Consider the following 43487-nt stretch of genomic DNA (forward strand, 5'->3'; position numbering starts at 1 on the left):
GCCGTACTGGCAGCCGCACTGGCCGTCGGGGGCTGCGCCGCGCCCGGCGGGCTCGCCGCGGGCGAACCCGCGCCCCCGGTGTCGGCGCAGCCGCGGCCCGAGCCCCTGTGGCCGGCCTGGGCGGGGAAGTCTCCGCAGGCCCCCGGCGCCGCCACCGCCACCCGGATGCCACCGCCCGCGCCGCTGCCGAACGGGCCCGAGGTGGGGCCCGGGGGCATCACGGCGCTGAACGCGCTGGACGTCGTACGGGCCGACAAGCGGATGCGGCAGTTCCTGGGCAAGGGGAGGATCAACGCTCCGGGCGGCGCGGGCGTACGGCCCGCCGCCTACGCGGACCTGACCGGAGACGGCGGGAAGGAACTCGTCGTCGCCGCCGACACGGAGAGCGGCCGCACCGCGCTGAGCGTGTACGTCGCCCGGGGCGGGCGCGTCGTCCCCGTCCTGTTCACCCTCGGGCGGCGGATGGCCGCCGAGTCCGTCGGACAGGACCTGCTGATCCGCACGGCCGCCGACGACGGCTCCGAACAGGCGGTCCGCTACCGCTGGGACGGCGAACGGATGACGGTCGTCAGCGACGAGCGGCGGTTCAACAAGTCCCTGCCGGGCCCCGCGTCCGGATCCCCCGCGCCGTCGCACGACGCCGCCGCGGGACGGGACGCCCGGTGAGAGCCATGCTGCGGCACGGCCGGCGGGCGGTCCGGTCGCTGGGGCTGCGGTGGAAGATCGCCGCCCTGCTGGCCGTGGGCTGCTCGCTGGTCGCGGTCACCATCGGCGTCCTGATCCACGAGGCGCGGGTCCGCCAGGTGGCCGACGCCGCCCGCAAGAGCGCGACCGAACAGCTGGTCCGCGTACGGCAGGTGTACGAGCTCACCGGCAGGCTCGACTCCGACAAGGTCGGAGAGGCCGACGCCCGGATCGACTGCCCGGCCGTGCCCCCGGCCCTGCGCGCGGCGGCCCTCGACGGCCGGCGCACCACCTACCTGGACCTCGGCGGGCCGCGGCCGGCGGTGTGGGCGGCGCGGCCGATCGGCGGCTCGCACGTCCTGACGGTGCGGCGTTCGCTGGCCGGCGAACAGGCCGAACTGGAGGAACTGGACGGCTGGTTGATCGCCTCCGGGACGGGGGTCGTGGCGCTGGCGGCGGTCGGCGGGGCGCTGCTGGCGAGCCGGCTGAGCAAGGACCTGCGGACCGCGGCGGAGACGGCGCGCAAGATCAGCGCGGGCGACCTGGACGCGCGGATCGGGCCGTCCGGAGTACCCGGCACCCGCAACGAGGTGACCGAGCTGGCCTCGGCGGTCGACACGATGGCGGCGAGCCTCCAGCGGCGGCTGGAGGCGGAGCAGCGGTTCACCGCCGACGTCGCGCACGAGCTGCGGACCCCGCTGACGGGACTGCACACCGCGGCCGAGCTGCTGCCGGCCGGGCGGCCGACGGAGCTGGTGCGTGACCGGGTCGCGGCGCTGCGGACGCTGACGGAGGACCTGCTGGAAGTGGCCCGGCTGGACGCGGACCGGGAGGAACCGCGGCTGGAGGCGCACCGGCTGCGCCCGCTGGTCGCCTCGATCACGCGGCGGTCCGGGGTGACGGCCGAGGTGACGGGCACGGACGGCGGGGACGGGGCGTGGGTGCGCACCGACGTGCGGCGCCTGGAGCGGATCCTGACGAACCTGCTGGTGAACGCCCGCCGGCACGGGGGCGAGCCGGTGACGGTGACGGTGTCCGGGACCTCGGTCACCGTCCGGGACCGGGGTCCGGGCTTCCCCGGGACGCTGCTGCGGGAGGGGCCGCGGCGGTTCGTGACGGGCGCGGCGGAGCGGGGGCAGGGCACGGGGCTGGGGCTGACCATCGCCTTCGGGCAGGCCCAGGTGATCGGCGCCGAGGTGACCCTGTCCAACCCGGCCCCTTCGGGCGCGGCGGCCACGGTGACCCTGCCGGCGGCGTGATGCGCGGGGCGTGCGGGTGGGGCGCGGGCGGGGCGTGCGGGGGCGCGGACGGGGCTTGGGCGGGGCTTGGGCGGGGCTTGGGCGGGGTGTTGTCACCCGGACGGGGTGGGGTGACACGGATGGCCGTTCAGGGCCTCTGACGTGGGCGGATGCCGGTCCGGCGGATGACCGCCCGGGTATCTGACGGAGGCTCAGCAGGCGCGGGGCGGGCACCCCGGTTTTCCTCGAGACACGACCCCGTGCCCTCAGGAGTTCCCATGCGCCGCAGCACCGCCCACGTGCTCACCGCCACCGCGCTGACCGCCGCCGCCTTCGCGGGTCCGGTCGCCGGAGCGGTCGCCGCCGCGGACCTCGGCATGACCGCGTTCGCGCCCGGGGACTTCGCCGTCCTGGAGGTCTGGCCGAAGTCGGCCGCGGCGGGCGCCACCGTCACGGTCAACACCACGGCCTGCGGCAAGGGCAGCCACGCCGAGGGCGATGCGAGCACGGTCGGCGGAGGACGGTTCAAGCTGGCGCCGGGCACCCACAAGGAGGTGGTCGTGGGGCAGTTCCAGGTCGCCCACGGCACCCGGTCCGGCACCTACGGCATCGGTGTGACCTGCGCGAACGGCAAGTTCGCGACCGGCGACCTGGCCGTCACCGAACGCGGCCCGCAGGGCCACGTACGCACCGGGGTGGGCGGTGGGACGACCACCGCCTCCGACCCCGCCAAGATCGCGGCGGGAGTGGCCGTACTGGCCGCTGCCGCCGTCGGCGGTACCTGGCTCCTGCGTCGCCGGGCGAGCGGCACGCGGAGCTGACGGACGCCCACCGCGGCTCCGGCCGCGGTCCGACCGGTACCGTCCCCCGTCGCCCGCCCCGCGAGGTCCCCCCCGTTCGCGGGGCCGGGCGACGGCCAGTCACAGGAACGGCGAGACGAGGGGGCAGCCATGGACACCTCCGGGCGGACCTCCCGACGCGGCGGTCTCGTCGCCCTCGCCGCCTGCGTCGGCGTCTGGCTCGTCAGCAGCGGCTCCGGCGAGACCGTCGGGCCCCCGCTGCCCTCACCCGGCGAGGCGCTGAGCGCGCAGGCCGCCTTTCCCGGGAGCATCGACCCGCTCCCCGGCTCCCCGCCCACCCGGATCCGGATCCCCTCGATCCGTGTGGACGCGCCGCTGACCGGCCTCGGCCTGGACCGCGACGGCGGCCTCGAAGTGCCGCCGCCGGCCCGTGGCGACCTCGCGGGCTGGTACCGCGAGGGGACCACCCCCGGCGCCACGGGCACGGCCGTCGTCGCCGGGCACGTGGACCACGCCACCGGCCCGGCCGTCTTCTACCACCTGGGCGCGCTGCGCCGGGGAGCCGCGATCGAGGTCGCGCGCGAGGACGGACGCACCGCCGTCTTCACGGTCCACGCCGTCGAGGTCTACGACGCCAAGGCCTTCCCCGACAGCCGCGTGTACGGAGCGTCCCCGCGCGCCGAGCTCCGCGTGATCACCTGCGGCGGCGGCTTCTCCCCGCGCACCGGCTACCAGGGCAACGTGGTCGTCTTCGCCCACCTCACGGGGACGTACTAGGGGAGGTACCGGCCGAGCCGGCGCGCGGGGCGGCCGTCAGGGTCAGGGTGCCCGGGACCGCGGCGAAGGCCTCGCGGAGACGGGCGGCCAGGGCGGCGCGCGACGGGGCGTCCGCGGACGCGGTCCAGGTGTCCAGGGCGCAGTGGAACGCCGCGACGAGGAGGTCCAGGGCCAGTCGTGGGCGCAGGTCGGCGGGGTCCGCGAAGGCGAGCCGCCGGCGCAGGGTCGCGAGCGCCGTGCCGGTGGTGCGGTCGCAGAAGGCCAGGCCGTGGGCGCGGATCGAGGGGGTCTCGGCGGCGAGCCGTCGGCCGAGCCGGACCCGGTCCGGCCAGCCGTCGGCCGTCATCGTGCCGAGCGCGGCGAGCAGGGCGTCCTGGAGCATCTCCACGACCGGGCGGCCGTCGGGTTCCCGGGTCTCCAGGTCGTCGAGGAAGGCCGCCCACAGGTCCTGGGCGGGTGCCAGCGCGACGTCCTCCTTGCTGGAGAAGGTGCGGAAGAACGTCCGCTTGGACACCTCGACCGCGTCGCACAGTTCATCGAGGGTCACCCCGTCAAAGCCCCGTCGGGTGAACAGGTCCAGGGCGGTGTCGATCAGCGCCTGCCGGGTGCGGATCTTCTTGCGTTCGCGCAGGGGCAGGCGTTCGGCGGGCGCGGGCGACGGGGGCTCGGGCGACAGGGGCTCGGTAGTCATCGGGGCCAGTGTAGCCAGGACGCGAATGCCTCCTATAGGTTTATGCCACTGAGTGGCACAAATGCGGCCGCCGGTCCGTGACGAGAGGCGAACCACCCATGCGAGCACTGCTGGTCGACCGTTCCGCGCCAGGCGGCCTGCGCCTCGGAGAGGCCCCCGCCCCCCGCCCCGCCGCACATCAGGCGCTGGTCCGGGTGCGCGCCACCTCCCTCAACTTCGGCGAGGTCCGCCACGGCCTCGAACACGCCCCCGACGGGGCGGTGCTCGGCTGGGACGCCGCCGGCGTGGTCGAGCGGGCCGCCGCCGACGGCTCGGGTCCGGCCGCCGGCACTCCCGTGGTCACACTGGGCGCGGACGGGGGCTGGGCCGAACTGCGGGCGGTGGACACCGGCTTGATCGGAACCACCCCCGTCGGCGCCGATCCGGGCGCCCTCAGTACCGTCCCCGTGGCGGGCGCCAGCGCCCTGCGCGCGCTGCGGCGGATCGGCCCGATCCTCGGCAGGCGGGTGCTGGTCACCGGCGCGACGGGCGGTGTGGGACGGTACGCCGTCCAGCTCGCCCGCCTCGGCGGCGCGCACGTCATCGCCTCCACCGGGGACCCGGACGCGCACGGCCCGGGGCTGCGGGCGCTCGGCGCGCACGAGGTGGTCGCGGATCCCCTCGCGGTCCACGAGCCGGTGCACGGCGTCGTCGACCTGGTCGGCGGCGGGCAGCTGGTCGACGCGTACGCCCGGCTGGCCGAGCACGGCACGCTCGTCGCCGTCGGACACGCGACGGACCGGGGCGAGACGTTCCCGCACGGCGCCCTCTTCGGCGACCAGGGGCGCCACGACCGGACCCTCACCACGTTCTTCCTGCCCGCCTGCACCGGCCTGGCGCCGGACCTGACCCACCTGGCGGCCCTGGTGGCCTCCGGCGGGCTCGACCCGCAGATCGCCTGGCGCGGCGGCTGGGACGGGGCCGGGGAGGCGGTCGGGGCCCTGCTCGACCGCCGGCTCCACGGCAAGGCCGTGCTCGACCTGGCCTGACCGTCAGGCCGTACTCATCCCCTGCTCATCCCCGCTCATCCCCACTGCTCCAGGCCGAGCTTGACGACGAGCGCGCCCACGACCGTGAGCAGGACGCCGCGGACGAAGCCGCTGCCCTTCTTGAGGGCCATCCGGGCGCCGATCATGCCGCCGGCGAGGTTGAAGACCGCCATCAGCGCGGCCAGCTGCCAGAGCACCATGCCCTGGTAGGCGAACATCGCGAGCGCGCCGGCGTTCGTGCAGGTGTTGACGATCTTGGCGGTGGCGGAGGCCGTGACCAGGTCGAGGTGGAGCAACGCGGTGAGGGCGAGCACCAGGAAGGTGCCGGTGCCGGGTCCGATGAGGCCGTCGTAGAAGCCGATGCCCAGACCCGCCAGGGCGATGGTCAGCAGGATCCGGCCGCGGGACACGGGCGAGGCGGAGGGGGCGGTACCGAAACCGGGCTTGAAGATCACCACGGCGCCGACCACCACCAGGACGACCATGATCAGCGGCCGCAGGGCGTCCTTGCTGATCCCGCCGGCGAGCGCGGCACCGCCCATCGACCCGGCGAGCGCGGCCAGGCCGATCCGGACGGCGGTCTTCACGTCCACCGGGGCCTTGCGGGCGTACGTGACGGCAGCGCCGGCCGTGCCGACGATGGCCACCGCCTTGTTCGTCCCGAGCACGGTCGCGGGGTGGGCGTTCGGCAGGCCAAGCAGCAGGGCGGGCAGGAGCAGCAGTCCGCCCCCGCCCACCACGGCGTCGATCCAGCCGGCCGCCGCGGCGGCCACGCACAGCACGATGATCATCGTCGTCGATATGTCAGGCACGGCCCGACCCTATGGAGCGGATCGGTGCAGCGGCCATCAATCGCCGGAAACTTGCGCAAAGGTTGAGCTTTGCCGGGCCGGGACCCGGTCCGGGGCCACCGGCGCCGCCGGATCCACGACGGCCGTCAGCCCGGTCGCGACCAGTACCCCGGCCAGCCCGAGCCCCGCCGCCAGCCGCCGCGCGGGCGGTACGCGGGCCAGCGCGTCCAGCCCGGCCCGCAGGACGGACTCCCGCCGCGGCTTGCGGTGCCGGGCCGGCCCCACCGGGACCGCGGGCGCCGTCGCGGACGGCGGCAGGGCGACGTGCAGGGGGTGACGCATGGGCGCGGTGACCTCTCGGCGGGCTCGTGGAGCGGGCGTACGGAACGGGGGCGTACCGAACGGGGCGTACGGAAGGGGGCGTTGGGGCGCAGCGGCGCCGGTGGCCGCGAGCGGGGTGGCGGAGCGCGGGCGGCCCGTCAGAAGCTGAAGCACTCCGAGTGGACGCGGCCGGCCGGCACCCCGGCCCGCAGCAGCGCGGCCCGGGTCGCCTCCGCCATCCCGGGCGGCCCGCACAGGTACACGTCGTGCTCCGCGAGGTCCGGCACCAGCCCGGTCAGCGCCTGCGGGGCGAGCGGATCGTACGCGGCCCCGGACGGCCCGAGCAGGTAGTGCAGCCCCGCCTGCCGCTCGGCGGCGATGGCCTCCAGCTCGGCCCGCAGCACGAGCTGCTCCTCGGCGCCGGCCCGGTAGAGCAGGGTGACGTCCCCCGGCCCGCCGGGCAGCGTCTCGAACAGGGCCCGCATCGGGGTGATCCCGACCCCGCCGGCGATCAGCAGCACCTTGGTCCGGGTCCGCCGGGCGGCGGTGAGCGCCCCGAACGGCCCGGTGGCGAGGACCCGCGTGCCGGGGCGCAGCCGGCGGATGCGGCGGGAGTGGCCGCCGAGCGCCTTGACGGTGATGCGCAGGCGGCCCTCGCTGACGGGTGCGGAGAGGGAGAACGGCAGGGCCGTGTACCAGAGCCTGCGCTGGAGGAAGCGCCAGCGCAGGAACTGTCCCGGCTCGGCGCGCAGTTCGCCGAGGTGCTGCCCGTACATGACGACGGAGACCACCCCGGGCCCCTCGGCTCGCACCTCGGCGACCCGCAGCGCGTGCCGCAGGGCCTGGCGTACCGGGACCACGGCGCGGTACCAGACCAGCAGGACGGCGACGACGGCGTGGGCGAGGGCCCAGAACCAGGCGGCCACCGCCAGGTCGGGCCCGGCGAGCTGGTGGACGAAGCCCAGGGCGGCGGCGAGGTAGACGAACAGGTGCACCCCGCGCCAGGTTTCGTGGGGGACGCGGCGGCGTACGGCGCGGGCGGAGGTCACGCCGACCGCGGCCAGCAGGGCGGTCCCGGCCGCGGCGGCGGCGAGCGCGGGGTAGCCGAGCAGGTCCCGGACGGCGGAGACCACGTCGACGCCCTCGTGCACGGCGTATCCGAGCAGGGCGAACAGCCCGTGCCCGAAGCAGAGGAGCAGGACGTGGCGCCCGCCGAGCGCGTGCCAGCGGGCGAGCCGGTCGGCGCCGACGCCGTGTTCCACGGCCGGTACCCGGGCCATGAGGAACAGCAGGACGAGGACCCCGTACCCGGCGAGCAGCCCGGTCAGGTGCGCGGCGGTGGCGAAGAGCGCGTCGAGCCGGGCCGAGGGGCGCACCTGGGCCGCCCAGAGCAGGGTCACCAGCCCCGCTCCGCCCAGCATCCCGCCCTTGACCCGCACCGCCGCATCTCGCATGGGGCCCACGCTAAGCGGCCTCCGGGCGCCGTCCGGGTGCTCCGGATGATCCTTAAGGCGGCCTTGAGGGACGCCTCACCGGCCCTTAATCCGGGCGCTGAGGCCGGTGTTCCGTCCGGGTAACAGGGGCGATGCCGAGGGGAAACAGCGGCCGCTCACGCTCGTGCCATGACCTCGGAGCAGCGTGTGGCGGTGATCGGCGGAGGGCTGGCGAGCCGGTACGAGGGCGACGAGTCCCCGCACGAACTGTTCCGCCCGCTCACCGACGACGGAGGCCACTGACATGACCGAGCCCCTGCCCGCGATCGTGCTCATCGGGCACGGCATGGTCGGCCAGCGCTACCTGGAGGCGCTCGCCGAACGCGGCGCCACCGCCACGCACCGGATCACCGTGCTGTGCGAGGAGCCCCGGCCCGCGTACGACCGCGTCCACCTGACCTCGTACTTCTCCGGGTCGAGCGCCGAGGACCTCTCCCTGACGCCGGCCGGGTTCCTCCGGGACAACGGCATCGAGCTGCACCTCGGCGACCCGGCCGAGCGCATCGACCGCGCGGCCCGCACCGTGACCTCCCGCTCCGGGCGGGTCTTCCCGTACGACGTGCTCGTCCTGGCCACCGGCAGCTACCCCTTCGTGCCGCCCGTCCCGGGCAAGGACGCCCCCGGCTGCTTCGTCTACCGCACCATCGAGGACCTCCTCGCGATCGAGGAGTACGCGAGGACCCGGACCAGCGGAGCCGTCGTCGGCGGCGGCCTCCTCGGGCTGGAGGCGGCCGGCGCCCTGAAGGGGCTGGGGCTCGCCACCCGCATCGTGGAGTTCGCGCCGCGCCTGATGCCCGTGCAGGTCGACGAGGGCGGCGGCGCCGCCCTGCTGCGCACCGTCGAGTCCATGGGCCTGACCGTGCACACGGGCGTCGGCACCCAGGAGGTGCTCACCGGCGAGGACGGCTCCGTCAGCGGAATGCGGCTCTCCGACGGCTCCACGGTCGACACCGGCCTGGTCGTCTTCTCCGCCGGGGTCCGCCCCCGCGACCAGCTCGCCCGCGAGGCCCTCCTCGACGTCGGCGAACGCGGCGGCATCGCCGTCGACTCCCGCTGCCGCACCTCCGACCCGCGCGTCTACGCGATCGGCGAGTGCGCGCTGGCCTGCGACGGCCGGGTGTACGGACTGGTCGCGCCCGGCTACGAGATGGCGGAGACCGCCGCCGAGGACCTCCTGGGCCGCGAGAAGGAGTTCACGGGCGCCGACCTCTCCACGAAGCTCAAGCTGCTCGGCGTGGACGTGGCCTCCTTCGGCGACGCCCACGGCAGCGCCCCCGGCAGCCTCGACGTCGTCTGGTCGGACTCCCGCTCCGGCGTCTACAAGAAGCTGGTGGTCTCCCCCGAGGGGGTCCTGCTCGGCGGGGTCCTGGTGGGGGACGCCGACGCGTACGGCCTGCTGCGCCCGCTCACCGGCAGCGTGCCGCCCGTCGCCCCCGAGCAGCTGGTGCTGCCCGCCGGTCTCGGCCCCGCGGCCCAGCTCGGCCCGTCGGCGCTCCCCGACAGTGCGGTGGTCTGCTCCTGCCACAACGTCACGAAGCAGGCCATCACCGCCTGCGCGACGCTGCCCGAGGTGAAGAAGTGCACCAAGGCGGGCACCGGCTGCGGCAGTTGCGTCAAGGTGATCGGGCAGCTGCTGCCGGCCGCCGCCGAGAAGGGGCTGTGCGGCTGTTTCCCGTACACCCGGGCCGAGCTCTACGAGATCGTCCGCACCCGCCGGCTGGTCTCGTACGAGGAGATCCTGGACGGCCACGGCCGGCCGGAGGCGCGCGGCGGTGACGGCTGCGAGGTCTGCAAGCCCACCGTCGGCTCGATCATCGCCTCGCTCGCCCCCGCGCTCGGCGCCAGCGGGTACGTCCTGGACGGAGAGCAGGCCGCGCTCCAGGACACCAACGACCACTTCCTCGCGAACCTCCAGCGCAACGGCTCGTACTCGGTCGTCCCGCGCATCCCGGGCGGCGAGATCACCCCCGACAAGCTGATCGTGATCGGCGAGGTGGCGCGCGACTTCGGCCTCTACACGAAGATCACCGGCGGGCAGCGCATCGACCTGTTCGGCGCGAGCGTCGACCAGCTGCCGCGGATCTGGGCCCGGCTCGTCGACGCCGGTTTCGAGTCCGGGCACGCGTACGGGAAGGCCCTGCGGACCGTGAAGTCCTGCGTGGGGCAGACCTGGTGCCGCTACGGGGTCCAGGACAGCGTGCGGATGGCCATCGACCTGGAGCTGCGCTACCGGGGCCTGCGCGCCCCGCACAAGCTGAAGTCGGCGGTCTCGGGGTGCGCCCGCGAGTGCGCGGAAGCGCAGAGCAAGGACTTCGGGGTCATCGCGACGGCGAGCGGCTGGAACCTCTACGTCGGCGGCAACGGCGGGGCCACCCCGCGCCACGCGGACCTCCTCGCCCAGGACCTGTCTGACGCCGAACTGGTCCGGCTGATCGACCGGTTCCTGATGTTCTACATCCGCACCGCCGACCGGCTGGAGCGGACCTCCACCTGGCTGGACCGGCTGGAGGGCGGGCTGTCCCACCTGCGGGACGTGATCGTGCACGACTCGCTCGGGCTGTGCGCCGAGCTGGAGTCGCTGATGGCCGCGCACGTGGCGCACTACCGGGACGAATGGGCCGAGACGCTCCGGGATCCGGAGCGGCTGAGCCGGTTCGTGTCGTTCGTCAACGCCCCCGGCGCCCCGGACCCGACCGTGAAGTTCGTCCCCGAACGCGACCAGGTCAAGCCCGACCTGGCCGTCCTGACCATAGGAGGAGCCGTCCGATGACCGTCGAACTGCGGGTGGCCGAAGGCTGGCTGACGGTGTGCGAACTGTCCGCGCTGGTCCCCGGGCGCGGGGTCGCGGCCCTGCTGCCCGACGGGAGCCAGGCCGCGGTGTTCGTCGACCGCTCGGGGCGCCCGTACGCCATCGGCAACCGGGACCCCTTCACCGGGGCGCACGTGCTGTCGCGGGGTCTGGTGGGCTGCGAGGCGGGGCGGCCGTTCGTGGCCTCGCCGCTGCTGAAGCAGCGCTTCGACCTGGAGTCGGGCCGCTGCCTGGACGACGGGGAGGTGGCGGTCCGGACCTACCCGGTGCGGACCGCCGCGACCTCGTGAGCGGTGCGGTGCTCAGCCCTGGACGGCGGCCGGGTCCATCCACATGATCTCCCAGGTGTGGCCGTCGAGGTCGTCGAAGGCCCGCCCGTACATGAAGCCGTGGTCCTGGGCCGGGCGGGGCTCGGTGGCCCCGGCCGCCACGGCCCCGTCGACGAGCTCGTCGACCGCGGTGCGGCTCGGGGAGCTCAGACACAGCAGCACCTCGGAGGTGCGGGTCGCGTCGGCGATCTCCTTGTGGGTGAAGTCCTTGTAGCGGGCCTCGGTCAGCAGCATCGCGACGATCGTGTCGCTGATCACCATGGAGGCGCAGTTCTCGTCGCTGAACTGGGCGTTGAAGGAGTAGCCGAGCTTCCCCCAGAAGGCCTTGCTGGCGTCCAGGTCCTTGACCGGCAGGTTGACGAAGATCATGGTGGGGGCGGTGGCCGACATCTCGGTCCCTCTTCTCTCGTGTGGTCCCGCAGCGCCGTTCCGTGCGGTTCGAGAGGTAGACGGGGGCCGCCGGGCAAACTCATCGGCGCCCGGCGAAGTTTTTTCGAAGATTCCGGCCGCTTCACGAAACCGCAGGTCAGAGCGCTGACCCGGCCGCCCCGCCCCGCGTTCCGGCCCGGGCGCGCCTTCCGCCGTTTCCGCCCGGGTCGGGCGGCTCCGGGGGCCGCGGGGCCGCCGCGGGGCGCCGCGGAGGGAACGGCCGGGTGTACGGAAGTCGCCGCCGGAGGATTGACCGCGTGCCGGTCGCTCCTGCGTCATGAGGAATTGACGTCACGTCAACTCGACGCCTCTAGGTTCCTCGACGCATGCGACCTCGCGCCCGACCGGACGCGGGGCCTTCCTCCCACAGGAGTGACCGTGGAACGTCGTACCTTCCTGCGCGGTGCTGTCATCGGTTCGTCCGCCGCCGCCTTCGGGGGCACGTTGATGCGGGGCGCCGCCTACGCGGCACCCGCCCAGCCCGGCGCCGGCCCCTACGGGGCGCTCGGCGCGGCCGACGCGAACGGCATCATGCTGCCCGCCGGGTTCACCAGCCGGGTGATCGCCCGCTCCGGCCAGACCGTCTCCGGCACCTCGTACACCTGGCACAGCGCCCCCGACGGCGGTGCCTGCTTCCCCGACGGCACCGGCTGGATCTACGTGTCCAACTCGGAGGTCAACCCGTCCGGCGGGGCCGGCGCGGTGAAGTTCAACTCCTCCGGCACCGTCACCGGCGCCTACCGGATCCTGTCGAACACCCGCCAGAACTGCGCGGGCGGCAAGACCCCCTGGAACACCTGGCTGTCGTGCGAGGAGGTGGACCGCGGCTTCGTCTACGAGACGGACCCGTACGGGATCACCGCCTCCGTCCAGCGCCCCGCGATGGGCCGCTTCAAGCACGAGGCGGCCGCCGCCGACCCCGTGCGCAAGGTGGTCTACCTGACCGAGGACGAGACGAACGGCTGCTTCTACCGGTTCGTCCCCACCACCTGGGGCGACCTGTCCTCCGGCACCCTCCAGGTCCTCAAGGCCGGCACGGCCTCCTCGGGCTCCTTCACCTGGGCCAACGTGCCCGACCCGGACGGCTCGCCGACGGTCACCCGCAGCCAGGTCTCGGGGTCGAAGAAGTTCAACGGCGGCGAGGGCTGCCACTACGCGAACGACACCGTCTGGTTCACCACCAAGGGCGACAACCGGGTCTGGCAGCTCAACCTCGCCACCAGCACGTACGAGCTGGCCTACGACGACTCCCTCGTCCCCGGCGGCGCGGCCCCGCTGACGGGGGTCGACAACGTGACCGGGTCCTCGTACGGCGACCTGTACGTCGCCGAGGACGGCGGCACCATGGAGATCTGCGTGATCACCCCGGACGACGTGGTGGCCCCGTTCCTGCGGATCACCGGCCAGTCCTCCTCGGAGATCACCGGCCCGGCCTTCTCCCCCGCCGGCAACCGCCTGTACTTCAGCAGCCAGCGCGGCACGACCGGCAGCTCCGCCAACGGCATCACCTACGAGGTGACGGGCCCCTTCCGGACCTGACGCCCCCGCCCGGGCCCTCCGCGGGGCTCCCGGGCCGAAGGGCGCGCCGCCGGCGCCCCGGAGGCGCGGGAGCCCCGTCAGGAGGCCACGGCGCCGCCCTTGAGGAGGGCCGCGCCCAGCGGGGTCACCGTGTGCAGGACCGCGTTGCCGTGGCGCAGGGTGGTGACCAGGCCCGCTTCGCGCATGACGCAGGCGTGCTGGCTCGCCGAGGCCAGGGAGACCCCGGCCCGGCGGGCCAGTTCGCTGGTGGTGGCCCCGTCCCCTATGGCCCGCAGCACCACCGACCGGGTGTGGCCCACCAGCTTGCCCAGGGTGCGCTGGCGCTGTTCCTCCGGCCGGGCGGACTCGCCCCCGCCCGAGGCGGAGGCCAGCTGGGCGGCGGCCGGGTAGACCAGCACCGGCGGCAGCTCCGGGTCGTGCAGGGTCACGGCGGTGCGCCGGCAGAAGAAGGACGGCTGGAGCAGCAGCCCGCGCCCGCGCAGCCGTACGTCCCGGTCCACGGGGTACTCGCATTCCAGGACGGGCGCCCGCCAGCGCAGCATCGGCGGCAGTGAGGCGAGGAGTTCGTCCGCGCCGCCGTCGAGCAGGGCCCGTCCGCGTGCGGCCCGCTCGGCCTCGATCTGGGCCTGGATGTGCGTCCAGTAGGGCTCCACGGCCGCCCGGTGGTATCCGCGCAGTTCGTTCAGCAGCCGGGGCATGTGTTTGGTGCCGCCGTCCATGAACTCCCGCAGCCGTGTCGGCGGCGGCGTCCCGAAGGCGGCGCCGAAGCCCGCTCCGGCGCCCGCGCCGACGAGGGACAGCTCGCGCCGCAGCCGTTCGGGGCGCAGCCCGCGCAGCGCGTCGAGGCCGACGTCCCAGCCGTACTGTCCCTCGGCGGGCGTCAGGAAATCCGGGAAATAGCCGCGCGCCGGTATCAAGGCACCGAGCAGCCTTGTTTCACTATTCAACCGGCTACGGGTTTCCGTCCGCCATTCGCCGAAGAGCCGGGCATCGCGCCGGTCTCTTAAGCGATGAAAACTAAGAATCGTTTCCCACAACGCATCGGGACGCCCTGCCATCCGTACGCGTGCCAGGTCCACTCCAGTGAAATGGATACGAAGCACCGAACCCCCAGCTGTGCAACCGCAATCCCCCCGCCCCATGAGTATGCATGCCGTCACACGTGGTCACCACGCCCTTTCGGCCACAGTTGAAACCCCTTTCGGCAGGGGCGTGACAAGCGAAATCCTGTACTCCGCCAGGCACACTCCGGTGCGACCGAAACGCTCCGTGAAGGCCGTGGGGGGCTTTGCGGGGCCTGGCGGTCGGTCGCACAGGGAAGCGCCGACGTGCCTGGCAGATAGGCGCCAGGCGGCGGACGGGTGGGGATCCGTCCGCCGCCTGGCGCCGTAAAACTTTGTTGAATACTTTGCGGAACGGGACCTTCGAATAGAAGGACGCGCCCGCCCCGGGCAGTCAGGGAACCCGGGGAGGGCGCGGTCTCGGGGGCCGGTGACGGCCCGGGATCAGCGGCTGTCGGAGCCCTTCGACTCGGCGGCCGCGCGGCCCGCCTCCAGGCGCGCCACCGGGATCCGGAAGGGCGAGCAGGAGACGTAGTCGAGGCCGACCTCGTGGAAGAAGTGCACCGACTCCGGGTCGCCGCCGTGCTCGCCGCAGATGCCGAGCTTGAGGTCCGGGCGGGTGGCCCGGCCGGCCTGGACGGCGCTGCGGACGAGGGCGCCGACGCCGTCCTTGTCGATGGTCTCGAACGGCGAGACCCCGAAGATGCCCTTCTCCAGGTACGCGGTGAAGAAGCTGGCCTCGACGTCGTCGCGGGAGAAGCCCCACACCGTCTGGGTCAGGTCGTTCGTGCCGAAGGAGAAGAACTGCGCGGCCTCGGCGATCTGGCCGGCGGTCAGCGCGGCGCGCGGCAGCTCGATCATCGTGCCGATCGTCAGCTTGAGGTTCGTGCCGGTGGCGGCCTCGACCTCGGCGATGACCTGGTCGGCCTCGTCGCGGACGATCTCCAGCTCCTGCACGGTGCCGACGAGCGGGACCATGATCTCGGCGCGCGGGTCGCCCTTGGCGTTCTTGCGCTCGGCCGCGGCCTCGGCGATCGCCCGGACCTGCATCTTGAACAGCCCGGGGATGACCAGGCCGAGGCGGACGCCGCGCAGACCCAGCATCGGGTTCTGCTCGTGCAGCTTGTGCACGGCCTGGAGCAGGCGCAGGTCGTTCTCGTTGGCGTCCTTGCGGGACTCGGCGAGGGCGACGCGCACCGACAGCTCGGTGATGTCGGGCAGGAACTCGTGCAGCGGCGGGTCGAGCAGGCGGACCGTGACGGGCAGGCCGTCCATCGCCTCGAACAGCTCGACGAAGTCCTTCTTCTGCAGCGGCAGGAGGGCACTGAGTGCCGCCTCGCGCTCTTCGTCGGTGTCCGCGAGGATCAGCCGCTCCACCAGTTCGCGGCGCTCGCCGAGGAACATGTGCTCGGTGCGGCACAGGCCGATGCCCTGGGCGCCGAAGCGGCGGGCGCGCAGCGCGTCCTCGGCGTTGTCGGCGTTGGCGCGCACCCGCAGGCGGCGGACGCGGTCCGCGTACGCCATGATCCGGTGCACGGCGGCGACGAGCTCGTCGGCGTCGTCGGCGCCGGCGTGCATGCGGCCCTCGAAGTACTCGACGACCGGGGACGGTACGACGGGTACCTCACCGAGGTAGACCTTGCCGGTGGAGCCGTCGATGGAGACGACGTCGCCCTCTTCGATGACCGTCTCGCCGACCGTCATGCGGCGGCGCTTGGTGTCGACGTCGAGTTCCTCGGCGCCGCAGACGCAGGTCTTGCCCATGCCGCGGGCGACGACGGCGGCGTGCGAGGTCTTGCCGCCGCGCGAGGTCAGGATGCCCTCGGAGGCGATCATGCCGTCGAGGTCGTCGGGGTTGGTCTCGCGGCGGATCAGGATGACCTTCTCGCCGGAGCGGGACCACTTGACGGCCGTGTAGGAGTCGAAGACGGCCTTGCCGACGGCCGCGCCCGGGGAGGCGGCGATGCCGCGGCCCAGCAGGGTCGTCTTGGCGTCCTCGTCGAACCGCGGGAACATCAGCTGCGCCAGCTGGTGCCCGGTGACGCGCTGGAGGGCCTCCGCCTCGTCGATGAGGCCCTGGTCGACGAGCTGGGTGGCGATGCGGAACGCGGCGCCGGCGGTGCGCTTGCCGACGCGGGTCTGGAGCATCCACAGCTGGCCGCGCTCGATGGTGAACTCGATGTCGCAGAGATCCTTGTAGTGGGTCTCCAGCGTCTCCATGATCGTCATGAGCTGGTCGTACGAGGCCTTGTCGATGGCCTCCAGGTCCGCGAGCGGCACGGTGTTGCGGATGCCCGCGACGACGTCCTCGCCCTGGGCGTTCTGCAGGTAGTCGCCGTAGACGCCCTGGTGGCCGCTGGCGGGGTCGCGGGTGAAGGCGACGCCGGTGCCGGAGTCGGGGCCGAGGTTGCCGAAGACCATGGAACAGATGTTGACGGCGGTGCCCAGGTCGCCGGGGATGCGCTCCTGGCGGCGGTAGAGCTTGGCGCGGTCGGTGTTCCAGGAGTTGAAGACGGCCTCGACGGCGAGGTCCATCTGCTCGCGGGCGTCCTGCGGGAACTCGCGGCCGGCCTCCTTCGCGACGATCTTCTTGAAGCCCTTGACCAGCTTCTTGAGGTCGGCGGCGTCGAGGTCGGTGTCGACGGTGACCTTCTTGGCGGCCTTGGCGTCGTCGAGGGCGTCCTCGAAAAGCTCGCCCTCGACCCCGAGGACGGTCTTGCCGAACATCTGGATGAGGCGGCGGTAGGAGTCCCACGCGAAGCGCTCGTCACCGGACTGCGCGGCGAGACCGGCGACCGACTCGTCCGAGAGGCCGATGTTGAGGACGGTGTCCATCATGCCGGGCATCGAGAACTTGGCGCCGGAACGCACGGAGACCAGCAGCGGGTCGTCCGACTGGCCGAGCTTCTTGCCCATCTGCGCCTCGAGGGCGGCAAGGTGTGCGCTGACCTCGTCGCGCAGCTCGGCCGGAGCCTCGCCGCTTTCGAGGTAGACCTTGCAGGCCTCGGTGGTGATGGTGAAGCCGGGAGGGACGGGGAGACCCAGGTTGGTCATCTCGGCGAGGTTGGCCCCCTTGCCGCCGAGAAGGTCCTTGAGGTCCCGGTTTCCCTCGGTGAAGTCGTAGACGAACTTCTGATCTTTGTTTTCCGACACGGGTCTCGACTCCTCGAGGACTCGGGTGGCTGCCCTGACGGCCAGGAACATACCCAGATCGAAGGCTTATGGGTACGTCCACTTGGTCGTCATGCGGCTGTAACCACCCGTGCGCCAGCAGATCGAAAGTAACTCATCGGTAGTCAGAGGGCGCCTAGATCGTTCACCTCCCGAAGACAGAGGGCCCTACAGAGGCTAGATCACGCTCGGATGAGCGATCATCGATACATTTGCGTTCAAGTCTTGAACGCACAAAGGGTGGCACCCAGTGCCACCCTTTGGAAGTCTTACCCGTGACCTTTCTGCTCATCTGAGCGAAACCTCTCCCATGCGTGGCGTATATCACGCGACACGGAGGGCGATTTGTCAGCCTCCGGAAGTGTCCAGCTCCGCGTCCTCGCTCACACCCGCGCAGTCGTACGGATCCTTCAGCCAGCCCTCAGGCAGGACAACTCGGTTGTTTCCGGACGTCCGGCCCCGGGGACCGTCCGCGCTCTCAGGCCACGACTGATCCAGATCGAGCTCGCTCAGATGAGCGTCCAGTTCGTCCAGGGAGGAGGTGACCGCCAGCTTCTGGCGCATCTCGGAGCCGACCGCGAAGCCCTTGAGGTACCAGGCCACGTGCTTACGGAAGTCGATCACCCCGCGCGCCTCGTCACCGATCCACTCCCCCAGCAGCTGCGCGTGGCGGTGCATGGTGGCCGCGACCTCGCGCAGGGCCGGCTTGTGGAAGTCCTCGGGACGGCCCTCGAAGGCCGCGACCAGGTCGTTGAACAGCCACGGCCGCCCCAGACAGCCGCGCCCGACCACGACGCCGTCGCAGCCGGTCTCGCGGACCATGCGCAGCGCGTCCTCGGCGCACCAGATGTCGCCGTTGCCGAGGACCGGGATCTCCGGCACGTGCTCCTTGAGCCGCGCGATCGCGTCCCAGTCCGCGGTGCCGCCGTAGTGCTGGGCGGTGGTGCGGCCGTGCAGGGCTATGGCGGTGACGCCCTCCTCCACGGCGATCCGGCCCGCGTCGAGGTACGTGAGGTGCTCGTCGTTGATGCCCTTGCGCATCTTCATGGTCACCGGCAGGCCGCCGGCGCCCGCGACGGCCTCGCGCAGGATGGCGCGCAGCAGGTTCCGCTTGTACGGGAGGGCCGAGCCGCCGCCCTTGCGCGTCACCTTGGGGACCGGGCAGCCGAAGTTCAGGTCGATGTGATCGGCGCGGTCCTCCTCGACGATCATCCGGACGGCCTTGCCGACCGTCGCGGGATCCACCCCGTACAGCTGGATCGAGCGGGGCTTCTCCGTCTCGTCGAAGTGGATCAGCTGCATGGTCTTGTCGTTGCGCTCGACCAGGGCGCGCGTCGTGATCATCTCGCTCACGAACAGCCCCTTGCCACCGGAGAACTCGCGGCAGAGCGTACGGAAGGGGGCGTTGGTGATGCCTGCCATCGGCGCGAGCACCACCGGGGGCTGCACGGTGTGCGGGCCGATCGCGAGGGGCGGGGGAAGCGTGGTCATCCGCCCATTGTCCCGCATGCCGGGTCGCGGGTGCGGACGTACGATCGGCCCCATGATCGAGCCGAGTCACCGGCAACGCACGCTCGTCCTGGCGGTCTGCTGCATCAGCCTGCTGATCGTCAGCCTCGACAACACCGTCCTGAACGTGGCGCTCCCCTCGATGCGCCAGGACCTGGGCGCCTCCGTCGCCGGCATGCAGTGGACCATCGACGCCTACACCCTCGTGATGGCCTCGCTGCTGATGCTCGCCGGCTCCACCGCCGACCGGATCGGGCGCCGCAAGGTGTTCGTCGCCGGTCTGATCCTGTTCACCCTGGGCTCCCTGCTGTGTTCGCTCGCCCCCGGCCTCGGCTGGCTCATCACCTTCCGGATGGTCCAGGCCGTCGGCGCCGCGATGCTCAACCCCGTCGCCATCTCGATCATCACCAACACCTTCACCGATCCGGCCGAGCGGGCCCGGGCCATCGGCATCTGGGGTGCGGTCGCCGGCCTCTCCATGGCGGCGGGCCCCGTGATCGGCGGCGTGCTGGTGGACTCGGTGGGCTGGCGGTCCATCTTCTGGGTGAACCTGCCGATCGGCCTCGTGGCCCTCTGGCTGACCCTGCGGCACGTCCCCGACTCCCGGGCCGCGCACGCGCGCCGGCCGGACCCGGTGGGGCAGCTGCTGATCATGGGCCTGCTGGGCTCGGTGACGTACGGGATCATCGAGGCTCCGGCCGCCGGCCTGCGCTCCCCCCTGATCCTGGGCTGCGCCGTGGTGGCCGTCGCCTCGCTGGTGGGGCTGCTGCTGTACGAGCCCCGGCGCGAGGAGCCCCTGATCGACCTGCGGTTCTTCCGCAGTGCCCCCTTCAGCGGGGCGACCGTGTGCGCCGTCAGCGCCTTCGCCGCGCTGTCCGGGTTCCTGTTCCTGAACACCCTGTACCTCCAGGACGTACGGGGGCTCAGCGCCCTGCACGCCGGGCTGTACATGGTGCCGATGGCCGGGCTGACCCTCCTGTTCGCGCCGCTGTCGGGGCGGCTGACCGGCAGCCGGGGGCCGCGGCTCCCGCTGCTGATCGCGGGGGGCGCGATGGGGGCAAGCGGGCTGCTGTTCGCGGCCTTCTCGGCGGAGACCTCCACGCCCCTGATGTTCGCCGGGTTCATGCTCTTCGGCCTGGGCTTCGGCATGGTCAACGCCCCGATCACCAATACGGCCGTGTCCGGCATGCCGCGCTCCCAGGCCGGGGTGGCCGCCGCTGTGGCCGCGACCAGCCGGCAGACCGGCGGGACGCTCGGGGTCGCGGTGATCGGCGCCGTGCTGGCCGCCGGGACGGCCGGTGGCGGGGAGTTCACGGCGGCGGCCCGGCCCGCCTGGTGGATCATCACGGTCTGCGGGCTGCTCGTCCTGGTCGTCGGCGCCGCCACCAACGGCCGCTGGGCCCGCGAGACCGCCCTGCGCACCGCCGAGGCCCTGGAGCCCGGCCCGCCCGGACACGGCACCCCCGTCGGCGCCCCGCGCCCGTAACCGCCTGCCCCCCCTGTCCCCTGACCCCTGTCCCCTCCCCCGCTTCCCGTCCGTGCCGGCGGGCGCACGGCCACACTGACGGGTGACAGATATTGAAATCTGTCACCCGTCATGCCATTCTCGTTTCATGACCACGAACCAGAGCACCCCGAACCGCCCTCGCACGCTCGGCACGACCGGCCCCGCCGTCTTCCCGCTGGGACTGGGCTGCATGGGCATGTCCGCCCTCTACGGCGAGGCCGACCGCGCCGAGTCGATCGCCACCCTCCACGCCTACCTCGAAGCCGTCCCCGAGGGCACGGACGCCCTGCTCGACACCGGCGACTTCTACGGGATGGGCCACAACGAGCTCCTCATCAACGAAGCCCTGCGCACGGCTCCCGCCGCGGCCCGGGACCGGGCCCTGACCAGCGTCAAGTTCGGCGCCCTGCGGACGGTCGAGGGCGGCTTCTCCGGGTACGACGGCCGGCCGGAGGCCGTCCGGAACTTCCTCGCCTACTCCCTCCAGCGGCTCGGCCGGGACCACGTCGACGTCTACCGGATCGCCCGCGTGGACCCGGACGTGCCGATCGAGGAGACGGTCGGGGCGATCTCCGAGGCCGTCCAGGCCGGTCACGTCCGGCACATCGGCCTGTCCGAGGTCGGCGCGGACACCCTGCGCCGGGCCGCCGCGGTGGCCCCGATCTCCGACCTCCAGATCGAGTACTCGCTGATCTCCCGGGGCGTCGAGGCGGAGATCCTGCCGGCCGCCCGCGAGCTCGGCATCGGCGTCACGGCGTACGGGGTGCTGTCCCGGGGTCTGATCAGCGGCCACTTCACCCGTGAGCGGGAACTGGCCCCGGGCGACTTCCGGGGCATGAGCCCCCGCTTCCAGGGCGACAACCTGGACCGCAACCTCGACCTGGTCGAGGCCCTGCGCAAGGTCGCCGAGGAGAAGGGCGTGAGCGTCGCCCAGATCGCGATCGCCTGGGTGCTCTCGCGCGGCGAGGACATCGTGCCGCTGATCGGCGCCCGCCGCCGGGACCGGCTGGACGAGGCACTGGGTGCCATGCGGGTGGAGCTGAGCGGGGCCGACCTCGCGGCCATCGAAGAGGCCGTACCCGCGGGGGCCGCGGCGGGCGAGCGGTACCCGGCGGCGCAGATGGCCCACCTCGACAGCGAGCACTGAAGCGGCTGTACGGTCGTACCCATGCCCCCCGCTGCCGCCGAGCCCCTGACCCCCGAGCGCATCCTCGAAACCACCGAGGAGGTGCTGCGCCGCTTCGGCCCCACCAAGGCGACCGTGGTCGACGTGGCGCGCGCCCTGGGAGTCAGCCACGGCAGCGTGTACCGGCACTTCCCCTCGAAGGCGGCGCTGCGCGAGGCGGTGACGGACCGGTGGCTGTCCAAGAGCGTCGTGATGCTGGAGAAGATCGCCTCGGCTCCTGCCGAGCCCGCCCCCTCGAAGCTGGAGGCGTGGCTGGAGGCGCTCTTCGAGGCCAAGCGGCACAAGGCCGGTGACGACCCCGAACTGTTCGCGACCTACACGGTGCTGCTCGCCGAGAACAGCGGCACGGTCGACGCCCACCTCACCGAGCTGATCGACCAGCTGGCCGGGATCATCGCCGAGGGCGTCGAGGCCGGCACCCTGGCCGCGCCGGACGTACCGGCCGCCGCCCGCGCGGTCTTCCACGCCACCGGCCGTTTCCACGACCCGCAGTACGCGGCGGACTGGCTCTCCCCGACGATCCTCACGGAGTTCGAGGCGGTCACCGCGCTCGTCATCCGGGGCCTGCGCGCCTGAGGGCCGCCCTCCGGGCAAGTTGTCCGGAATTCGATGGTCCGGACAGCTTGACGATCATTTTGGGCACGCTTGCCTTGTCCATGCCATGACCCCTGCCTACGGTCCCCTGTACCGCACGTCACGGCACAACGAGGGGAACCATGCCCGCCCAAGTAGCACGACCCGCAGCGCCCGCCCGGTCCGGTGCCGCCACCGCCCTCGGCTGGATCCTGACCATCCTGCTCAACGTGGTCGCGCCGATCCTCACGTACAACATCCTGACCGGGGACCGGGGCTGGAGCCAGTTCTCGGCCCTGCTGCTCAGCAGCGCGTGGCCCGTGCTCGACAGCGCGATCCACATCGCCTGGCGTCGCAAGCTCGACGAATTCGCCGTGGTCACCCTGGTGTTCATCGTCATCACCGCGGTGACCTCCCTCGTCGGCGGCCACTCGGCCCGGACCCTGCTGATCAAGGACTCGGCCGTGACGGGGCTGTTCGGGCTGCTCTGCCTGGCGACCCTGGCCGCCTCGCGCCCGCTGATGTTCTACTTCGGCCGGAAGTTCGCCACCGACGGCACGCCCGAGAGCACCGCCTGGTGGAACGGCCTGTGGGAGTACGAGGGCTTCCGGACCACCATGCGCCGCATGACCCTGGTCTGGGGCGTGGCCTACGTCGTCGAGTCGCTGATCCGCGTCGTCCTGGCGTACCTCGTGGACACCAAGACCATGGTGGCCGTCAGCCCCGTCATGGTCTACGGGGTATTGGCCGGCCTCGGCTTCTGGACGGCCTGGTACGGCAAGCGCTCCCAGGCCGAGGGCGAGCGGCGTGCGGCCGAGGCGGCGGCCGCCGAGGAGAAGGACGCGGCCAACGCCGCGTAGGGGCGGTACACGACGGTGGCCCGGTGCGCGGATCGCGCACCGGGCCACCGGTCGTTTCAAGCCGTTCCGGGCAGGACCCGGAGCGGGGTCAGCAGCCGAGCAGACGGCTGCCGAGGTAGCTCTGGATCTGGTCCAGGGAGACGCGCTCCTGCTTCATGGTGTCGCGCTCGCGCACGGTCACCGCGTTGTCGTCCAGGGTGTCGAAGTCGACGGTGATGCAGAACGGCGTACCGATCTCGTCCTGGCGGCGGTAGCGGCGGCCGATGGCGCCCGCGTCGTCGAACTCGATGTTCCAGTTCTTGCGCAGGTCGGCGGCGAGGCCCTTGGCCTTCGGCGAGAGCTGCGCGTTGCGGGACAGCGGCAGGACGGCGACCTTGATCGGAGCCAGGCGCGGGTCGAAGCGCATCACGGTGCGCTTCTCCATGACGCCCTTGGCGTTCGGGGCCTCGTCCTCGTTGAACGCGTCGAGCATGAAGGCGAGCATGGCGCGGTTCACGCCGGCCGCGGGCTCGATGACGTACGGGGTGTAGCGCTCACCGGCCTCCTGGTCGAAGTAGGAGAGGTCCTGGCCGGAGGCGGCGGAGTGGGCCTTGAGGTCGAAGTCGGTGCGGTTGGCCACGCCCTCGAGCTCGGAGAACTCGTTGCCGCCGAAGTTGAAGCGGTACTCGATGTCGGCGGTGCGCTTCGAGTAGTGGGACAGCTTCTCCTTCGGGTGCTCGTACCAGCGGATGTTCTCCTCGCGGATGCCGAGGTCGCGGTACCAGTTCCACCGCTCGGCCATCCAGTACTCCTGCCACTGCTCGTCCTCGCCCGGCTTGACGAAGAACTCCATCTCCATCTGCTCGAACTCGCGGGTGCGGAAGATGAAGTTGCCCGGCGTGATCTCGTTGCGGAAGGACTTGCCCATCTGCGCGATGCCGAAGGGGGGCTTCTTGCGCGAAGTGGTCTGCACCTGGGCGAAGTTGGTGAAGATGCCCTGGGCGGTCTCGGGCCGCAGGAACGCCTTGGAACCGGTGTCCTGGGTCGGGCCGAGGTGGGTCTCCAGCATGCCGGAGAACTGCTTGGGCTCGGTGAACTGGCCCTTCACACCGCAGTGGGGGCAGTTGATGTCGGCAAGACCGTTGGCGGGCACGCGGCCGTGCTTGGCCTCGTACGCCTCTTCCAGGTGGTCCGCGCGGTGACGCTTGTGACAGGCGGTGCACTCGGTCAGCGGGTCCGAGAAGGTCGCGACGTGGCCGGAGGCCACCCAGACCTCGGGGGCCAGGATGACGGAGGAGTCGATACCGACGATGTCCTCACGCCCGGTGACCATGGCCTTCCACCACTGACGCTTGATGTTCTCCTTGAGCTCGACACCGAGCGGGCCGTAGTCCCAGGCAGCCCTGGAGCCGCCGTAGATCTCACTGCACGGGAAAACGAAGCCACGGCGCTTGCTCAGGCTGACGATGGTTTCGATCTTGTCGGCGGCCACGGTGCTCTCTTCATTACGAGGACGAACGGCGAAGGCTTCAGGTTACCGGCGCCCGCACCCCCGTATTCAAATCGGGATCCCCTTCTACGCATACCGCCCAGCCCTCCGACCTGGGTTTTTGACAATCGTTTCCATCTTTGATGAAAATGGATGTCATGAACGTACGACGCCTCATACCCACGGCCGCCCTCGCCGGTGCCGTCGCCCTCGCGGCCACGGCCCTGACCGCCTGCTCCGGAGCCGCCGACGCGGCGGCCGGCAAGGACGGCAAGGTCCACGTGGTGGCGTCGTTCTATCCGATGCAGTTCATCGCCGAGCGGATCGGCCGGGACCACGTGAAGGTCGACACCCTGACCAAGCCGGGCGTCGAACCGCACGACCTGGAGATCACCCCGAAGCAGACCGGGCAGCTGGCCGAGGCCGACGTGGTCCTCTACCTCCGGACCCTCCAGCCCGCCGTGGACAAGGCCGTCGCCCAGGCCGTCGCCCACTCCGGCCTGGAGAACGTCGTCGACGCCACCACCCTCACCAAGCTGGAGGCGCACGGCGGCCCGGGCCACGGCGAGGCGGGCCACGAGCACACCGACGGCGACGAGCACGCCGGCGGCCACGCCGAGGGCGACGGCCACGAGCACGGCGAGGCCGGCGAGGACCCGCACGTCTGGCTCGACCCGACCAAGTACGCGGAGATCGCCACGGGCTTCGGCGCCGCCATGGAGAAGGCCGACCCCGGCCACGCGGCCGACTACCGGAAGAACACCTCCGAGCTCGTCGCCCAACTGAACGCCCTGGACACCGAGTTCGAGGACGGCCTGAAGAACAAGGCCTCCAAGACCTTCATCACCACCCACTCCGCCTTCGGCTACCTCGCCGAGCGCTACGGCCTCGACCAGGAGGGCATCTCCGGCGTCGACCCCGAGGCCGAGCCCAGCCCGGCCCGGATGAAGGAACTCCAGTCCGTGGCGAAGAAGGACAACGTCACCACGGTGTTCTTCGAGACGCTGGCCAGCGACAAGACCGCCAAGAGCCTCGCCAAGGACACGGGTCTGACCACGGACGTCCTCGACCCGCTCGAGGGCATCACCGACAAGTCCCAGGGCAGTGACTACTTCGAGGTCATGCGGTCCAACCTGAAGAACCTCCAGAAGGCACTCGGAGCCAAGTAATGACACCAGCAGTCACGGAGGTGCGAGCCATGCAGTCCACACCCCGCACGGCAGAGGACGACCAGCCCGTCATATCCCTGCGCGGAGCGACGGCCTCGCTCGGCTCGCGCCCCGTGCTGCGCGGGGTCGACCTCACCGTCCGCCGCGGCGAGGTCGTCGCCCTCCTCGGCGCCAACGGATCCGGCAAGTCCACGGCCGTGCGCGCCGTCGTCGGACAGGTCCCGCTGACCGACGGCGCGCTCGCCCTCTTCGGCACCGAGTTCAAGCGCTTCCGGCAGTGGTCGCGGATCGGCTACGTACCGCAGCGCACCACCGCCGCCAGCGGCGTCCCGGCCACCGTCCGCGAAGTCGTCTCCTCGGGCCGCCTGGCCCGCTCCCGCTTCGGGATCCTGCGCAGGGCCGACAAGGAGGCCGTGGCCCGCGCCCTGGCCCTCGTCGACATGGAGGCGTACGCCGACGCGTCGGTGAACGCTCTCTCCGGCGGCCAGCACCAGCGCGTGCTCATCGCCCGGGCCCTCGCCGTCGAGCCCGAGCTGCTGATCATGGACGAGCCCATGGCGGGCGTGGACCTCGCCAACCAGGAGGTCCTCGCGAACGCCCTGCGCGAGCAGGTCGCCGCCGGTTCCACCGTCCTGCTGGTCCTGCACGAGCTGGGCCCGCTGGAGCCCCTGATCGACCGGGCCGTCGTCCTGCGCGACGGCTGCGTCGTCCACGACGGCCCGCCCCCGGAGGCCGTGGGCCAGCACGCGCTGCCGGGCCACGACCACGTACACCCCCACGCGGCGCCGGGCGCCGAGCCCCTGCGGACGGGACTGCTGAGCTGATGGAAATCCTCGACTACGCCTTCATGCAGCGTGCCCTGCTCGCGGCCACCCTCGTCGGCCTGACGGCCCCCGCGATCGGCACGTACCTGGTCCAGCGCCGGCAGGCCGTCATGGGCGACGGCATCGGCCACGTCGCCATGACCGGCGTCGCGCTCGGCTTCCTCCTGAACACCAGCCCCGTGTGGACGGCCACGCTCGTCGCGGTCGTCGGCGCGGTCGGCATGGAACTGATCCGCTCCCGCGGCAAGACCAGCGGCGACATCGCGCTCGCCATGCTCTTCTACGGCGGCCTGGCCGGCGGCGTCATGATCATCAACCTGGCTCCGGGCGGTTCCACCACGAACCTGACCGGCTACCTCTTCGGCTCCATCACCACCGTCTCCGGCGAGGACATCACCGCGGTGGTCGTCCTCGCCGCGTTCGTCGCCGTCGTCACCATCGGGCTGCGCCGCCAGCTGTTCGCCGTCTGCCAGGACGAGGAGTTCGCCCGGGTCACCGGCCTGCCGGTGCGCGCGCTGAACCTGCTGATCGCCGTCACCGCCGCCGTGACCGTGACCGTCGCGATGCGCATCGTGGGCCTGCTGCTGGTCAGCGCCATGATGGTGATCCCCGTGGCCGCCGCCCAGCGCGTCACCCGCGGGTTCACCGCGACGCTGTCGGTGGCCATGGTGATCGGCGTGCTGGTCTCGCTGACCGGCACGGCCACCACGTACTACCTCGACGCCCCGTCCGGCGGCACCATCGTGCTGCTCGCGATCGCCGTCTTCATGGTCATGACGGCCCTGTCCACTCCGCTGGCCCGGCGGCGGGCGAAGGCGGCCCGCGCGGCCGAGGAGGTCTGCACCCGCGACGACGTCAAGGTCCAGTAAGGCCGGCCGCCTGGCACAATGGGCCGAGGCCGAAACGAGGAGGAACCGGTGGCGACTGCGCCTGGCGAGACGAACACCGCGCCGGTACGAGGACGGTCCACCCGGCAGCGGGCCGCCGTGGCGGCGGCGCTGGACGAGGTGGACGAGTTCCGCAGCGCCCAGGAGCTGCACGACATGCTCAAGCACCGCGGCGACTCCGTGGGCCTGACCACCGTGTACCGCACGCTCCAGTCCCTCGCGGACGCCGGCGAGGTCGACGTGCTGCGCACCAGTGACGGCGAGTCCGTCTACCGGCGCTGCTCCACCGGGGACCACCACCACCACCTGGTCTGCCGCAAGTGCGGCAAGGCCGTCGAGGTGGAGGGCCCGGCCGTGGAGAAGTGGGCCGAGTCCATCGCGGCCGAACACGGCTACGTGAACGTCGCCCACACGGTGGAGATCTTCGGCACCTGCGCCGACTGCGCCGCCGACGCCTCCTAGGGCCGTGACCGGAAAGGTCCACCGGGTCGCGACGCCCGGCACGGCACTAGATCCTGGCCAGGTTCCGGTCAAGAACCGCCCGGATCCGGTCGATGTCGCCGGGGGCCGCGGCGGCCCTCTTCGGGAGCCAGCGCAGGTGCCCGTTGTAGTAGACGAAGACGAACAGGTTCCGGGTCTCGGCCCAGCCCGTGTACTGGGCCCAGCGGTGGGCCACCACCGTTCCGTCGGGCCGGTGGCTGCTCATTCCCAGCTCCGTGACGACGCACCGGTACGCGCGGTGTTCTGAGGCCCGGGCGTACAGCCGGCGCGCCGCCCGCCACCGGTCGAGCAGCAGGCCGAGGGCGCCGCACAGGACCCCCGCCCCGGCCGCGACGGCCAGACCGGCCGGGTCCGTGGCCCGGCCGGCCCGGAGCACGATGATCACGGGTGCCACGAGCGGCACCAGCACCAGCCAGAGCAGCAGCTCGCGACGGCCCCCGGGGGCCGCGAGGGCGCGCCACCGCAGCGCCTCCCGAACGTCGGCGCGTGCCGAGCGGTAGCTCAGCTCCACCTGCTCTGCCGTGTCCATGACGGCAGAGCGTACCGGCGTGATCAGGCCTGGGGGGCCTCGGACTGGTTCGGGACCGCGCCGCCGAAGCGGCGGTCGCGCTGGGCGTACTCCAGGCACGCCGCCCAGAGGTTGCGGCGGTCGAAGTCCGGCCACAGCACGTCCTGGAAGACCATCTCGGCGTACGCGCTCTGCCACAGCAGGTAGTTCGAGGTCCGCTGCTCGCCGCTGGGGCGCAGGAAGAGGTCCACGTCCGGCATGTCCGGGTAGTACATGTACTTCGCGAAGGTCTTCTCGTTGACCTTCGACGGGTCGAGCCGGCCCGAGGCGACGTCCCGGGCGATGGCCTGCGCGGCGTCCGCGATCTCGGCGCGGCCGCCGTAGTTCACGCAGAAGTACAGGGTCATCGCGTCGTTGTCGACGGTCTGCTCCTGGGCGACCTGGAGCTCCTGGACGACCGACTTCCACATCTTCGGCATGCGGCCGACCCAGCGGATCCGGATGCCCAGCTCGTTCATCTCGTCGCGGCGGCGGCGGATGACGTCCCGGTTGAAGTTCATCAGGAAGCGGACCTCGTCGGGCGAGCGCTTCCAGTTCTCCGTCGAGAAGGCGTAGAGGGAGAGGTTCTTGACGCCCATCTCCAGGCAGCCCTTGAGGACGTCCAGGACGACGCCCTCGCCGACCTTGTGGCCCTCGGTGCGCGGGAGGCCGCGTTCCTTGGCCCAGCGGCCGTTGCCGTCCATGACGACGGCGACGTGGTTCGGGACCAGCTCGCCGGGGATCTTCGGGGGGCGCGCACCGGACGGGTGCGGCTCGGGAACCTTGTACTCGCGGCGAGAGCGTCCCAGAATCCCGCGTCGTGCCATGTGCCCAGCTCCTATTTCTCGACGTATCGCAGGGAGCGTAGCCCGCGCTCCAGATGCCAGTGCAAATAGGCCGAGACCAGCCCGCTGCCCTCCCGCACGTGACGCGCCTCGCAGGCGTCCGCGTGACCCCAGTCGCCCGTCAGCAGGGCGCTGAGCAGAGCGATGGCCTCCGACGAGGGTACGACGGAGCCGGGGACGCGGCAGTCCCCGCATATCACCCCGCCCGCGGCGACGGAGAAGTGCCGGTTGGGGCCGTGGATGCCGCATTTCGCGCAGTCGTCGAAGCTGGGCGCGTAGCCGTTGACGGCGAGGGAGCGCAGGAGGAAGGCGTCGAGGATGAGGTTCGGCGCGTGCTCGGCGCGCGAGAGGGTCCGCAGGGCGCCGACGAGCAGGAGGTACTGCTGCACGGCGGGCTCGCCCTCGTGGTCGGTGAACCGCTCGGCGGTCTCCAGCATCGCGGTGCCGGCGGTGTAGCGGGCGTAGTCGGTGACGATGCCGTTGCCGTACGGGGCGATGATCTGGGTCTGTGTGCAGAGCGGCAGGCTGCGGCCGATCAACTCGTTGCCGCGCGCGAAGAACTGCACGTCGGCGTGGGAGAAAGGTTCCAGCCCGGCGCCGAACTTGGACTTCGTGCGCCGGACCCCGCGGGCGACGGCGCGGACGCGGCCGTGGCCGCGGGTGAGCAGCGTGATGATGCGGTCCGCCTCACCCAGCTTCTGGGTGCGCAGCACGATGCCGTCGTCGCGGAACAGACTCATGCGCCCATTGTCCCTGTACGGGGACCCGTACCGGGACCCGTACGGGAACCCGTACGGGGACGGCTGCGCTGACAGCGCGGACCCCCCGCCCGGACCGGGGTCCGGGTGGGGGGTCGGCACCCCTTGGGAGGATCAGGACGCGGGGGTTCCCGCGTCGTCGGCCCGCTCCGCGCCGGCGGGGGCCTGCGCGGCGCCCGCCGGGGTCTTGTCCGCGTCCGCCGGGGACTCGTCCGCGTCCGCCGGGGTCTCGTCCGCCGCGGCCGGGGTCTTCTCCGCGCCCGCGGGGGCGGCCGCCGCCTGGACGGGGAGGTCGACCGGGACGACGGCGGCCGGTGCCGTGTCCTTGGCGAGGCCGTTGAAGATCAGGTTGAGGACGATGGCGGCCGTGGCGCCGAGGGTGACGCCGCTGTTGAGGAGCGAGGACAGGTCCGCGTCCATGTGCTTGGTGAAGAAGACCGGGACGGTCGCGGGGAGCAGGGCGAAGGCGAGGGAGACGCCGACGATCAGGGCGTTCTTCTCCTCCTTGAGGTCGACCTTGCCGAGGGTCTGGATGCCGGCCAGGGCGACCATGCCGAACATGACGGTCGCGGCGCCGCCGAGGACGCCGTGCGGGACGGCGGCGACGACGGCGGCGGCCTTGGGCAGCAGCCCCAGGACGATCATGAAGACACCGGCGGCGACGACCACGAAGCGGCTCTTGACCTTCGTCATCCGCACGAGGCCGACGTTCTCGGCGAAGGCCACGTACGGGAAGGAGTTGAGGATGCCGCCGAGGGCGGTCGCGGCGCCGTCGGCGCGCAGGGCGCGGGCCACGGTCTCGCTGTCGATGTCCTTCTCGACGATCTCGCCGACGGCGTAGGTGTCGCCGGTCGTCTCGACCATGGTGATCAGCATGACGATGAGCATCAGGAGGATCGGGAACCACTCGAACTTCGGGGCGCCGAAGTGGAAGGGGGTGGTGACGCCGATCCAGCCGGAGTTCCCGACGTCGCCGAACTTGGCGTCGCCGAGGAGGAAGGCGACCGCGGTGCCGCCGACCAGGCCGAGGAGGATGGAGATGCTGGAGAGGAAGGGCTTGCCGATCTTCATCAGGACGAGGATGAAGAGCATCGTGCCGCCGGCGTAGGCGAAGTGCTTGGGGTCGCCGAAGTCGGGGCTGCCGACGCCGCCGGCCGCGTCGTTGAGGCCGACGGGGATCAGGACGATGCCGAGCACGGTGATGACGGTGCCGGTGACGACCGGCGGGAACAGCCTCATGACCGTGCGGAACGCCTTGGCGGGCAGCCAGGCGAAGGCGAAGGTCGCTATGCCGGCGGTGATCACCGCGCCGTAGATGACGAGCAGGGCGGCGGTGCCGCCGCCGGCGCCGAGGCCGATGGCGATCATCGGGGAGACGGCCGTGAAGGTCACGCCCTGGATCAGCGGCAGGCGCGCGCCGACCCGGCCGATGCCCCAGGCCTGGATGATCGAGGCGATGCCGCAGGTGAACAGGTCCGCGTTGATCAGGTAGACCAGCTGCTCAGGGCTCAGCTTCAGCGCGTTGCCGACGATGATCGGGACGATCACCGCGCCGGCGTAGAAGGCGAGTACGTGCTGGAAGCCGTACAGCGCGAGCTTGGGGAGGGGGAGCACCTCGTCGACCGGGTGCGTGCTCTGCTCTCCCTTGACGGAAAGCCGGGCGGCGACACGTGCCATCTCTGCCTTGCCCTTCAAAGAGGTAGGTGAACGAGAGGAATCTGGTTGTCCCTGGCCGGAGTGGGTCGCTAACCCGTTGGTCCGCCGGGGTTGTCAGTGAGAACACGTAGATCGAAGCCCCGCTGTGTTTCCGGCGGTGTCTCGTCGTGTGACCGGAATTGAACGCCTGTGGGAGGGCTCACAGATATCGTCGACTTCTACAAACTGTGGAAGCCTCAGGACGTTCGATCTGTAGGTTTCTCCAGTGGCGCCGATCGCCGTACGGGCGTATGCCCGACGCGCCCTCAGGGGACCCCTTCCGGCTGCGCGCATGCGAAGCGGACGTACCCCGCACCCGCCCCGACGTGCCCGGACGCGTTCCGCGGGCCCGGAGGACGGGCAAATCGAGACATGCGGTTCCGGCCGTCCAAGGCGTGGATGGCCGGGCGCGGAGGAGGGCCGTCCACCCCCTTGCACGGGGCGCAGGGACGGCCGGTTCACGCTCACGAGGCCGGATCGTTACCCTCTCCGGGCCCGTTTCGGACGTTCGCGCCACCGTCCGTGCCCGCCCGGACACGCGAACGGGCCCGGCGGGGGATCCCGCCGGGCCCGGAGCCGTGTGCGCCGCGCACCCCTCGTGTACGAGGGGCCGGGCGGCGCTACGGCGCGCGTACCGCGGACAGCAGCCGCGCCACCTCGTCCGCGTCCATGCGCAGGGCCGCGCCCACGGTGGCCAGCACCTCACGCTCGGCGGGGATGTACGGCCCGTCCGCGAGCGCGATCCGGGCGCCCTGGAGCAGGATCGACGCGCGGCCCGGACCGGCCAGGTGCGGGGCGAGGGGCTCCAGCGCCTCGTGCAGCTCTATCGACAGGGCGGCCCCGCAGCACTCCGGGCCGTCGTACAGCCCGAGCCGGCCCTCGTCCGTGGCCAGCGCCTCCACCATGGACTCCAGCTGCTCCTCCGTGCAGTCCTGGAACCCGGCGGCCCGTACGGCCGACACGGAGGCCCCCAGGGCGCTGCGGGAGGCCGTACCGCCCGCGGCGAGGACCGCCAGGGTCACGGTGTGCACCGCGTCCCGCAGCAGGGCGGAGAAGCGGGTGGTGGTGAGGTGGTCCAGTACGTCGGTGTCGAAGCGCTCCTTGCAGGAGTGGCATTCGACGACGGGACCGGCCTGGCCCCGCGGCAGCAGCGGAACGCCGAGCACCGTGAACCGGCGGCGCCCGGTGCGCCTGCGGTAGTTGCGGTCACCGCCGCAGCCGGGGCAGAAGAACTCCCCGTCTCCCACGGTGCTCCAGGTGGTGCGGATGCCCCAGGCCGTCAGCTTCCGGCCGTCCCCACCCCGAACTGGCAGCACGTCGCACCTCCGTAACCTTCCGGCAACATCGCCGGGTTGGCGTGATGTTAGCCACATCGGTGAGGATGCGTCAGCCGTGTGACAAGACAACCTCGCGCGAGGGGGCGTACTTGGCCGGTCTGCGCCCCCTCCGCGGCCCTCGTACCCGGCGGCCCGTCCCGGCCGGGACGGGGTGCGGCGGAGCCCCGCCCCTCCCCCGCGCGGGCGGGATGGGGACGGGGCTCCGGCGGGTGGTTCAGCGGCCCGCGCGGTTGACGGCGGAGATGACCGCCTTCAGGGAGGCGCGGGTGGTGTTGGCGTCGATGCCGATGCCCCACAGGACGCGGCCGTCGATCGCGCACTCGATGTACGAGGCGGCCACGGCGGAGGCGCCCTCGCTCATGGTGTGCTCGGTGTAGTCCAGCAGGCGGGCATCGATGCCGATGCCGGCCAGGGCGTCGAAGAAGGCCGAGATCGGACCGTTGCCGGTGCCGGTCAGTACGGCCTCCACCCCGTCCACGACCGCCTCGACGGTCAGCGTGTCCGTGCCGTCCTTGTCGGTGGCCGTCGAGCCGGAGCGCAGCTGGATACGTCCCCACGGGTTCTGCGGGTTGGGCAGGTACTCGTCCGAGAAGACGTCCCAGATGGCCTTCGGCGTGACCTCGCCGCCCTCGGCGTCGGTCTTGGCCTGGATGATCCGGGAGAACTCGATCTGCATGCGGCGCGGCAGGTCCAGCTTGTGGTCGTTCTTCAGGACGTACGCGATGCCGCCCTTGCCGGACTGCGAGTTGACCCGGATGACGGCCTCGTAGGAACGGCCGACGTCCTTGGGGTCGATGGGCAGGTACGGAACGGCCCACTCGATGTCGTCGACGGTCTTGCCCGCGGCGGCCGCGTCGGCCTCCATGGCGTCGAAGCCCTTCTTGATGGCGTCCTGGTGGGAGCCGGAGAAGGCCGTGTAGACCAGATCGCCCGCGTAGGGGTGGCGCGGGTGCACTTCCATCTGGTTGCAGTACTCGCTCGTGCGACGGATCTCGTCGATCTGCGAGAAGTCGATCTGCGGGTCGATGCCCTGCGAGAACAGGTTCATGCCCAGCGTGATCAGGTCGACGTTGCCGGTGCGCTCGCCCTGCCCGAACAGGCAGCCCTCGATGCGGTCGGCGCCGGCCATCAGGGCCAGCTCGGCGGCGGCGACGGCGGTGCCGCGGTCGTTGTGCGGGTGCACGGAGATGCAGATGTGCTCGCGACGGGTCAGGTTGCGGGCCATCCACTCGAAGCGGTCCGCGTGGGTGGAGGGCGTCGAGCGCTCCACGGTGGCGGGCAGGTTCAGGATGATCTCGCGGCCCTCGGCGGGCTGCCAGACGTCACAGACGGCCTCGCAGACCTCCAGGGCGAAGTCCAGCTCGGTGTCGGTGAAGATCTCCGGGCTGTACTGGTAGCCGAAGGTGGTCTCCGGGCCCAGCAGCTTCTCGGCGTACTCCATGACCAGGCGGGTGCCGTCGACGGCGATCTGCTTGATCTGCTCCTTCGAACCGCGGAAGACCACGCGGCGGAAGGTGGGGGCGGTCGCGTTGTACAGGTGGACGGTGGCGCGCTTGGCGCCGACCAGGGACTCCACGGTCCGCTCGATCAGGTCCTCGCGGGCCTGGGTCAGTACGGAGATGGTGACGTCGTCCGGGATCGCGCCCTCTTCGATGATGGAGCGCACGAAGGCGAAGTCGGTCTCGCCGGAGGAGGGGAAGCCGACCTCGATCTCCTTGTAGCCCATGCGCACCAGCAGGTCGAACATCTCGCGCTTGCGGGCGGGGGTCATCGGGTCGATCAGCGACTGGTTGCCGTCGCGCAGGTCGGTGGAGAGCCAGCGGGGAGCCTTGGTGACGCGGGCGTCCGGCCAGGTGCGGTCCGGGATCTCGACCTGCTCGTAGAAGCCGTACTTGTGGATCGGCATACCGGAGGGCTGCTGGGTGTGGGTCGCGTTGGTGATGGGCGTGGGGCGACCGACAAAAGGCTGCTGGCTCATGGCGTTGGGCTCCTCGCGTGTCCGCGTGTAGTTCGCTGGGACGGCCGACGGGCGGTCGTAAAAACCGCAACACCAAACTCCGCGGGGAGGGGGTCGGCCTACGACTACAGACCCTCGCCGCGGCAGCTAAGGAGAAGCAGCCCGATACGCATGATGGGCCGAGCCTAGCCGAGCCGCGCCGTAACGCGAGGACCTGTTTCAGTATGCAAGACCCAGGGGTCCGATTTACACCCTTTGTGAGGTATTCCCTTTTCCGGGCGCGAGGTCGGCGCGAGGTCCGGTCGATCCGTCAACGCGGCATGACGGCTTTCAGACAAGAGAATGAATCATGCTCGCGGGTAGTGACAGAGTCATCACCCACTGCCACATTGCCGGTCATGGACGCCTCCCTTTCCCCAGGCCACACCCACCACCCCGTCTTCTGCACCGTCGTGCCCCCGCACCTGCTCGACAAGGCCGCGCGCTCCGCCGACAGCGGCCGGGCCGATGCCGCGCAGCGCACGCTGGAGCAGGACGCCTTCCTGCGCACCCGGCGCCGGATCAGCACCGTCCGCGGCATCGCCCCTGCGGCCGCCGTCCCCGCCGCCGACACCCCGCTGCGGACCGTCTACGACGCCCAGCACCGCACCCGGCTGCCCGGGAAGAAGGTCCGCGGGGAGGGCGACGAGCCGGGCCGGGACGCCACCGTCAACCGGGCCTACGCCGGGCTCGGCGCGACGTTCGAACTGTTCCTGCAGGGCTTCGGGCGGCGCTCCATCGACGACTCCGGGCTGGCCCTGGACGCGACCGTGCACTACGGCGAGGACTACAACAACGCCTTCTGGGACGGCCGCCAGATGGTCTTCGGCGACGGCGACGGCGACCTGTTCCTCGACTTCACGGTGGCGGTGGACGTCATCGGGCACGAGCTGACCCACGGCGTCACCCAGTACACGGCCAACCTCGACTACCACGGCCAGTCGGGCGCGCTGAACGAGTCCATGTCGGACGTCTTCGGCTCCCTGATCAAGCAGTACTCGCTCGGGCAGAACGCCGACGAGGCCGACTGGCTGATCGGCGCCGGACTCCTCGGCCCCAACGTCACCGGCGTCGCGCTGCGCTCCATGAAGGCGCCGGGGACGGCGTACGACGACGACGAGCTCGGCAAGGACCCGCAGCCCGGGACCATGGACGACTACGTGACCACCTCCCGCGACAACGGGGGCGTCCACATCAACTCCGGCATCCCGAACCACGCCTTCTACATCGCGGCGACCGAACTGGGCGGCCGGGCCTGGGAGCGGGCCGGACAGATCTGGTACGACACCCTCACCGGCGGCGAACTGGCGGAGAAGGCGGACTTCGCCGACTTCGCCCGGCTGTCGGAGGCCGCGGCCGTCGCCCGGTACGGGGACGGCGGCGCCGAGCACCGGGCCCTGCAGAAGGCCTGGACGGCGGTAGGCGTCCCGCTGGCGGGGTAGGACGCTCCCCATGCGCATCGAGGTGGTCAGAACGGGCGGTTTCGCGGGCATCGAACGCCGGGCCGAGGTGGACACCTCCGGCCGGTCCGACGAGGACGAGTGGCGGGCGCTGGCCCTGCTGGCCCTGCGGCCGGACCCGCAGGGCCGGCCGGGCCCGGGCGGGGTCCGCGACGGGTTCTCGTACCGGATCACGGTCGACGGGCGGACGGTGTCCTGCCACGACCCGCACCTGTCGGAGGCCCAGCGGAACCTGATCGCGCGCGTGCTGAAGGAGGGCGCCTGAAACCCGGGTGACCGGCCGGTCCCCCTTTGCTTGGATGACCGGATGACGAACACGATCTTGGACGCGCTGGAGCGGTACTACGACACCGTCCCCCGGCACGGCGGGGCCCGCGCCGAGGACTTCGGACCGCTGACCCTCTTCGTACAGGAGGGCACGGGCTGGCCGTACTACGCGCGGCCCGCCCTCGGCGGCCCCGCCGCCACGGCGGCGGACGTGGAGCGGGTACGGGAGCGGCAGCGCGAGCTGGAGCTTCCCGAGGCCTTCGAGTGGGTGGCCGAAACCAGCCCCTCCCTGCGGGCCGCCGTGGAAGCGGCCGGACTCCACGTCCACGCACACCCGCTGATGGCCCTCGACGCGGACGCGGAACCCCTCGCCCCGCATCCCGACGTACGGATCCTCGACGCCGCGGACCCGTTGCTCGCGGCGGCCGTGACCGTGCCGGCCCTGGCCTTCTCGGCGCCCGGCACGGCACTCGGCGAGGCGGGCCCCGCGGAGCTGGCCGTGGCGCTGGCCGGCCCGGAGGTGGAGCAGCGCCGCGCCCGGGTCGCGGAGATGCTCACGGCGTCCCGTACGGCGATGGCGGCGGCCGTGCGGGACGGGGTGGTGCTCTGCTCGGGCATGTACAACCCCGTCGGGGACGTCGCCGAGGTCGTCGCCGTGGGCACGCTGCCCGCCGCCCGGCGGCAGGGGCTGGCCCTCGCGGTGACGGCGGCCCTGGTGGCGCGGGCCCGCGAGCGCGGGGCGCGGACGGTGTTCCTGTCGGCCGGCGACGAGGACGTGGCCCGGATCTACGGCCGCGCCGGGTTCCGCCGGGTGGGAACGGCCCTGATCGCGGAACCCCCGCAGGCGTAGTCCGGCCCCGGACGGAGCCCGGCCCTGCGGCGGCCGCCCCGCCCACGTGGTGAAGGTCCGGCGGCTGCCCCAGGCCGTGTCGTCAGGAGATCAGAAGCCGAGCTTGCGGAGCTGCTTGGGGTCGCGCTGCCAGTCCTTGGCGACCTTCACGTGCAGGTCGAGGAAGACCGGCGTGCCGAGCAGCGCCTCGATGTGCTTGCGCGACTTCATGCCGACCTCCTTCAGGCGCGAGCCCTTCGGGCCGATGATGATGCCCTTCTGGCTCGGACGCTCGATGTAGACGTTGGCGTGGATGTCGAGCAGGGGGCGGTCGGCCGGGCGGTTCTCGCGCGGGATCATCTCCTCGACCACGACGGCGATGGAGTGCGGGAGTTCGTCGCGCACGCCTTCCAGCGCGGCCTCGCGGATGAGCTCGGCGACCATGACCATCTCGGGCTCGTCGGTGAGGTCGCCCTCCGGGTACAGGGGCGGGCTCTCCGGCAGCAGCGGCGCGATCAGGTCGGCCAGCAGCTGGACCTGGCTGTCGCCGACCGCCGAGACGGGCACGATCTCGGCCCACTCGAAGCCGAGCTCGGCGCCGAGCTGGTGCACGGCGAGGAGCTGTTCGGCGAGCGCCTTGGACTCGACCAGGTCGGTCTTGGTGATGATGGCGATCTTGGGGGTCTTCTTGATCCCCGCGAGCTCCTTGGCGATGAACTTGTCGCCGGGGCCGAGCTTCTGGTCGGCGGGCAGGCAGAAGCCGATGACGTCGACCTCGGCCCAGGTGGTCCGCACGACGTCGTTCAGGCGCTCGCCGAGCAGGGTGCGCGGCTTGTGGAGACCGGGCGTGTCGACCAGGACGAGCTGCGCGTCCTTGCGGTGCACGATGCCGCGCACGGTGTGGCGGGTGGTCTGCGGCCGGTTGGAGGTGATCGCGACCTTGGTGCCCACGAGCGCGTTGGTCAGGGTCGACTTGCCCGCGTTGGGGCGGCCGACGAAGCAGGCGAAGCCCGCGCGGTGCGGGGCGGTGGGCTCGGGGGAACGATCGCTCATACGGGCCATTCTCCCCGATGCGGCTCCCAGCGCCGACCAGGCCACCGCCAGGAGCACCGAAGCGAGGGCCAGTGCGGTCGTGAGCGGGGGGTGCGCGGTGTGGTCGGCGGCGCCCCGGGCGGTGGCTCCCCCGGCCTCGGCCGCCACCGTCAGCCGGCTCCATTCCAGGTCGGGCGGGTCGTCCCAGTGGGCGCTGAGCGTGACCTGCCGGCCGGGCAGCAGTTCGGCGGGCAGGCCGGTGAGCTCGCGGCGGAGCAGGGTCCGGCCGAGGAATCCGGCGGCGGTGAGGGTGGCGCGGGGGCGCAGGGTGACGTTGCCGAGGTTGTGGAGGGTGTACGTGATCACCGCGCCGCTCCCGCTGCCCGCGACCCGGACGTCCTGGACGGCGAGGGCGGGGGCGGTGGGTCCCGTCACCCGCAGGTACATCCGGGCGGCGACGGCCTGCCGCACGCCGATGCCCCGGGCCGTGGTGGTGGCGGGCAGGTCCTCGACCGCGACGACGGCTCCGGGGTGGTCGCCCGGTGCGGCCCGCTCGGGGACGGTGACGGTGAAGGCGACGTCCGCCGTGCCGCCGGCCGGTACGGTGATCCGCTCCCGCGCGAGCCGGGTCCAGGCGGCGGCGCCGAGCCGCGGCTCGTCGGGGCCGCGCAGGGCGAAACCGCCGTCGCGGGCGGTGTTGTGGGCGTCGGCGGCGTAGAGGAGGAAGGTACGGGGCCGGTCGGTGCGGTTGGCGACGGTGACCGTGTCCCGGAGCTCACCGCCCGGCGGGGCGGAGAGGTAGAAGTAGGGGCGCTGCCCGACGGTCGTGGCGGCCGGGAGGACGGACCACTGGCCGTTGTCCGCGGCGGCGGCCGGTCCGGCCGTGGCGGCGGACCCGAGCAGGACGAGGCCCAGCACGGCCAGGACGGCCGGCGCGGCCAGGACGGCCCGTACCCGAACGGCCCGTACCGCCGTCACGACAGGGTCAGCGTCAGGACCGCCGTGTACGCGCCCGGCGGGGTGTAGGGCGGCACCCGGAGGGTGACGGCGGCGTCCACCGTGAAGGTGCCGCCGGTCAGCGGGGCGTCGGCCGTGGAGGCCAGTACGGCCCCGTCCGGGCCGACCACGCCCGCGCTGCCCGCCGCGCAGGTGCCGGGGCTGCCCTCGGCGGCGGTGCAGGACGGGGTCCAGGACAGCGAGGCCCCGGGGATGCGGACGCCGCCCGGCCCGGTGAAGTCGGTGACCTTGCCGACCAGTGACCAGCCGGCGGGCCCGCCCCGGGCGTCCTTGACGGTGACGGTGCCGATCCGTCCCGGCGCCGCGCCGCCGTCCCCGTACGGGACCGCGCCCAGGGTCACCGACTCGCCCGCCTGGGTCATGGCGAGGGTGCCCGGTTCGACGGTGGCCGTCACCTTCTGGGCCGCGGCTTCGGGCGCGGGCGGCGGCGGGGCGGGCTCGACGACCGTGTACGCCGCCGGGGCGGTGCCCCGCTGCGCCGACCAGGCCGTGCCCTCGTACGCGACCACGCCGGTCGTCGCGCGGTCCGTCAGGGGCAGCTCCGCCTGCACCGCCCCGTGCGCGTCGGCGGTGGCCGCGACCCGGTCGGCGGTCTCGGCGGCCCCCGCCCGGCCCGCCACGGTCACGGCCGCGCCCGGGGCGAAGCCCGCTCCGGTGACCTTGACGCGGGCGCCGGGTGTTCCGTAGGCCGACGCGAGGGTGACGCCGCGCAGGTTGGCGGTGGGGAGCGGGGCCGCGGTCAGCCGTTCGGAGACCGGGGCCGCCGTCGCCGGGGTGCAGACGGTGTCCAGGTCCAGCAGGTGGCCGGTGTGCAGGGTGTAGGGGCCGGGGGCCAGGGCGATCGGGCCGGGCGCGGTGACGGTGAAGGTGCCGGTCATGGTGACGGCGGGCAGGGCCCCGCCGGGCTGGACCGGCTCGTTGCGCTTGGCGCCGGTGACGGTGACCGCGCCGCTCTGCGCGCCCCCGAGCAGGACCCGTCCGGTGGGGGTGAGCACGTCGGCGGGCAGTTCGGAGGGGAGCGGGTTCACCGCCGGGGTCGCGGCCACCTGGTAGGTCACCGTCACCGTGTCCCCGACGCGCGGCGCCGGGTCGTCGACGGTGATCCGGGCCGTCGTCGGCCCGTCCGCGGGCGGCAGTCCGGCCTGCTGCGGCGGCAGGCAGTGCGTGGGGAACTCGACCTGCCCCGGGGGCGTTTCCCCCACGGCGGCGGCCGGTGCGCTCAGCGCGCCCCCGGTCACCGCGGCGAGTACGGCCATGCCGACGGCCGCCGACCGTCTCCTGCTGCGCGCGCCTGTTCGCACTGCCCGCCCCCCGCGTTCCGCCGCCCCGACAGGGGGCCATTCACGAGCGGGCGGCGGGAGAAGTCAAGGCACGGACCCGGCAGGGTCTGATGGCCCATCAGGAGCTGGCAGGGTGGCGGGAGCCATCCCCTTGCCGGAGGCGCGGAAGGTGCGCCGGTAGGCCGTCGGGCTCACCCCCAGCGCCGCCTGGACGTGCTTGCGCAGCGACTGCGCCGTCCCGAAGCCCGCCTCCCGCGCCACCTGCTCCATCGGCAGCTCCGTGCGCTCCAGCAGCCGCCGGGCCCGCTCCACCCGCTGGCCGGTGATCCACTCCCCCGGGCTGACCCCGGACTCCTCGCGGAACCGGCGCGTGAAGGTCCGTACCGACACGGCCTCCTGCCGGGCCAGATCGCTCAGCCGCAGCGGTTCGTGCAGCCGGTCCAGCACCCAGGCGCGCGCGGCCGTGGTGCTGGCCAGCTGCGGCTCGGGCACCGGGCGCTCGATGAACTGGGCCTGTCCGCCCTCCCGGTGGGGCGGTACGACGGTCCGCCGGGCCACCTCGTTGGCGACGGCCGCTCCGTGGTCGCGGCGCACGATGTGCAGGCACAGGTCGATCCCGGCGGCGACCCCCGCGGAGGTGAGGACGTCCCCGTCGTCGGTGTAGAGCACGCCCGGGTCCACCTTCACGGCGGGGAAGAGCCGCTGGAAGTGCTCGGCGGAGGCCCAGTGGGTGGTGGCCGGACGGCCGTCCAGGTACCCGGCGGCGGCCAGTACGTAGCCGCCCGTGCAGATCGAGACGAGCCGGGTGCCGGGCCGGACGTGCGCGAGGGCCGCCGCGAGCTCCGCGGTGAGCACCCCGTGCTCGTGCACCGCCCCCAGCTCGTACGAGGCGGGCACCACCACGGTGTCGGCCGTGGCCAGCAGCTGCGGGCCGTGCTCGACGTGGACGGCGAAGTCGGCGTCCGTGGACACCGGTCCGGGGGCGAGTCCGCAGGTGAGGATCTCGTAGAGCGGCCGCCCGGACGGATCCTTGGCCCGGCCGAAGATCCGGTGCGGGATGCCGAGCTCGAACGGCAGCAGCCCGGCCAGGGCGAGGACGACGACGCGGTGGGGGTGGTGGGCCCGAGGATTCCGCTCCATGGCCCGATCGTACCGAAGCATGACGGTCAGGCCACTGTCGGCGGGTGCCCCGCAGGCCGGAAGCTGTCGGCGTGACGCAGACAGCACCCACCTCCACCACCCCCGCCGACGGCGGCCCCCGGGCTCCCCGCCGGCCCGGCCGCATCCACCGCGCCTGGTACGCCGCGGCCGTCTCCTTCGTGACGATCATCGGCGCCGCCGCGTTCGCCTCCCTGCCCGGACTCCTCATCGAACCGCTGCACGAAGAGTTCGACTGGTCGCGCGGCACGATCGGCTTCGCCGTCTCCGTCAACCTCGCCCTCTACGGGCTCACCGCGCCGTTCGCCGCCGCGCTGATGGACCGCTTCGGCATCCGCAAGGTCGTCGCCCTGGCCCTCACCGTCATAGCCGGCGGCTCCGTGGCCACGGTGTGGATGACCGCGCCGTGGCAGCTGGTGCTGTTCTGGGGCGTCCTGGTCGGCCTCGGCAGCGGCTCGATGGCCCTGGCCTTCGCGGCCACCGTCACCAACCGCTGGTTCACCGCCCGGCGCGGCCTCGTCACCGGCGTCCTCACCGCGGCGGGCGCCTCCGGTCAGCTGGTCTTCCTGCCGCTGCTGTCCTGGCTGGTCGAACACCACGGCTGGCGCCCGGCGGCGGTCACGGTGTCGCTCGCGGCGCTGTCCGTCGTGCCGTTCGTGTGGCTGCTGCTGCGCGACCACCCCGCGGACGTGGGGCTCGCGCCGTACGGGGGCACGTACGCGGAGAAGCCCGCGCCGGTGCCGGGCGCGGCGCGGCGGGCGGTGACGGTGCTGGCCAAGGCCGCCCGTACGGGGCCCTTCTGGCTGCTGGCCGGTACCTTCGCGATCTGCGGGGCCTCGACGAACGGCCTGGTCAAGACCCACTTCGTGCCGGCGGCGCACGACCACGGCATGCCGGTGACGGCTGCCGCCGGGCTGCTGGCGGTGATCGGGGTGTTCGACGTCGTCGGCACCATTGCCTCCGGCTGGTTCACGGACCGCTTCGAGGCGCGGCGGCTGCTGGCGGTCTACTACGCGCTGCGGGGGATCTCGCTCCTGTTCCTGCCGATGCTGCTGGCGCCGAGCGTGCACCCGCCGATGGTGTTCTTCATCGTCTTCTACGGCCTGGACTGGGTCGCCACCGTCCCGCCGACCATCGCCCTGTGCCGGGAGCACTACGGGGAGGACAGCGCGATCGTCTTCGGCTGGGTCCTGGCCTCGCACCAGGTGGGCGCGGCCCTGGTCGCCTTCCTCGGCGGCGTCGCCCGGGACGTCTTCGGCTCGTACGACCTCGTCTGGTACGCGTCGGGCGCGCTGTGCGCGGCGGCGGCGCTGATGGCGATGGTAATCCGCCGCAGCCCTGGCCGGGCGGGGGCCGGCTGAGGCCGCTGCCCTGGCCGGGCGGGGGTCGGATGGAGCCGCTGCCCTGGCCGGGCGGGGGCCGGATGGGGTGGGTGCCGTGCCCGGCGGCTGCGGGTGGGGGCCGGTGCCTTGGCCGGGCGGGCCGGGTGAGCCGGTGCGCTCCGGCGGGCGGCTGCGGGTGGGGCGGGGGGGGGGGGGGGGGGGGGGGGGGGGGGGGGGGGGGGGGGGGGGGGGGGGGGGGGGGGGGGGGGGGGGGGGGGGGGGGGGGGGGGGGGGGGGGG

At 72.6% G+C, this 43487-nt stretch carries 38 protein-coding genes (1 of these 38 cut by a window edge); 20 read left to right on the forward strand and 18 right to left on the reverse strand.

Going from position 1 to position 43487, the window contains the following annotated elements; all coding sequences use genetic code 11:
- The 4 genes from AC07B0_RS18595 to AC07B0_RS18610 form a co-directional block, all read left to right on the forward strand.
- Positions 1 to 666: the 3' portion of a hypothetical protein gene (locus tag AC07B0_RS18595; RefSeq protein WP_469380849.1), read on the forward strand. Its footprint begins 72 nt before the window's first position; 666 of the gene's 738 nt are visible here — the last part of the coding sequence; the start codon falls outside the window, past its left edge; it ends in the stop codon at positions 664 to 666.
- A gap of 5 nt (positions 667 to 671) precedes the next feature.
- Complete coding sequence (locus AC07B0_RS18600; protein WP_469380899.1) at positions 672 to 1943, forward strand: ATP-binding protein; 1272 nt, start codon at positions 672 to 674, stop codon at positions 1941 to 1943.
- A gap of 257 nt (positions 1944 to 2200) precedes the next feature.
- Positions 2201 to 2743 carry a hypothetical protein gene (locus AC07B0_RS18605; RefSeq protein WP_356874112.1) on the forward strand — a complete coding sequence of 181 codons (543 nt, stop codon included), beginning with the start codon at positions 2201 to 2203 and terminating at the stop codon, positions 2741 to 2743.
- A 129-nt stretch (positions 2744 to 2872) separates the two neighbouring features.
- Positions 2873 to 3499: a class F sortase gene (locus AC07B0_RS18610; RefSeq protein WP_356874110.1), complete on the forward strand. Its 627-nt coding sequence runs from the start codon at positions 2873 to 2875 to the stop codon at positions 3497 to 3499.
- Here the strand turns inward: AC07B0_RS18610 and AC07B0_RS18615 are convergent.
- Complete coding sequence (locus tag AC07B0_RS18615; protein WP_469380845.1) at positions 3483 to 4190, reverse strand: TetR/AcrR family transcriptional regulator; 708 nt, start codon at positions 4188 to 4190, stop codon at positions 3483 to 3485. The two genes, AC07B0_RS18610 and AC07B0_RS18615, sit on opposite strands and share 17 nt — an antisense overlap.
- A 98-nt stretch (positions 4191 to 4288) precedes the next feature.
- Here AC07B0_RS18615 and AC07B0_RS18620 point away from each other — a divergent pair, with 98 nt between their 5' ends.
- Positions 4289 to 5218, forward strand: a complete 930-nt coding sequence (locus AC07B0_RS18620; protein WP_478898601.1) for a zinc-binding dehydrogenase — start codon at positions 4289 to 4291, stop codon at positions 5216 to 5218.
- 35 nt (positions 5219 to 5253) lie between these two features.
- On the opposite strand, the gene AC07B0_RS18625 is transcribed toward AC07B0_RS18620, so the two are convergent.
- The 3 genes from AC07B0_RS18625 to AC07B0_RS18635 form a co-directional block, all read right to left on the reverse strand.
- Positions 5254 to 6030 (reverse strand): sulfite exporter TauE/SafE family protein, encoded by a 777-nt coding sequence (locus tag AC07B0_RS18625; protein ID WP_356874104.1) that lies wholly within the window; start codon positions 6028 to 6030, stop codon positions 5254 to 5256.
- Between the two features lie 36 nt (positions 6031 to 6066).
- Complete coding sequence (locus AC07B0_RS18630) at positions 6067 to 6351, reverse strand: hypothetical protein (RefSeq protein WP_469380840.1); 285 nt, start codon at positions 6349 to 6351, stop codon at positions 6067 to 6069.
- Between the two features lie 137 nt (positions 6352 to 6488).
- The gene (locus tag AC07B0_RS18635; RefSeq protein ID WP_469380838.1) at positions 6489 to 7784 is read right to left on the reverse strand and encodes a ferredoxin reductase family protein; all 1296 of its coding nucleotides are present in this window, start codon (positions 7782 to 7784) and stop codon (positions 6489 to 6491) included.
- Between the two features lie 283 nt (positions 7785 to 8067).
- Here AC07B0_RS18635 and nirB point away from each other — a divergent pair, with 283 nt between their 5' ends.
- Together nirB and nirD are read left to right on the forward strand one after the other, a co-directional pair.
- Entirely contained in the window at positions 8068 to 10593 is a 2526-nt protein-coding gene (nirB, locus tag AC07B0_RS18640; protein ID WP_469380837.1) for a nitrite reductase large subunit NirB, read from the forward strand.
- The gene (nirD, locus tag AC07B0_RS18645) at positions 10590 to 10922 is read left to right on the forward strand and encodes a nitrite reductase small subunit NirD (RefSeq protein ID WP_356874096.1); all 333 of its coding nucleotides are present in this window, start codon (positions 10590 to 10592) and stop codon (positions 10920 to 10922) included. The genes nirB and nirD overlap by 4 nt, the downstream gene beginning before the upstream one ends.
- A gap of 12 nt (positions 10923 to 10934) precedes the next feature.
- Here nirD and AC07B0_RS18650 read toward each other — a convergent pair whose 3' ends face one another.
- Positions 10935 to 11351 (reverse strand): VOC family protein, encoded by a 417-nt coding sequence (locus tag AC07B0_RS18650; protein WP_467298256.1) that lies wholly within the window; start codon positions 11349 to 11351, stop codon positions 10935 to 10937.
- 417 nt (positions 11352 to 11768) lie between these two features.
- Here AC07B0_RS18650 and AC07B0_RS18655 point away from each other — a divergent pair, with 417 nt between their 5' ends.
- The gene (locus tag AC07B0_RS18655; RefSeq protein ID WP_356874092.1) at positions 11769 to 12929 is read left to right on the forward strand and encodes an alkaline phosphatase PhoX; all 1161 of its coding nucleotides are present in this window, start codon (positions 11769 to 11771) and stop codon (positions 12927 to 12929) included.
- Between the two features lie 77 nt (positions 12930 to 13006).
- Here AC07B0_RS18655 and AC07B0_RS18660 read toward each other — a convergent pair whose 3' ends face one another.
- From AC07B0_RS18660 to dusB, 3 genes are all read right to left on the reverse strand, one after another.
- Positions 13007 to 14032, reverse strand: a complete 1026-nt coding sequence (locus AC07B0_RS18660; RefSeq protein ID WP_356874090.1) for an ArsR/SmtB family transcription factor — start codon at positions 14030 to 14032, stop codon at positions 13007 to 13009.
- Positions 14033 to 14434: 402 nt separating this feature from the next.
- Complete coding sequence (gene ppdK, locus AC07B0_RS18665; protein ID WP_356874088.1) at positions 14435 to 17143, reverse strand: pyruvate, phosphate dikinase; 2709 nt, start codon at positions 17141 to 17143, stop codon at positions 14435 to 14437.
- Between the two features lie 366 nt (positions 17144 to 17509).
- Complete coding sequence (dusB, locus tag AC07B0_RS18670; protein WP_356874086.1) at positions 17510 to 18670, reverse strand: tRNA dihydrouridine synthase DusB; 1161 nt, start codon at positions 18668 to 18670, stop codon at positions 17510 to 17512.
- A 34-nt stretch (positions 18671 to 18704) separates the two neighbouring features.
- Here dusB and AC07B0_RS18675 point away from each other — a divergent pair, with 34 nt between their 5' ends.
- From AC07B0_RS18675 to AC07B0_RS18690, 4 genes are all read left to right on the forward strand, one after another.
- Positions 18705 to 20156: an MFS transporter gene (locus AC07B0_RS18675; RefSeq protein WP_356874084.1), complete on the forward strand. Its 1452-nt coding sequence runs from the start codon at positions 18705 to 18707 to the stop codon at positions 20154 to 20156.
- Positions 20157 to 20283: 127 nt separating this feature from the next.
- Complete coding sequence (locus AC07B0_RS18680; RefSeq protein ID WP_469380829.1) at positions 20284 to 21324, forward strand: aldo/keto reductase; 1041 nt, start codon at positions 20284 to 20286, stop codon at positions 21322 to 21324.
- A 21-nt stretch (positions 21325 to 21345) separates the two neighbouring features.
- Positions 21346 to 21939, forward strand: coding sequence for a TetR/AcrR family transcriptional regulator (locus AC07B0_RS18685; RefSeq protein ID WP_356874080.1), 594 nt, complete (start codon positions 21346 to 21348; stop codon positions 21937 to 21939).
- 140 nt (positions 21940 to 22079) lie between these two features.
- Entirely contained in the window at positions 22080 to 22796 is a 717-nt protein-coding gene (locus AC07B0_RS18690) for a VC0807 family protein (RefSeq protein ID WP_469380825.1), read from the forward strand.
- An 88-nt stretch (positions 22797 to 22884) separates the two neighbouring features.
- Here AC07B0_RS18690 and AC07B0_RS18695 read toward each other — a convergent pair whose 3' ends face one another.
- A complete protein-coding gene (locus AC07B0_RS18695; protein ID WP_356874076.1) occupies positions 22885 to 24267 on the reverse strand; it encodes a glycine--tRNA ligase in 1383 nt (460 codons plus the stop codon).
- Between the two features lie 155 nt (positions 24268 to 24422).
- Between AC07B0_RS18695 and AC07B0_RS18700 the strand changes: the two genes are divergently transcribed.
- Genes AC07B0_RS18700 through AC07B0_RS18715 form a run of 4 tightly spaced genes read left to right on the forward strand, consistent with a single transcriptional unit; the run spans position 24423 to position 27606 of the window.
- Positions 24423 to 25433, forward strand: a complete 1011-nt coding sequence (locus tag AC07B0_RS18700; RefSeq protein WP_469380823.1) for a metal ABC transporter substrate-binding protein — start codon at positions 24423 to 24425, stop codon at positions 25431 to 25433.
- Between the two features lie 29 nt (positions 25434 to 25462).
- Positions 25463 to 26257 (forward strand): metal ABC transporter ATP-binding protein, encoded by a 795-nt coding sequence (locus AC07B0_RS18705; protein ID WP_356874071.1) that lies wholly within the window; start codon positions 25463 to 25465, stop codon positions 26255 to 26257.
- Positions 26257 to 27126: a metal ABC transporter permease gene (locus tag AC07B0_RS18710; protein WP_478864534.1), complete on the forward strand. Its 870-nt coding sequence runs from the start codon at positions 26257 to 26259 to the stop codon at positions 27124 to 27126. The genes AC07B0_RS18705 and AC07B0_RS18710 overlap by 1 nt, the downstream gene beginning before the upstream one ends.
- Before the next feature lie 48 nt (positions 27127 to 27174).
- Positions 27175 to 27606 (forward strand): Fur family transcriptional regulator, encoded by a 432-nt coding sequence (locus AC07B0_RS18715; protein ID WP_469380819.1) that lies wholly within the window; start codon positions 27175 to 27177, stop codon positions 27604 to 27606.
- A 46-nt stretch (positions 27607 to 27652) separates the two neighbouring features.
- Here AC07B0_RS18715 and AC07B0_RS18720 read toward each other — a convergent pair whose 3' ends face one another.
- From AC07B0_RS18720 to leuA, 6 genes are all read right to left on the reverse strand, one after another.
- Entirely contained in the window at positions 27653 to 28174 is a 522-nt protein-coding gene (locus AC07B0_RS18720) for a YcxB family protein (protein ID WP_478898602.1), read from the reverse strand.
- A gap of 23 nt (positions 28175 to 28197) precedes the next feature.
- Positions 28198 to 29019, reverse strand: a complete 822-nt coding sequence (locus AC07B0_RS18725; RefSeq protein WP_356874063.1) for an isoprenyl transferase — start codon at positions 29017 to 29019, stop codon at positions 28198 to 28200.
- An 11-nt stretch (positions 29020 to 29030) separates the two neighbouring features.
- A complete protein-coding gene (gene recO, locus AC07B0_RS18730; protein ID WP_356874061.1) occupies positions 29031 to 29777 on the reverse strand; it encodes a DNA repair protein RecO in 747 nt (248 codons plus the stop codon).
- A 132-nt stretch (positions 29778 to 29909) separates the two neighbouring features.
- A complete protein-coding gene (locus AC07B0_RS18735) occupies positions 29910 to 31472 on the reverse strand; it encodes a nucleobase:cation symporter-2 family protein (RefSeq protein ID WP_478898603.1) in 1563 nt (520 codons plus the stop codon).
- Positions 31473 to 32110: 638 nt separating this feature from the next.
- Positions 32111 to 32806, reverse strand: a complete 696-nt coding sequence (locus tag AC07B0_RS18740; protein WP_478898604.1) for a tellurite resistance TerB family protein — start codon at positions 32804 to 32806, stop codon at positions 32111 to 32113.
- A 235-nt stretch (positions 32807 to 33041) separates the two neighbouring features.
- On the reverse strand, positions 33042 to 34805 hold the full coding sequence (gene leuA, locus AC07B0_RS18745) for a 2-isopropylmalate synthase (protein WP_356874055.1): 1764 nt from the start codon (positions 34803 to 34805) through the stop codon (positions 33042 to 33044).
- Between the two features lie 377 nt (positions 34806 to 35182).
- On the opposite strand from leuA, the gene AC07B0_RS18750 reads away from it, so the two are divergent.
- From AC07B0_RS18750 to AC07B0_RS18760, 3 genes are read left to right on the forward strand one after another with little or no spacing between them, the layout of a single operon-like run.
- On the forward strand, positions 35183 to 36265 hold the full coding sequence (locus AC07B0_RS18750; RefSeq protein ID WP_356874053.1) for a M4 family metallopeptidase: 1083 nt from the start codon (positions 35183 to 35185) through the stop codon (positions 36263 to 36265).
- A gap of 10 nt (positions 36266 to 36275) precedes the next feature.
- The gene (locus AC07B0_RS18755; protein WP_467298238.1) at positions 36276 to 36548 is read left to right on the forward strand and encodes a protealysin inhibitor emfourin; all 273 of its coding nucleotides are present in this window, start codon (positions 36276 to 36278) and stop codon (positions 36546 to 36548) included.
- Positions 36549 to 36590: 42 nt separating this feature from the next.
- On the forward strand, positions 36591 to 37400 hold the full coding sequence (locus AC07B0_RS18760) for a GNAT family N-acetyltransferase (protein ID WP_469380809.1): 810 nt from the start codon (positions 36591 to 36593) through the stop codon (positions 37398 to 37400).
- Between the two features lie 90 nt (positions 37401 to 37490).
- Here AC07B0_RS18760 and era read toward each other — a convergent pair whose 3' ends face one another.
- The 3 genes from era to AC07B0_RS18775 all read right to left on the reverse strand — a co-directional run bounded on the left by era (position 37491) and on the right by AC07B0_RS18775 (position 41848).
- Positions 37491 to 38441 (reverse strand): GTPase Era, encoded by a 951-nt coding sequence (gene era / locus AC07B0_RS18765; RefSeq protein ID WP_356874165.1) that lies wholly within the window; start codon positions 38439 to 38441, stop codon positions 37491 to 37493.
- Between the two features lie 944 nt (positions 38442 to 39385).
- Positions 39386 to 40684: a WxL domain-containing protein gene (locus tag AC07B0_RS18770; protein ID WP_478898605.1), complete on the reverse strand. Its 1299-nt coding sequence runs from the start codon at positions 40682 to 40684 to the stop codon at positions 39386 to 39388.
- A 108-nt stretch (positions 40685 to 40792) separates the two neighbouring features.
- Positions 40793 to 41848 carry a GlxA family transcriptional regulator gene (locus AC07B0_RS18775; RefSeq protein WP_356874047.1) on the reverse strand — a complete coding sequence of 352 codons (1056 nt, stop codon included), beginning with the start codon at positions 41846 to 41848 and terminating at the stop codon, positions 40793 to 40795.
- A 71-nt stretch (positions 41849 to 41919) separates the two neighbouring features.
- Here AC07B0_RS18775 and AC07B0_RS18780 point away from each other — a divergent pair, with 71 nt between their 5' ends.
- Positions 41920 to 43227 carry an MFS transporter gene (locus AC07B0_RS18780; protein WP_478864531.1) on the forward strand — a complete coding sequence of 436 codons (1308 nt, stop codon included), beginning with the start codon at positions 41920 to 41922 and terminating at the stop codon, positions 43225 to 43227.
- Positions 43228 to 43487: the final 260 nt, after the last annotated feature.

This window comes from Streptomyces sp. NPDC044704 (assembly GCF_056433525.1).

Excerpts from the sequence above, each read along its gene's own strand:
- AC07B0_RS18600 (WP_469380899.1), top strand. The coding sequence starts at position 672 with ATGCTGCGGCACGGCCGGCGGGCGGTCCGGTCGCTGGGGCTGCGGTGG.
- AC07B0_RS18605 (WP_356874112.1), top strand. The coding sequence starts at position 2,201 with ATGCGCCGCAGCACCGCCCACGTGCTCACCGCCACCGCGCTGACCGCC.
- AC07B0_RS18610 (WP_356874110.1), top strand. The coding sequence starts at position 2,873 with ATGGACACCTCCGGGCGGACCTCCCGACGCGGCGGTCTCGTCGCCCTC.
- AC07B0_RS18615 (WP_469380845.1), bottom strand. The coding sequence starts at position 4,190 with ATGACTACCGAGCCCCTGTCGCCCGAGCCCCCGTCGCCCGCGCCCGCC.
- AC07B0_RS18620 (WP_478898601.1), top strand. The coding sequence starts at position 4,289 with ATGCGAGCACTGCTGGTCGACCGTTCCGCGCCAGGCGGCCTGCGCCTC.
- AC07B0_RS18630 (WP_469380840.1), bottom strand. The coding sequence starts at position 6,351 with ATGCGTCACCCCCTGCACGTCGCCCTGCCGCCGTCCGCGACGGCGCCC.
- AC07B0_RS18635 (WP_469380838.1), bottom strand. The coding sequence starts at position 7,784 with ATGCGAGATGCGGCGGTGCGGGTCAAGGGCGGGATGCTGGGCGGAGCG.
- nirB (WP_469380837.1), top strand. The coding sequence starts at position 8,068 with ATGACCGAGCCCCTGCCCGCGATCGTGCTCATCGGGCACGGCATGGTC.
- nirD (WP_356874096.1), top strand. The coding sequence starts at position 10,590 with ATGACCGTCGAACTGCGGGTGGCCGAAGGCTGGCTGACGGTGTGCGAA.
- AC07B0_RS18650 (WP_467298256.1), bottom strand. The coding sequence starts at position 11,351 with ATGTCGGCCACCGCCCCCACCATGATCTTCGTCAACCTGCCGGTCAAG.
- dusB (WP_356874086.1), bottom strand. The coding sequence starts at position 18,670 with ATGCGGGACAATGGGCGGATGACCACGCTTCCCCCGCCCCTCGCGATC.
- AC07B0_RS18675 (WP_356874084.1), top strand. The coding sequence starts at position 18,705 with ATGATCGAGCCGAGTCACCGGCAACGCACGCTCGTCCTGGCGGTCTGC.
- AC07B0_RS18680 (WP_469380829.1), top strand. The coding sequence starts at position 20,284 with ATGACCACGAACCAGAGCACCCCGAACCGCCCTCGCACGCTCGGCACG.
- AC07B0_RS18685 (WP_356874080.1), top strand. The coding sequence starts at position 21,346 with ATGCCCCCCGCTGCCGCCGAGCCCCTGACCCCCGAGCGCATCCTCGAA.
- AC07B0_RS18690 (WP_469380825.1), top strand. The coding sequence starts at position 22,080 with ATGCCCGCCCAAGTAGCACGACCCGCAGCGCCCGCCCGGTCCGGTGCC.
- AC07B0_RS18700 (WP_469380823.1), top strand. The coding sequence starts at position 24,423 with ATGAACGTACGACGCCTCATACCCACGGCCGCCCTCGCCGGTGCCGTC.
- AC07B0_RS18705 (WP_356874071.1), top strand. The coding sequence starts at position 25,463 with ATGCAGTCCACACCCCGCACGGCAGAGGACGACCAGCCCGTCATATCC.
- AC07B0_RS18710 (WP_478864534.1), top strand. The coding sequence starts at position 26,257 with ATGGAAATCCTCGACTACGCCTTCATGCAGCGTGCCCTGCTCGCGGCC.
- AC07B0_RS18720 (WP_478898602.1), bottom strand. The coding sequence starts at position 28,174 with ATGGACACGGCAGAGCAGGTGGAGCTGAGCTACCGCTCGGCACGCGCC.
- AC07B0_RS18725 (WP_356874063.1), bottom strand. The coding sequence starts at position 29,019 with ATGGCACGACGCGGGATTCTGGGACGCTCTCGCCGCGAGTACAAGGTT.
- recO (WP_356874061.1), bottom strand. The coding sequence starts at position 29,777 with ATGAGTCTGTTCCGCGACGACGGCATCGTGCTGCGCACCCAGAAGCTG.
- AC07B0_RS18735 (WP_478898603.1), bottom strand. The coding sequence starts at position 31,472 with ATGGCACGTGTCGCCGCCCGGCTTTCCGTCAAGGGAGAGCAGAGCACG.
- leuA (WP_356874055.1), bottom strand. The coding sequence starts at position 34,805 with ATGAGCCAGCAGCCTTTTGTCGGTCGCCCCACGCCCATCACCAACGCG.
- AC07B0_RS18750 (WP_356874053.1), top strand. The coding sequence starts at position 35,183 with ATGGACGCCTCCCTTTCCCCAGGCCACACCCACCACCCCGTCTTCTGC.
- AC07B0_RS18755 (WP_467298238.1), top strand. The coding sequence starts at position 36,276 with ATGCGCATCGAGGTGGTCAGAACGGGCGGTTTCGCGGGCATCGAACGC.
- AC07B0_RS18760 (WP_469380809.1), top strand. The coding sequence starts at position 36,591 with ATGACGAACACGATCTTGGACGCGCTGGAGCGGTACTACGACACCGTC.
- era (WP_356874165.1), bottom strand. The coding sequence starts at position 38,441 with ATGGCCCGTATGAGCGATCGTTCCCCCGAGCCCACCGCCCCGCACCGC.
- AC07B0_RS18770 (WP_478898605.1), bottom strand. The coding sequence starts at position 40,684 with ATGGCCGTACTCGCCGCGGTGACCGGGGGCGCGCTGAGCGCACCGGCC.
- AC07B0_RS18775 (WP_356874047.1), bottom strand. The coding sequence starts at position 41,848 with ATGGAGCGGAATCCTCGGGCCCACCACCCCCACCGCGTCGTCGTCCTC.